This window comes from Buttiauxella sp. AC142, assembly GCF_979253435.1.
On sequence record NZ_CEEDCH010000001.1, the window covers coordinates 2,127,407 to 2,183,337 of the forward strand.

55 protein-coding genes and 4 pseudogenes (2 of these 59 running past the window's edge) are annotated in these 55,931 nt (G+C 50.0%); 28 read left to right on the plus strand and 31 right to left on the minus strand.

The window, feature by feature from the left end:
* The 7 genes in view from AC0IWZ_RS09715 to AC0IWZ_RS09745 are tightly spaced (at most 51 nt apart) and all read left to right on the plus strand, a layout consistent with a single transcriptional unit that may run on beyond the window.
* Nucleotides 1-889, plus strand: partial view of an outer membrane usher protein gene (locus AC0IWZ_RS09715; RefSeq protein WP_471677452.1) — the end only. 1,631 nt of this gene lie to the left of the window's left edge; only the last 889 of its 2,520 coding nucleotides appear in the window; its start codon lies beyond the left edge, outside the window; the stop codon is at nucleotides 887-889.
* A gap of 51 nt (nucleotides 890-940) precedes the next feature.
* Complete coding sequence (locus AC0IWZ_RS09720; RefSeq protein WP_471677451.1) at nucleotides 941-1,678, plus strand: fimbria/pilus periplasmic chaperone; 738 nt, start codon at nucleotides 941-943, stop codon at nucleotides 1,676-1,678.
* Between the two features lie 28 nt (nucleotides 1,679-1,706).
* Entirely contained in the window at nucleotides 1,707-2,267 is a 561-nt protein-coding gene (locus AC0IWZ_RS09725; protein ID WP_471677450.1) for a fimbrial protein, read from the plus strand.
* A 6-nt stretch (nucleotides 2,268-2,273) separates the two neighbouring features.
* Complete coding sequence (locus tag AC0IWZ_RS09730) at nucleotides 2,274-2,825, plus strand: fimbrial protein (protein WP_471677449.1); 552 nt, start codon at nucleotides 2,274-2,276, stop codon at nucleotides 2,823-2,825.
* Between the two features lie 12 nt (nucleotides 2,826-2,837).
* Entirely contained in the window at nucleotides 2,838-3,332 is a 495-nt protein-coding gene (locus AC0IWZ_RS09735) for a fimbrial protein (RefSeq protein ID WP_471677448.1), read from the plus strand.
* 11 nt (nucleotides 3,333-3,343) lie between these two features.
* Complete coding sequence (locus AC0IWZ_RS09740) at nucleotides 3,344-3,883, plus strand: fimbrial protein (protein ID WP_471677447.1); 540 nt, start codon at nucleotides 3,344-3,346, stop codon at nucleotides 3,881-3,883.
* The gene (locus AC0IWZ_RS09745; protein ID WP_471677446.1) at nucleotides 3,880-4,896 is read left to right on the plus strand and encodes a fimbrial protein; all 1,017 of its coding nucleotides are present in this window, start codon (nucleotides 3,880-3,882) and stop codon (nucleotides 4,894-4,896) included. The genes AC0IWZ_RS09740 and AC0IWZ_RS09745 overlap by 4 nt, the downstream gene beginning before the upstream one ends.
* Before the next feature lie 355 nt (nucleotides 4,897-5,251).
* On the opposite strand, the pseudogene AC0IWZ_RS09750 reads toward AC0IWZ_RS09745, so the two are convergent.
* The 3 genes and pseudogenes from AC0IWZ_RS09750 to AC0IWZ_RS09760 form a co-directional block, all read right to left on the minus strand.
* Nucleotides 5,252-5,557 (minus strand): annotated as a pseudogene (locus AC0IWZ_RS09750) (ISNCY family transposase); the annotation flags it as partial.
* 244 nt (nucleotides 5,558-5,801) lie between these two features.
* Nucleotides 5,802-6,743, minus strand: coding sequence for an STM4504/CBY_0614 family protein (locus AC0IWZ_RS09755; protein ID WP_471677445.1), 942 nt, complete (start codon nucleotides 6,741-6,743; stop codon nucleotides 5,802-5,804).
* 429 nt (nucleotides 6,744-7,172) lie between these two features.
* Nucleotides 7,173-8,108: a LysR family transcriptional regulator gene (locus AC0IWZ_RS09760; RefSeq protein ID WP_471679067.1), complete on the minus strand. Its 936-nt coding sequence runs from the start codon at nucleotides 8,106-8,108 to the stop codon at nucleotides 7,173-7,175.
* A 97-nt stretch (nucleotides 8,109-8,205) separates the two neighbouring features.
* On the opposite strand from AC0IWZ_RS09760, the gene AC0IWZ_RS09765 reads away from it, so the two are divergent.
* Nucleotides 8,206-8,640: a DMT family transporter gene (locus tag AC0IWZ_RS09765; RefSeq protein WP_471677444.1), complete on the plus strand. Its 435-nt coding sequence runs from the start codon at nucleotides 8,206-8,208 to the stop codon at nucleotides 8,638-8,640.
* A gap of 9 nt (nucleotides 8,641-8,649) precedes the next feature.
* Nucleotides 8,650-9,141: a DMT family transporter gene (locus tag AC0IWZ_RS09770; protein ID WP_034495369.1), complete on the plus strand. Its 492-nt coding sequence runs from the start codon at nucleotides 8,650-8,652 to the stop codon at nucleotides 9,139-9,141.
* Between the two features lie 89 nt (nucleotides 9,142-9,230).
* Here the strand turns inward: AC0IWZ_RS09770 and AC0IWZ_RS09775 are convergent, their stop codons facing one another.
* On the minus strand, nucleotides 9,231-9,755 hold the full coding sequence (locus AC0IWZ_RS09775) for a lipocalin family protein (RefSeq protein ID WP_034495371.1): 525 nt from the start codon (nucleotides 9,753-9,755) through the stop codon (nucleotides 9,231-9,233).
* A gap of 118 nt (nucleotides 9,756-9,873) precedes the next feature.
* Here AC0IWZ_RS09775 and AC0IWZ_RS09780 point away from each other — a divergent pair, with 118 nt between their 5' ends.
* From AC0IWZ_RS09780 to AC0IWZ_RS09805, 6 genes are all read left to right on the plus strand, one after another.
* Entirely contained in the window at nucleotides 9,874-10,602 is a 729-nt protein-coding gene (locus tag AC0IWZ_RS09780; protein WP_034495372.1) for a MerR family transcriptional regulator, read from the plus strand.
* A gap of 88 nt (nucleotides 10,603-10,690) precedes the next feature.
* Nucleotides 10,691-11,650 (plus strand): YbgA family protein, encoded by a 960-nt coding sequence (locus AC0IWZ_RS09785; protein ID WP_034495374.1) that lies wholly within the window; start codon nucleotides 10,691-10,693, stop codon nucleotides 11,648-11,650.
* Nucleotides 11,651-12,387: 737 nt separating this feature from the next.
* Complete coding sequence (locus AC0IWZ_RS09790) at nucleotides 12,388-17,712, plus strand: peroxidase family protein (RefSeq protein WP_471677443.1); 5,325 nt, start codon at nucleotides 12,388-12,390, stop codon at nucleotides 17,710-17,712.
* A 10-nt stretch (nucleotides 17,713-17,722) separates the two neighbouring features.
* Complete coding sequence (locus AC0IWZ_RS09795; protein ID WP_471677442.1) at nucleotides 17,723-19,462, plus strand: type I secretion system permease/ATPase; 1,740 nt, start codon at nucleotides 17,723-17,725, stop codon at nucleotides 19,460-19,462.
* 6 nt (nucleotides 19,463-19,468) lie between these two features.
* A complete protein-coding gene (locus AC0IWZ_RS09800) occupies nucleotides 19,469-20,803 on the plus strand; it encodes an HlyD family type I secretion periplasmic adaptor subunit (RefSeq protein WP_034495382.1) in 1,335 nt (444 codons plus the stop codon).
* A gap of 68 nt (nucleotides 20,804-20,871) precedes the next feature.
* Complete coding sequence (locus tag AC0IWZ_RS09805) at nucleotides 20,872-22,179, plus strand: glycoside hydrolase family 10-like protein (protein WP_034495385.1); 1,308 nt, start codon at nucleotides 20,872-20,874, stop codon at nucleotides 22,177-22,179.
* 347 nt (nucleotides 22,180-22,526) lie between these two features.
* Here the strand turns inward: AC0IWZ_RS09805 and AC0IWZ_RS09810 are convergent.
* The 3 genes and pseudogenes from AC0IWZ_RS09810 to AC0IWZ_RS09820 all read right to left on the minus strand — a co-directional run.
* Nucleotides 22,527-22,700, minus strand: a pseudogene (locus AC0IWZ_RS09810) (aldehyde dehydrogenase family protein); the annotation flags it as partial.
* Nucleotides 22,701-22,774: 74 nt separating this feature from the next.
* Nucleotides 22,775-22,858 (minus strand): annotated as a pseudogene (locus AC0IWZ_RS09815) (CoF synthetase); the annotation flags it as partial.
* A gap of 52 nt (nucleotides 22,859-22,910) precedes the next feature.
* Nucleotides 22,911-23,384 carry a DUF2846 domain-containing protein gene (locus tag AC0IWZ_RS09820; RefSeq protein WP_034495433.1) on the minus strand — a complete coding sequence of 158 codons (474 nt, stop codon included), beginning with the start codon at nucleotides 23,382-23,384 and terminating at the stop codon, nucleotides 22,911-22,913.
* Nucleotides 23,385-23,773: 389 nt separating this feature from the next.
* Here AC0IWZ_RS09820 and tyrP point away from each other — a divergent pair, with 389 nt between their 5' ends.
* Complete coding sequence (tyrP, locus tag AC0IWZ_RS09825) at nucleotides 23,774-24,985, plus strand: tyrosine transporter TyrP (protein ID WP_471677441.1); 1,212 nt, start codon at nucleotides 23,774-23,776, stop codon at nucleotides 24,983-24,985.
* Here tyrP and AC0IWZ_RS09830 read toward each other — a convergent pair whose 3' ends face one another.
* A complete protein-coding gene (locus AC0IWZ_RS09830) occupies nucleotides 24,986-25,876 on the minus strand; it encodes an ABC transporter six-transmembrane domain-containing protein (protein ID WP_471677440.1) in 891 nt (296 codons plus the stop codon).
* A 95-nt stretch (nucleotides 25,877-25,971) separates the two neighbouring features.
* Here AC0IWZ_RS09830 and AC0IWZ_RS09835 point away from each other — a divergent pair, with 95 nt between their 5' ends.
* On the plus strand, nucleotides 25,972-26,559 hold the full coding sequence (locus tag AC0IWZ_RS09835; RefSeq protein WP_471677439.1) for a TetR/AcrR family transcriptional regulator: 588 nt from the start codon (nucleotides 25,972-25,974) through the stop codon (nucleotides 26,557-26,559).
* On the opposite strand, the gene AC0IWZ_RS09840 is transcribed toward AC0IWZ_RS09835, so the two are convergent.
* From AC0IWZ_RS09840 to AC0IWZ_RS09870, 7 genes and pseudogenes are all read right to left on the minus strand, one after another.
* Nucleotides 26,560-27,456: an ABC transporter substrate-binding protein gene (locus AC0IWZ_RS09840; protein ID WP_471677438.1), complete on the minus strand. Its 897-nt coding sequence runs from the start codon at nucleotides 27,454-27,456 to the stop codon at nucleotides 26,560-26,562.
* A 9-nt stretch (nucleotides 27,457-27,465) separates the two neighbouring features.
* A complete protein-coding gene (locus AC0IWZ_RS09845; RefSeq protein ID WP_034495446.1) occupies nucleotides 27,466-28,245 on the minus strand; it encodes an amino acid ABC transporter ATP-binding protein in 780 nt (259 codons plus the stop codon).
* Nucleotides 28,229-29,179, minus strand: coding sequence for an amino acid ABC transporter permease (locus AC0IWZ_RS09850; protein WP_471677437.1), 951 nt, complete (start codon nucleotides 29,177-29,179; stop codon nucleotides 28,229-28,231). The genes AC0IWZ_RS09845 and AC0IWZ_RS09850 overlap by 17 nt, the downstream gene beginning before the upstream one ends.
* Nucleotides 29,180-29,188: 9 nt before the next feature.
* Nucleotides 29,189-29,695: a GNAT family N-acetyltransferase gene (locus AC0IWZ_RS09855; RefSeq protein WP_410372829.1), complete on the minus strand. Its 507-nt coding sequence runs from the start codon at nucleotides 29,693-29,695 to the stop codon at nucleotides 29,189-29,191.
* Nucleotides 29,696-29,705: 10 nt separating this feature from the next.
* Nucleotides 29,706-31,997 (minus strand): annotated as a pseudogene (locus AC0IWZ_RS09860) (NtaA/DmoA family FMN-dependent monooxygenase).
* Between the two features lie 17 nt (nucleotides 31,998-32,014).
* Entirely contained in the window at nucleotides 32,015-33,136 is a 1,122-nt protein-coding gene (locus AC0IWZ_RS09865) for an amidohydrolase (protein ID WP_471677436.1), read from the minus strand.
* Between the two features lie 10 nt (nucleotides 33,137-33,146).
* A complete protein-coding gene (locus tag AC0IWZ_RS09870) occupies nucleotides 33,147-34,169 on the minus strand; it encodes an MsnO8 family LLM class oxidoreductase (protein WP_471677435.1) in 1,023 nt (340 codons plus the stop codon).
* A 311-nt stretch (nucleotides 34,170-34,480) separates the two neighbouring features.
* On the opposite strand from AC0IWZ_RS09870, the gene AC0IWZ_RS09875 reads away from it, so the two are divergent.
* Genes AC0IWZ_RS09875 through AC0IWZ_RS09885 form a run of 3 tightly spaced genes read left to right on the plus strand, consistent with a single transcriptional unit; the run spans nucleotide 34,481 to nucleotide 36,143 of the window.
* Nucleotides 34,481-34,804, plus strand: a complete 324-nt coding sequence (locus AC0IWZ_RS09875) for a helix-turn-helix domain-containing protein (RefSeq protein WP_259267087.1) — start codon at nucleotides 34,481-34,483, stop codon at nucleotides 34,802-34,804.
* Nucleotides 34,789-35,103 carry a HipA N-terminal domain-containing protein gene (locus tag AC0IWZ_RS09880; protein ID WP_471677434.1) on the plus strand — a complete coding sequence of 105 codons (315 nt, stop codon included), beginning with the start codon at nucleotides 34,789-34,791 and terminating at the stop codon, nucleotides 35,101-35,103. The genes AC0IWZ_RS09875 and AC0IWZ_RS09880 overlap by 16 nt, the downstream gene beginning before the upstream one ends.
* Before the next feature lie 2 nt (nucleotides 35,104-35,105).
* Nucleotides 35,106-36,143 carry a type II toxin-antitoxin system HipA family toxin gene (locus AC0IWZ_RS09885; RefSeq protein ID WP_410372833.1) on the plus strand — a complete coding sequence of 346 codons (1,038 nt, stop codon included), beginning with the start codon at nucleotides 35,106-35,108 and terminating at the stop codon, nucleotides 36,141-36,143.
* A 114-nt stretch (nucleotides 36,144-36,257) separates the two neighbouring features.
* Here the strand turns inward: AC0IWZ_RS09885 and tsr are convergent, their stop codons facing one another.
* The 3 genes from tsr to AC0IWZ_RS09900 form a co-directional block, all read right to left on the minus strand.
* Complete coding sequence (tsr, locus tag AC0IWZ_RS09890) at nucleotides 36,258-37,922, minus strand: methyl-accepting chemotaxis protein (RefSeq protein WP_034495465.1); 1,665 nt, start codon at nucleotides 37,920-37,922, stop codon at nucleotides 36,258-36,260.
* Nucleotides 37,923-38,008: 86 nt separating this feature from the next.
* On the minus strand, nucleotides 38,009-38,587 hold the full coding sequence (locus AC0IWZ_RS09895) for a PadR family transcriptional regulator (RefSeq protein ID WP_081908397.1): 579 nt from the start codon (nucleotides 38,585-38,587) through the stop codon (nucleotides 38,009-38,011).
* Between the two features lie 10 nt (nucleotides 38,588-38,597).
* Nucleotides 38,598-39,359, minus strand: a complete 762-nt coding sequence (locus tag AC0IWZ_RS09900) for a siderophore-interacting protein (RefSeq protein ID WP_471677433.1) — start codon at nucleotides 39,357-39,359, stop codon at nucleotides 38,598-38,600.
* Nucleotides 39,360-39,624: 265 nt separating this feature from the next.
* Between AC0IWZ_RS09900 and AC0IWZ_RS09905 the strand changes: the two genes are divergently transcribed.
* On the plus strand, nucleotides 39,625-39,852 hold the full coding sequence (locus AC0IWZ_RS09905; RefSeq protein WP_034495470.1) for a YdcH family protein: 228 nt from the start codon (nucleotides 39,625-39,627) through the stop codon (nucleotides 39,850-39,852).
* 68 nt (nucleotides 39,853-39,920) lie between these two features.
* Here AC0IWZ_RS09905 and yqfB read toward each other — a convergent pair whose 3' ends face one another.
* Both yqfB and AC0IWZ_RS09915 read right to left on the minus strand, forming a co-directional pair.
* The gene (yqfB, locus tag AC0IWZ_RS09910; RefSeq protein ID WP_471677432.1) at nucleotides 39,921-40,250 is read right to left on the minus strand and encodes a N(4)-acetylcytidine aminohydrolase; all 330 of its coding nucleotides are present in this window, start codon (nucleotides 40,248-40,250) and stop codon (nucleotides 39,921-39,923) included.
* A 45-nt stretch (nucleotides 40,251-40,295) separates the two neighbouring features.
* Entirely contained in the window at nucleotides 40,296-40,469 is a 174-nt protein-coding gene (locus AC0IWZ_RS09915) for a GhoT/OrtT family toxin (RefSeq protein ID WP_072011164.1), read from the minus strand.
* A 232-nt stretch (nucleotides 40,470-40,701) separates the two neighbouring features.
* Here AC0IWZ_RS09915 and AC0IWZ_RS09920 point away from each other — a divergent pair, with 232 nt between their 5' ends.
* The 3 genes from AC0IWZ_RS09920 (at nucleotide 40,702) to AC0IWZ_RS09930 (ending at nucleotide 42,773) form a co-directional block, all read left to right on the plus strand.
* Nucleotides 40,702-41,031, plus strand: coding sequence for a DUF3302 domain-containing protein (locus AC0IWZ_RS09920; RefSeq protein ID WP_034495476.1), 330 nt, complete (start codon nucleotides 40,702-40,704; stop codon nucleotides 41,029-41,031).
* 4 nt (nucleotides 41,032-41,035) lie between these two features.
* Entirely contained in the window at nucleotides 41,036-42,172 is a 1,137-nt protein-coding gene (locus AC0IWZ_RS09925; RefSeq protein WP_034495479.1) for an HlyD family secretion protein, read from the plus strand.
* Between the two features lie 136 nt (nucleotides 42,173-42,308).
* Entirely contained in the window at nucleotides 42,309-42,773 is a 465-nt protein-coding gene (locus AC0IWZ_RS09930; RefSeq protein WP_471677431.1) for a YybH family protein, read from the plus strand.
* A 47-nt stretch (nucleotides 42,774-42,820) separates the two neighbouring features.
* Here the strand turns inward: AC0IWZ_RS09930 and patD are convergent, their stop codons facing one another.
* Genes patD through ydcS form a run of 5 tightly spaced genes read right to left on the minus strand, consistent with a single transcriptional unit; the run spans nucleotide 42,821 to nucleotide 48,188 of the window.
* Nucleotides 42,821-44,245, minus strand: a complete 1,425-nt coding sequence (gene patD / locus AC0IWZ_RS09935) for an aminobutyraldehyde dehydrogenase (protein WP_471677430.1) — start codon at nucleotides 44,243-44,245, stop codon at nucleotides 42,821-42,823.
* A gap of 15 nt (nucleotides 44,246-44,260) precedes the next feature.
* Nucleotides 44,261-45,067 carry an ABC transporter permease gene (locus tag AC0IWZ_RS09940; protein ID WP_471677429.1) on the minus strand — a complete coding sequence of 269 codons (807 nt, stop codon included), beginning with the start codon at nucleotides 45,065-45,067 and terminating at the stop codon, nucleotides 44,261-44,263.
* Nucleotides 45,057-45,995, minus strand: coding sequence for an ABC transporter permease (locus AC0IWZ_RS09945; protein ID WP_370511299.1), 939 nt, complete (start codon nucleotides 45,993-45,995; stop codon nucleotides 45,057-45,059). The genes AC0IWZ_RS09940 and AC0IWZ_RS09945 overlap by 11 nt, the downstream gene beginning before the upstream one ends.
* 7 nt (nucleotides 45,996-46,002) lie before the next feature.
* Nucleotides 46,003-47,028 carry an ABC transporter ATP-binding protein gene (locus tag AC0IWZ_RS09950; protein WP_471677428.1) on the minus strand — a complete coding sequence of 342 codons (1,026 nt, stop codon included), beginning with the start codon at nucleotides 47,026-47,028 and terminating at the stop codon, nucleotides 46,003-46,005.
* Between the two features lie 14 nt (nucleotides 47,029-47,042).
* Nucleotides 47,043-48,188, minus strand: a complete 1,146-nt coding sequence (gene ydcS, locus AC0IWZ_RS09955) for a putative ABC transporter substrate-binding protein YdcS (RefSeq protein WP_034495492.1) — start codon at nucleotides 48,186-48,188, stop codon at nucleotides 47,043-47,045.
* 292 nt (nucleotides 48,189-48,480) lie between these two features.
* Between ydcS and AC0IWZ_RS09960 the strand changes: the two genes are divergently transcribed.
* Nucleotides 48,481-48,867, plus strand: a complete 387-nt coding sequence (locus AC0IWZ_RS09960) for a VOC family protein (RefSeq protein ID WP_471677427.1) — start codon at nucleotides 48,481-48,483, stop codon at nucleotides 48,865-48,867.
* A 117-nt stretch (nucleotides 48,868-48,984) separates the two neighbouring features.
* Here the strand turns inward: AC0IWZ_RS09960 and AC0IWZ_RS09965 are convergent, their stop codons facing one another.
* From AC0IWZ_RS09965 to AC0IWZ_RS09985, 5 genes are all read right to left on the minus strand, one after another.
* On the minus strand, nucleotides 48,985-49,326 hold the full coding sequence (locus AC0IWZ_RS09965; protein WP_172894174.1) for a type II toxin-antitoxin system RelE/ParE family toxin: 342 nt from the start codon (nucleotides 49,324-49,326) through the stop codon (nucleotides 48,985-48,987).
* A complete protein-coding gene (locus AC0IWZ_RS09970) occupies nucleotides 49,286-49,531 on the minus strand; it encodes a TA system antitoxin ParD family protein (RefSeq protein WP_034495706.1) in 246 nt (81 codons plus the stop codon). The genes AC0IWZ_RS09965 and AC0IWZ_RS09970 overlap by 41 nt, the downstream gene beginning before the upstream one ends.
* Nucleotides 49,532-49,645: 114 nt before the next feature.
* A complete protein-coding gene (locus AC0IWZ_RS09975; RefSeq protein ID WP_410372842.1) occupies nucleotides 49,646-50,182 on the minus strand; it encodes a GNAT family N-acetyltransferase in 537 nt (178 codons plus the stop codon).
* A gap of 2 nt (nucleotides 50,183-50,184) precedes the next feature.
* Entirely contained in the window at nucleotides 50,185-51,597 is a 1,413-nt protein-coding gene (locus AC0IWZ_RS09980) for an aminotransferase-like domain-containing protein (RefSeq protein ID WP_034495503.1), read from the minus strand.
* A gap of 176 nt (nucleotides 51,598-51,773) precedes the next feature.
* Nucleotides 51,774-52,958, minus strand: a complete 1,185-nt coding sequence (locus AC0IWZ_RS09985; RefSeq protein ID WP_471677426.1) for a tetratricopeptide repeat protein — start codon at nucleotides 52,956-52,958, stop codon at nucleotides 51,774-51,776.
* Nucleotides 52,959-53,220: 262 nt separating this feature from the next.
* On the opposite strand from AC0IWZ_RS09985, the gene AC0IWZ_RS09990 reads away from it, so the two are divergent.
* The 3 genes from AC0IWZ_RS09990 to AC0IWZ_RS10000 are packed head-to-tail and all read left to right on the plus strand — an operon-like array spanning nucleotide 53,221 to nucleotide 55,690.
* On the plus strand, nucleotides 53,221-54,555 hold the full coding sequence (locus AC0IWZ_RS09990) for a cytochrome ubiquinol oxidase subunit I (RefSeq protein WP_471677425.1): 1,335 nt from the start codon (nucleotides 53,221-53,223) through the stop codon (nucleotides 54,553-54,555).
* Nucleotides 54,555-55,568 (plus strand): cytochrome d ubiquinol oxidase subunit II, encoded by a 1,014-nt coding sequence (cydB, locus tag AC0IWZ_RS09995; RefSeq protein WP_471677424.1) that lies wholly within the window; start codon nucleotides 54,555-54,557, stop codon nucleotides 55,566-55,568. Before AC0IWZ_RS09990 ends, cydB begins: the two co-directional genes overlap by 1 nt.
* Complete coding sequence (locus AC0IWZ_RS10000; protein ID WP_410372847.1) at nucleotides 55,568-55,690, plus strand: DUF2474 domain-containing protein; 123 nt, start codon at nucleotides 55,568-55,570, stop codon at nucleotides 55,688-55,690. Before cydB ends, AC0IWZ_RS10000 begins: the two co-directional genes overlap by 1 nt.
* Nucleotides 55,691-55,765: 75 nt before the next feature.
* On the opposite strand, the gene AC0IWZ_RS10005 is transcribed toward AC0IWZ_RS10000, so the two are convergent.
* Nucleotides 55,766-55,931, minus strand: the 3' end of a protein-coding gene (locus AC0IWZ_RS10005; protein WP_471677423.1) for a DUF4434 domain-containing protein. It continues 701 nt past the right edge of the window; the window shows 166 of its 867 coding nt (coding positions 702-867); its start codon lies off the right edge, out of view; it ends in the stop codon at nucleotides 55,766-55,768.

Below are 55,931 nucleotides of genomic sequence, written 5' to 3' on the forward strand. Positions count from 1 at the left end.
TGTGAGTGTCAATTTATCGTTATATCGCTCCGTATATCAGGGCACGAAAGATGATTCCTTCTATTTAAGTGTGAGTTTGCCACTGGGTGACGGTGCAATGCTAAGTTATAACGGGCAGCGCGGCGGAGACAGTAGCAGCCAGAACGTTAGTTATAACAAAACTATTGATAATAATAATAATTACAGTCTTTCAGCGGGCGTGGGTGCTGAGAATAATGCCTCGTTTAACGGCTATTACACCCATAATGGTGATGAGGCCAAAATGACAGCCACGGCGGCATATGCGGAAGGTGATTACAGTTCTGCTGGTGTGTCAATGACAGGCGGTATGACGGCAACAACTCATGGTGTTGCGTTACACAGTATTGGCTCGCCAGGGGAAACCCGTTTGATGGTGGACACCAGTGGCGTGTCAGGAGTGCCTATACAGGGCTCAACGGGCACCAGTCACTCGAATTACTTTGGAAAAGCTGTCATTTCAGGGATCAACAGCTATTATCGTACCGATGCCACCATTGACGTCTCGAAGCTTTCGGACAATGTTGAAGCAGTGAAATCTGTGGCTCAGGCAACCCTCACTGAAGGTGCTATCGGCTATCGCAAATTTGATGTGATTGCCGGTGAGAAGATGATGGCAGTGATACGCCTACAAGATGGTTCAGTCCCCCCATTTGGAGCGACTGTTCAGAATGCGGAACAGCGTGAAACGGGGATCGTGAATGACAATGGGATGGTTTACCTCACTGGTATGACTCCCAATGCAAAAATGACCGTTGCCTGGGATGGCGATCAGCAGTGTGAAATACAACTCCCGAAAGTAATCAAGAGTGAGAACAGTGATGGCTCTGCGTCTAACTTACTGTTGCCTTGCGTGCATTCGGCGAATTGATAAACCTTTTAATTGTAACCAGCGCATAGCGCTCGAATATTCAGGTAATGTATGAACAAGAAACATGTAGTGGGTTTTTTATTGTTGGCCGGTGTGGCTGTTTCTTCACAGTCTTATGCTGCGATTTCAATGGATCGCACGCGCGTTATTTTTAACGGCGACCAAAAAGCATTAAGCATAAATATCGAAAATCAGAACCAACATCTTCCGTATCTGGCCCAGGCATGGGTTGAAGACGATAAGGGCCAAAAAATTGAAGGGCCACTGACGATTCTGCCACCAGTGCAGCGTGTGGAACCTGGTGCTAAGAGCCAAGTGAAGATCCAAACGCTACCGGGTATTAATACCTTGCCGCAGGATCGTGAAACTTTATATTATTTCAACTTGCGTGAAATTCCGCCGCGCAGTGATAAACAAAACGTATTGCAACTTGCGCTCCAGACCCGCGTGAAAATGTTCTATCGCCCAACTGCAATAATCCCGAAAAAGGATGATGTTGTCAGTGCATGGCAAAATGATCTGACCCTGACTAAACAAAGTGATGGCTATAAAGTGACTAACCCAAGCGCCTATTATGTCACTTTGGTTGATGCCCGGGCCAGCGATGCCAGTAGCGGTAATAAATTTAAGCCGGTCATGATTGCACCGAAAAGCTCTGCTCCGTTGGGGGCCGTAAATCTGGGAAGCACACCATTGATTACTTACATTAACGACTACGGTGGCCGCCCAACTTTGCACTTCGCTTGTACTGGCAGCGAATGCAAAGTTACTGCCAACAAAGTGGAATAAACAAGTGACTAGGCCAGGAGTTGCCGCTATGCGCACAGGGATGTTTCTGATGGTCTTGATGTTATCCAGCCCAGCACTATGCGGGCAGGTAGGCGGTCAGCAGGGGGAATTAAAAATCGATGGCGTTATGACCGAATCCCCGTGCATGCTGGATATGGTCTCCAACTTTCAGGAAATAGAGTTGGGGGCTATCAATAACGCCCAACTTCGCAAACCAGGCGATCAGGGGCAAAGGGTGGAGTTTGACTTCACTCTGCGCCACTGTATTTCGTCTGCTTCGCGTTTGGTTAATCAGATCAGTGGTACAGTTTCCGGTGCCAGTGATCAATCGGTTATGTATATGGAGTTTGTCTCTGTAAATGACGGGACCAACCCAGACCTTATCCAGGTTAAAGGGGTACATGGTATTGGTTTACGACTGAAGGATAGCCGATATCATGTGGTGCATTTAGGCGAGTTTACTTCCCCGACTTTTTTAAATAATGGTCAGAATACGCTGAAATACAGCGCAACCATTGAGCGTACCAGTGAAAAACTGGTATTAGGGCCGTTTCATGCTACGGTGGATTTTAAAATACATTACTACTGATAAATTATGATAAAACAACACTATGTTTATTTGGTGTCACATGTCTGGTTACTATTAATAACCTTTGGAGGAATTAATATCGCCCATGCAGATGGCCCACTCCCTCCGGGTACGAATTTAACCGCAACGACCGGAGGCACGCCAGTACAAATTACCGGCAATATCCTACCGCCTCCAGTGTGTAAAATTAATAATGATGTGGCCAGCCCTGATATCGATTTTGGCAGTGATGTGCGTACAGATTTGATTGATGGCAAAGCCTATCACGCCAAAGAATTGCCGGTAAAGGTGACCTGTGACCACAAACCTGGCGGTACAATTCAATTTTCCGTCACGGGTACGCCGAGTGATTTTGACAGCGGAGCATTAAAAACTAGCATTGATGGTTTGGGCATCAAAATTTATAACGGCACAGACGCTATGGATATCAATAGTTGGGGGGATATTAACTATGATGAACCGCTGAATCTTATTGCGGTGCCAATAAAAAGTAAACTCGTGAATTTGCCTGGTGGGGATTTTTCGGCTACCGCTACGCTGGTTATGCGGCTCGAATAACAAGGCGTTAATATGAATAAATTACGTGTTATTTATTGGTTGAATTTACTCTGGCTAATATTTACTTTCCCTCATCTTGTTTTGGCGGACTCTGACGTTCAGTTTCATGGGTCGCTGGTTGTAGTTCAGTGCCAGGTTAACCAGGACCAGAATGTTAATGTGCAATTTAATAATATCGGGGTGAAGAAAGTGGATGGTGTCAATTTTGAAACCGCAATCCCTTTTACCATTTCCTGTAATAACCAGGGAGGTGAAGATAATCCGGCATTAACGCTGAGTATCAAAGGTACCGTCTCTGATTTTGACGATAATGCCATCGCGACGAATGTAGACGGCCTGGCGATTAAAATTAAGAAAAACGGTGAGGATCTGGATCTCAATACCGATACCGAAATTACTTATGCTCCTCAGCCAACGCTAACCGCCGTGCCGGTTAAAAGAGAGGGTGCTAACTTGACCGGAGGAACCTTCCATGCAACCGCGACCTTGGTGGTGAATGTCGCATGAGGCAATCAACTATGTATAAAAAGGCTCTGCCAGCAGCGTTGCTGGCGCTCGTATTAACCAGTGTGCCCAGTGTAAGTAAGGCGAATTCACAGGTCGATTTTGATGGTACCCTGGTTGAAGACCCTTGTACGCTGGCGGTGGGTGACAAGGGCGATAATATCGTCGCCGACTTTGGCACAATTATTGATAAATATCTTTATACTAACGGCCACAGCCCACAGCAGAGATTTACTATACTTTTGCAAGACTGTGATACTTCATTGGGGAACACGGTGAGCTTTATCTTCCGGGGTACAGAAGACAGCGACCAGCCCGGCCTGCTGATGCTTGATACCACATCGGGGGCTAAAGGTGTCGCTGTGGCCATCACTAATGCTGACGGGACGCTGCTGCCGCTTAACGAAGCCAGCAAACTGGTAAACCTCAATGACGGTGACAATCAGATTTCATTTCTGGCTTTCATCCAGGCATCTTCTACGGCGATAACGAACAATGCGATCGTCCTTGGAGAATTTAGTGCAACTGCAACGTTTGAGATGGTGTATGAATGAAAAACTTAATGCCTAAATCATCTTATATAATAATATTTATTCTTGCATCCTTTTCCCGTCTCGTTTTCGCAGAACCTTCGGAGGGCGCATCAGCTAAGACGCCGGGTGCTTGTTGGACCGACCCATTGAATGTATATGTTGTGACATTAACTTCAGGAACTTTTACTACTACCAAGGCGGGTGGCTCTGCCACATATATATGGGATGATCCCGGCACATATAATGGAATTTGTGAAGGGGGGGTAGGTGGAACGTTGAACTATGATCAAGCAAATTTTGCTAATCTTCCATATTCAGGCAACGTTGCCACACTGACCCCGTACTTAAGTGCAACTGTAGGCATCATGAGCGGTAGTAAATATGTGCTGGTGCCTTACACCGATCATAAAAATGGGAGTAGTACATATATTTCTTCTTCACCACAAAGTTTAACTAACCTTAGCCAAGGGTCGCAAGGGCAGGTTGTTTTGACATTGACAAAGGATGTTATAGGCGGAGCTATCGTTATCCCTCCGGGAATTAAGCTTGCGCATTATTACCGGTCAACAGCAGCCGGCTTTTTTTCAGATAAGCCTATGACCGAGATCCGAACGTTAGGGCAAGTTATCCCTGTTACTCCTGATTGTACTATAAATAATGGTCAAGTAATTAATGTGGATTTTAACGATATAGATGCGAGTCAACTGAAAACGGATGGACCGTCTTCGACTATTAAGAAAAGCATTCCACTGACTTTCAGTTGTAGCAGCTCTATGACACTGGATATCAAAATTCACCTCCTGGCTAATCCGGCAAGTTTTGATGCAGGGGCTATAGGTTCGTCACTACCTAATGTTGGCGTTGTTATGATGCATGATGACCAGCCAGTTGTACCGTATGGTCATTTTGACTCAAAGTTAGTGGATGGAGCAGGAAGTGAGACTATTACATTTTCTCCTGTTATTAGTCCTGGCGCTGAAAATGTACAAGGTAATTTCACAGCTTCCGCAACCTTAGTAATGGACTCTGCTTGATATAAATCAAAGCGTATTTAATCTTATTTTTAAAGTCTGGGTCGATATATTGTCGAACTCAGGCTTTTTTTTATAGATGTTGTTTAAATGTACTTTCAAAATAACATAGTGTTCGCCAGTGGGAATGAGGACGCCAGAGACCGTCGGCGGTCATCCAATTACGGACGATTTCAACAGAAAGTTGGATGTGATGACGTTAAGTTAGATAGCCAGGCATCTCTCGAGAACAAAAGAGTAGGGGTTCAGTCTATCTGTGTATTCATCGACAAGCATGTTACAAAATGCAGGGTAGCTAAAAATTTAATATATGGAGCACTGATTGTGGATAGCAAAAAAACAGGGGGGCAAATTCCGAAACAACATCATTACGTATAGTCAGGGATTTAGACAGCGACCGCAGTCCCTGCCAGGCAAAGATATCATTCAGCTCGGTTTGTGTTTCCGTCACCGGACGGTGCAGATCTTTGGGGTATTTAGCCGGACAGGAAAAGCGCTGGTTGAAGTCTGCAATGAAGGTAGCGAGCCAGTGATTGGCCTCCGTGATTGAGCTGATGTTTTCCAGGCGCATTTCCTTCACCAGACGGTCCTGCAGCGTCTGGTTTGCGCGCTCAACGCGCCCCTTGGCCTGACTGCTGTTGGCACAGATCAGCTCCACGCCAATTAAGATCTTTATCAGTCATGGTTACCAACATAAGTATTCGCATCCTGAACTGAAACTGTGAGCATCAAGCTTAGTTCATGGACGACATCTGAGAATTGCCCAGATACGACAATAACGCTTTGCCCTGACAATCTTTGTCAAAGCTCAGTAAAAATGTCTAATCACTGGCTCGTTAGAAATGTCCATAAACTAAAAAGGTCGGTTCGGTTATTTCTTCCGTCACGACCTTTTTTACATATTGCCATTAGCTAATTTCTTGCTCACACCTGCCAAGGAAGAGCAAATTTGTAGCAGTCAAATGTAGCATATAGCTTGCCATATATTCAGGAACATCTTTTATATCAGATCCTTGGCCATGACCTGAGTTCTTGTTTCTTATAGTTGGAACACCCGTTTCAAGCATCGTCTTCAGGCTTGTAAATTGGCTTTGAAGATAGCTTGGAATTAAATCATGAGCCAAGCAACTATTTATTAGCTTTGACGCTGTGTCATTCGTATTATATTGCCACTCATGTTTGTCATGAATCGCTTTCATCAAACTTTCAAATGATTTCAGACAATCATTCAAGCACTCTTTAAATCGCTTGTGTCTGTAATGTTCATGAGCCGACAGAAACTCATTGTTTGCCCCTTCAAAAATGGGGTCTCCACCTAAAAGAAGAAGGGTTGGTTTTACTACTTCAGAATGAAGTAATTGAGAGTCAACTCTTATGACTTCACCTGATTCATATTGGTAACCAACTCCATTCTCTTTAAATCTCTCATTCAACTCGGAGATGGCTTCTGAAGGTGACTGGCTTGTCAATGCATTGAATTCATATGATTTTTCTGAAACATGAAACTCCAAAATCCTACAACTTAGTTCTATCAAATCTAAGCATCGTTCAGCATCAGGCTCTTTTAAGAAAAAATCAGCTAAAGCAACGAAATCATTTTCGGCGTAGTCTTTTAATGAAAACACACCGTATTCTTTGGAAAGGGTTTCATGAATATATTTGTAAACTTCATCGGCAGCATTTCCTGTACGTCCATACATGCTTTTAGGTGCAGGAGAACCGATTGATTCTTTAATTATTTGAAGTATCTGAACTCTAAATGGGCGCGGAATATCATCATATTGATAAACATCGTTAATTTCGCCACGTAGTTTTTTCTGCCTTTTTGAAAAAATATTTGCAATTGCCATGTGCATCCTCAAAAAGAGTTCTCTTAGCATGAGAACTGGGTCAAAATCCACTTTCACCGCTGAGTGGGTCGGGGTAAAGTGGCTACAGTATCCGACTCATTTTACTCGCTTTTTTCTTACATTCCATACAGGTCTGAGAACTATAGCCTGGACATTCCTAATGAGCCACAAATAGACATTATCATAGAGCCTCTACAATCTTGGTGCGCATAATGTATATTATGTTAAATAAAATATCAGGATACAAACCCGATACCATCTCAGAACTCACCAGCCTAACTCACCTCACCATTTGCCAGATTTCCATGTCATCATGGTTTAACAAACGGAACTGACATAGCTGACTGGCAGCCGTCCACAGTTCCGTATTGCCTACTAAAAACTTATGATGAGTAATCGGATTTTACTTCGCTTTCTATATAACTATTATCAATCAAGCTGCCAGTAAAGCGGCGTGCCGTAAACTTCCACAAAGTAATCAATGACCGCCCGTACGTTTAATGGCGGTCGTCTCGTGTTGGGATAAATGGCGGCGATATGCTGCGGCTCTGGATTAATCGCGGCTTCGAATCCCTCCATGACTCTGACAAGATCACTATTTTTAAGACTGTCGCCAATGAGCCAGTCCGGGAAAAGAACCAATCCCATACCACCCAGCGCGCTGGTCAGCAAAGATTCCGCATTATTGGATGTCAGTAACCCGGTAACAGGATAATGAGTCCAACTGCCGCCTTGCTCCCTGAATAGCCAACGGTTTGGCCCTACTGATCCTTTATAAACCAGACATTTATGATGAATGAGATCGGCTGGGAGTTCCGGCTCTCCATACTTTTCTATATAGCCTGGGGAAGCTGCCAGATGATAATGCTGGGTTCCAAATATGCGGGCATGGAAAGAGGAATCCGTCAGTGTGCCAATTCTGAAAATCACGTCTGCCGCGTCCCTGTGTGGATCGATATAGTTATCAGTCTGCGTCAGTTCAATCAGCAACCTCGGATAGCGGGCTGAAAGTTCAGTAAGCCATGGAGCAATATGTCGCTGGCCAAAAAATACCGGTGCATTGATTCGTATCAGCCCCGCGGGCTCGAGGGAGCGGTCCAGCATCGCCTTACGCGCTTCACTCAACTGGTCAGTCATAGTGCGGGCATAGTCAATAAATAACCGACCCGCTTCAGTGGGGATCACTGCTCGGGTATTACGATAAAAAAGCTGCTGCCCAAGCGTGTCCTCAAGTTGCAGGATCACCCGCGAAATCATTGACGCTGAGACCCCTTCTCGCCTTGCGACAGCTGAAAAACTCTGTTCGTCAAACACACCGATGAAAAACATCAGCGTGCGGAAATTAATGGCGCTCGGATCGTACATTATCGCGATTCCTGCAAAGGTGTTTCCTGAATTATACCGTTTTTCATTATTCCCCGCTGCTATAGGATCCTGCACCTAAGCCACTGGAGAGTGTTATATGCAGCTTTTATTTATATTTCTCGTCGTTGCCGGCGGGATGGGGTTATCCGTTGAAGCGGGTTTATTAGGGCCGCTGGGCGGCGAGGTCGGCGACTTATGGGCCACTTTCAGTATTTTCGGAGTCGGCGCGGCGCTGACATTCTTGCTGATGTTGTTCTTTAGCCCACGAAACAGCCCTTCATTCTTTACTCAACCTTCATGGACTTTGTTGGGTGGAATTTTGGGCCCGGTATATGTCGTCATCCTGACCGTTGCGGTTCCCATTATCGGGATTGCAATGACGATGATTGGCATTCTGGCAGGACAAGTCTTCAAGAGCCTGGTCATTGACCACTACGGCTTGTTCGGTGCGGCGCATCGCAAAATTGACAGTAAACGAATTATTGCGCTGATTTTTATTATTGCTGCGTTGTTTCTTGTGGCAAAAGGCTGAGGTCAATCTGTGAATATATTAATGATTTTTCTGGCAGTTATCGGGGGGGCGGTCCTTAGCATGCAGGCTGCCATTAATGGAAAGTTAGGCAGCAACGTTGGCGTGTTCCGCAGTGCGTTTTTGACTTTCTCCGTTGGCGCACTAGTCACCGCCCTGCTTATTTTCTTCTTCGAACCGAAGCACGCCCTCACCTTGTTGGATGTGCCGAAATGGCAGTTGCTTGGCGCACTTTGTGGTGTTCCTTATATCGTCATTATGGTGCTGGCTGTTCAGCGTATTGGTGCGGCTGTTGCAACGGTTGCGGTTATCTTAGGTCAACTGACAATGAGTATGCTTATTGACAATTTTGGTTGGTTAGGTAATGAGGTCATTCACTTCTCAGCGACACGCCTTGGCGCTGTGGTTTGCCTGGGAATTGCACTTTGCTTCATCTATTCCAGTAATAAAGCTAATGTCGCGGCGATAGAAAAAAATACCGACCGGGTGTCAGAGCAAGGCTAAACGCAGATTAGATACACGCGCATTCTGCCAGTAATAATGACCGGGTTCGATTCAGGCATCTTTCGCCCGTCAGAACCCGGTGCACTTTCTTACTGCTTCACCCAGACCAGCTGTTCGACTTTGAATCCCAGATTGCGCGCAGTGTTCAGGTAATCCTGCTTCACAGCATCCGGTATGGTTGGCGTTCGAGACAAAATCCATAAATAGTCACGGTTCGGACCGCTAACCAGCGCGTACTGGTAATCATCATCCAGCTTGATCACGTTATACCCGCCATAAAACGGCCCGAAGAATGACACCTTCAGCGCGGCAGTCGTTGGTGCGCCAGTGAACGAAGCTTTCCCTTCACTCTCATTCCATTTGTTTTTAATCGGATCATACCCACGATTGAGCACGCTAATAGCGCCATCGCTGCGCTTGCCATAAGTAGCAGTGACCTGCTCAAGGCCACGTTCGAAACGGTTTTCAAGGCGAGCGATTTCATACCATTTGCCAAGATAACGGCTGGCATCAAACCCAGTAATAGGCTCAACTCCTTTCGGCGGCGTGGGAGATTTACAAGCAACCAGGGTCAGTGCGATAGCGACTCCGGTCACAACAGGCCATAGCTTCATTGGAACTCCTTTCATCTACGCGGTTGGAAATAAAGTGTAGTGCAAACATCCTGCGCTACATTCAGCGGGGTAATATTCGTAGTATATTGAGAATATTCTCTGTTATCAGGTGAGACTTATGCCCTACTCCATCGGTGAATTTGCCCGTCTTTGCGGGATAAACGCCACCACACTCCGCGCCTGGCAGCGTCGTTACGGCCTGATCAAGCCGATGCGCACCGATGGCGGACACCGTCTTTATAGTGATGATGATGTCGAGCAGGCGTTAAAAATTCTCGACTGGGTAAAAAAAGGCGTTCCGGTCAGCCAGGTTAAACCCTTGCTGGCAAGGCCTGAAACACGTCAGACAAACAACTGGCTCAGTCTTCAGGAGAGCATGTTGCAGCGGCTGAAAGAGGGAAAAATCGAGTCTCTGCGTCAACAGATTTACGACTCGGGCCGCGAATATCCGCGCCCGGAGTTGGTCACGGAAGTCCTGCGTCCATTGCGAAGTAAAGTCTCCGCCAACATTCCCGCGATAATGACTCTGCGCGAAATCCTCGACGGCATCATCATCTCCTACACCTCATTTTGCCTCGAAGGTGATAAAAAAGCGCCGGGCGATAATTACTTAATCACCGGCTGGCACCTTACCGACCCTTGCGAAATCTGGCTTGAAGCGTTAAAGCGCACAGGGCAAGGACAGAGGATCGACGTGCTTCCTGTGCCGCCTGTCATGCTGGCCCCAGAGATCTTCCCGGATCGAAAATGGCTGCTGGTCACTAGCGGCAAACTAACCGCCGCGCGCAAAAATCAGATTGAGCTCTGGCAGCAGCAAATCGCTTCGCTCGAGGTCATTGCGCTCTAAAATCCTTCCCCTAAACTTGTACAAACACTATTATTTGTCTAAGTTTAATAATGTGATTACCACATTGTTCACAGGCAAGGTGAAATTCATGAGCACTAAACCAGTCATTGGGATCAGCGGATGCTTAACCGGCTCCACAGTCAGGTTTGACGGCGGTCATAAACGGATGGGCTTTGTGATGGACGGACTCGCGCAGTGGGTGAATTTCAAACCCATCTGCCCGGAGATGGCCATCGGCCTGCCCGTTCCGCGTCCGGCGCTACGTCTGGTACAGACCGGCGAAGGGGAATTGCGGATGCGCTTTAGCCATGCACCTCACGATGATGTTACGGACAAAATGACCGCTTTCGCAGACTCGTACCTTTCTTCTCAAGGTGGTTTGTCTGGATTTATCGTCTGCGCTAAGTCACCGAGTTGCGGTATGGAGCGCGTGCGGTTGTATGACGAAAAAGGCAATCGCGGGCGCAAGGAGGGAGTTGGCATCTTTACGCAAGCGCTACTGGAGAAATACCCGTGGCTGCCCGTTGAAGAGGATGGCCGTCTGCACGACCCGGTGCTGCGGGAAAATTTTGTCGAGCGCGTCTTCGCCTTGCATGAACTAAACACCCTGCGGGAAAATGGCCTCACTCGCCGCGCGCTGCTGGACTTCCACAGTCGCTACAAACTTCAGTTGCTGGCGCATCATCAGCCAGGTTACCGGGAAATTGGGCCTTTCGTCGCCTCTTTGCACGAGTGGGAAAACCTTGAGAGTTTCTTCGTGGAATATCGCGCAAAACTAATGGCGATACTGAAAACGCCCGCGTCGCGCAAAAATCACACTAACGTTCTGATGCACATTCAGGGCTACTTCCGTAATCAGTTAACCAGCCGCCAGCGCGGCGAATTACGGGATGTGATTCTACATTACCGTGATGGACTGTTGCCACTCCTCGCGCCGCTGACCCTGTTGAAGCATTATCTGAGCGATTACCCGGATCGTTACCTGGAGACGCAAAACTACTTTTCACCCTATCCCGATAATTTATGCCTGCGTTTGATGGTTAACTGAACGTTAAACCTTTCGCTGCTATCGCCTAAATTGCTCAAATCCGAAAACGGTAATTTAGGCTTAAAGTTAAATAGTAACGTAAAGAAATGAAAATAAGCCCTCCTCTCTATAGCTAATGAGAACCCTTCTTATTTGTGAGTTTTATGCATTTGGCGCATTAAACTCACCCTCTCCCCCAATAGAACAATCCATATTTATCAGTCAGATGGTTCACAACAAATAATCCGCAGAGCTATTTTATTTATCATTTACTCACTTTATATCGGCCTGGTACCTGATAAAAGTCCCATTTTATGTATAAAGCATGACAAATTAGTTACAGATTTATTTTATTGGTAATAAAAAAGCATGAGAGAAGTAACACAAAGAAAAACCATAGTTAGAAACATAACCAGAGTGTCATGTGAGATAAAAACCTCAGGCAAATAAATAGCACGCTTATATTTAAAGCCCCTTACCTTGAATGCATCTACACATTCAATGGGCTAAGGTCGCCTGTAAATGACCAACAATTATCTTTATGAGTGAAATTAAACTTATTCCGCTAAGGGTTTACGCAAGGAGAACAACTCTAAAAAGGTAGTGCATAATTTAAATTAAATAAAAATGGACCCAGGTTGCTTTATTGCAACTCGATAATTTCTTTCAATACACACGGTTCATTCTCCTGCCTTTTTTGAAAACGACAGGAACGAGTGATGATAGCTAGTTCAAAGTAAAGATAGGGGTAATTATTTATGGCCTCACAATATGACTTTACTGTCACGCTGCACGATCTTGCTTTTATTCTCAAGCAGATAAAAATATCTGAAGCAGCGACAAACCCGGACGGCAGTATTAATGGCGATGCCCTTCGCGATTTAGTTTCCAGCCCGTTGCTTCCTTACGGGATACGTACCGTCGATGGCTCGTGGAATAACCTTCTGCCGGGCCAGGAACTCTACGGTGCCGCGGATCAAAATATGCCAAGATTAACCGCATTAAACTGGCAAGATGCGGATGCAATGACCAGTTATACCCAACTCGGTGGGATGGTTGTTGATGCAGACCCGCGAATTATCAGTAACTTAATATCGGATCAAACCGCATCTAACCCGGCAGCGGTCGACGCGCATAACGGCCTGCAAGATGCCCCAGGAGGAGGAACGACATCGGCAAATGGCAGCTTGTCGATTCCTAACCTGTCGCCAGATGTGGGACTCTCCCCTGCTTTTAACGGCTGGATGACGTTATTCGGGCAATTCTTTGACCATGGTCTGGATTTAATACCTAAGGAGGGAAACGGCATTGTATTTATTCCGTTGCTACCCGATGACCCCTTATATGTGGAAGGGTCAACGACCAACTTCATGGTATTAACCCGGGCAAAAGTTGATGCCAACCATGAAACGGTAAACCTCACCACCCCATTCATCGATCAAAACCAAACATATACTTCCCACCCTTCACATCAAATATTCATTCGCGAATACGTCATGATCGATGGCAAGCCTGAACCCACCGGCAATTTATTAGGCGGTGCGAATGGCGGACTGGCGACCTGGGCCGATGTCAAAAACCAGGCTGAAACTCTGCTCGGTATCAAACTCACCGATCAGGATGTGTTTAATGTTCCGCTGTTGGCCACCGACCGTTACGGCAATTTAATCTTAAGTGACAACGGCAAAGTGCAGATTGTGACCACTGCTGGGCTGGTTGAAGCTAACGGTGATTTTTTACCTGCCGGAACGCTGCGCACCGGTCACGCTTTCCTCGACGACATTGCCCATACCGCCGCACCAAAAGCCGGCCTGGTTGCCGATGACGATGATGTGATAGGTGGCGCTCAACCCGCTGGAACTTACGATGACGAATTACTCGACCGCCACTTCATCACCGGCGACGGACGCGGTAACGAAAACATCGGGCTAACCGCGGTACACGCCGTCTTCCACAGCGAACACAACCGCCTGGTGGAAGAGTACAAAACGACTCTGCTGGAAACCGGTGATATCAGCCTAATCAATCAATGGCTGATGCCTTCGCACCAGATAACTGAACTGCCAGCCGATACCAGTACCCTGGTGTGGAACGGCGAATACTTATTCCAGGCGGGCCGCTTTACTACCGAAATGCAGTATCAACACCTGGTCTTCGAAGAGTTCGCCCGCACGGTGCAACCCGCAGTCGACCCGTTTGTCTTCTCCAATAGCGCGGATATCAACCCGCTAATCTTCGCTGAGTTCGCGCATGTGGTTTACCGTTTTGGCCACTCGATGCTGACAGAAACCGTCGCCCGTACCGATATTGATATGGAAAACGGCGATATTGGCCTGATTGAAGCGTTCCTCAATCCGGTCGCTTTTAATGAAATCAATGGCGCCAACGTCACGGATGAGCAGGCAATCGGCGCGATTGTGCGAGGTATGACGCGTCAAGTCGGTAACGAAATTGATGAATTTATTACCGATGCCCTGCGTAATAACCTGATTGGACTGCCGTTGGATTTAGGTGCGCTGAACATTGCCCGTGGCCGTGATACGGCAATGCCGACGCTGAACCAGGCTCGCGAGCAGTTCTTTGAATTAAGCGGAAACAGTGAACTGCGGCCTTATACCAGTTGGTCTGATTTTACTACTTACCTTAAAAACCCGGCTTCCATCATTAACTTTATGGCCGCCTATGGCCAACACGAGCTGATTCTGGCCGCCTCCACGATTGAAGGGAAACGCGATGCGGTGAATTTCCTGCTGTTCGGCGATGGGGTTAACGCGCCTCCTGCCGACGCGCTTGATTTCTTCAACAGCACCGGCGCCTGGGCGACAAATGAGAGCGGCCTGAATATGGTCGATTTCTGGATTGGCGGCCTTGCGGAGCGCAAAAACGAGTTTGGCGGCATGCTCGGTTCGACCTTCAACTTCGTCTTTGAAACGCAAATGGAAATGCTGCAAGACGGCGACCGTTTCTACTATCTGAGCCGTGTTCAAGGGATGAATATGCTCAATGAACTGGAAGCGAATTCGTTCTCCGCTCTGGTGATGCGCAACAGTGACCTGGGCGAAAACGGTTCCTCGCACCTGCCTGCTAACCTGTTCCAGACCCCGGATCACATTTTCGAAGTAAACCAGGCGCTGCAAACAGAAGTCGATCCGAAATGGGGAAATCCGCTCAAGGATTTGCTCACTCCGTTGATGACGCGGCGTGCAGCCACTCAGGATGTGGACGGTGATGGCGCGGCTGACGGCGCATATCTTAAATACACCGGAGATGGTCATGTGGTGCTCGGCGGTTCCGCCGGGAACGATACGCTAATTGGCGGTAAAGGTATCGACAGCCTTTGGGGCGACGGTGGCGACGACCGCCTTGATGGTGGCGACGAGGCTGATGTGGTCCACGGCGGTGACGGCGATGACATTATTACCGACACCGGAACACCGGTTGGTGATGCCGATTTCCTGCATGGTGATGCAGGTAATGACGTGATCTTCTCCGGGAACGGTAACGACCTGGTCTTCGGCGGCACCGGCAGTGATTTCGTGGTTGTCGGCGAAGATGCCCAGGAAGTGTTTGCTGGCCGGGACAATGACTTTGTGCTGGGCGGATCGGGCGCTGACGCCCTGCTTGGCAACGAAGGTGACGACTGGCTGGAAGGCGGTGACGGGTTTGACTCGTTAACGGGTGAAAACTCCGAACTGTTCTTCAACAGCACCATTGTCGGCCACGACGTGCTCAACGGCCAGGGTAACGATACGGACTACGATGGCGAAGCGGGCGACGACATCATGGTTCAGGGGGCGGGTATTCAGCGCAACAATGGCATGGCCGGTTTCGACTGGGCCATCCACAAAGGCGACCCGCACGGCGCGAACTCTGACCTCGGCATTCCGATTTTCGTCAACCAACAGGAGTTCATCCTGCGCGACCGTTTCGACCTGGTCGAAGGGTTATCGGGATGGAAATATAACGATGTGTTAGTTGGCACCGAACAGCCTCTCGGAACCGCGCCGGTTCTGGGAACTCCCCTCTCTAATAATCTCACTCAGGACGGTGCTGACAGGATCACCGGGCTTCAGGACATCCTCGGCGTTGCGCACTCCGCAGACCCTAACGCGGTGTTGTTAAACCCGGATGATGGCAGCGATATTTTACTGGGCGGCGGCGGCAGCGACCGCATAACCGGTAAAGCAGGCAATGACATTATTGATGGTGACGCGTGGCTGAACGTGCGCATCGCAGTCACGGGATTGCCGGGTATCACCAGTGTCGACAGCATGAACGAGCTGAAATCTTACATGCTGGCTGGCACCTTAAAACCCGACCAACTCGCGATCGTGCGTGAAATCTTGCGTGAAGGTGATGGCACAGAAACTGACGTCGCAGTGTATCGAGATATCAGCAGCAACTATGTCTTTACCCGTATGCAGGACGGCAGCCTCAGAGTTGACCACGCCACACCGGATGCCGCATTGAATCTGGATGATGGTATCGACCGCCTACTGAACATCGAAAAACTGGAGTTTGGCAACGGTGAACAGCTCTGGGTCACGGCGCAACAGGCCACGGGCAATCTCTCCGTCAGTAGCGCAACGCCTCAGGTGGGTGATCTTCTGCGCGTCAACATTGCCGATTTGCATGATGGTAACGGGCTGGCCGCCGACGTCGCTATCACGCTGACCTGGCAGGCACTGATTGGCGGCGAATGGCGGGATCAGTCCGTTGGCGAAGAGTTCAGAGTACCGGGCACGATTCAGGGTGCGCCAGTACGCGTTGTCGCCACGTTCAACGACCGTATGGGTGATGCCGAAAGATTAGTTTCGGGCCAAACTCAGGCGGTAGTCCCACGCAATATGCCGACCACCGGCGCTCCGGTGATCAGCGATGCGACGCCGACCGAAAGCCTGATGCTGACGGCGGTAGTCTCCGGTATCGCGGATGCTGATGGCTTGAGCGGCGGTAACTTTAGCTACCAATGGAGAATGAGCAACGGGACTGGTTTCACCAACATTGTCGGCGCTACCGCGGCAACTTACACCCCGACGCAGGCCATGGTGGGCAGAACCATACAGGTCGTTGTCACCGTCATTGATGATGAAGGCAACCCGCCTGTCGTTCTGACTTCGACGACAACTCAACCTGTTGGCGACCTCATCACGGGCACAAATACCGGTAACGTCCTCACCGGAACGGCGTGGAGCGACATTCTGCGCGGTGAAGGTGGCAACGACACCCTTAATGGTGGCGCGGGTGACGACCTGTTAGTCGGCGGAACCGGGAGTGACACCCTTTCCGGCGGCACAGGAAACGACACTCTGCAAGGTGATGCAGGCGACGACGACCTCGATGGCGGCCAGGGTGCCGACACCATGGCAGGCGGTGACGGCAATGACACCTACATCGTTGATAACGCGGGTGATATCGTCCTCGAGGCACTTAATGGCGGGACGGAAATCGTCGAAACCAGCCTCAATAGTTACACCATGACCGAAAACGTGGAACAACTGGTCTTCACCGGCCAGGGCAATTTCGTCGGCATCGGGAATGCGACGGCCAACCTTATGACCGGTGGCAACGGTAACGACACGCTGTCTGGCATGGGAGGAAACGACCAACTGGTGGGGGGATCTGGAAATGACACCCTCGATGGCGGCGATGGTGTTGATAATCTGCAAGGCGGGATTGGGGATGACGTTCTCTTCGGCGGCGCGGGTGTGGATACCCTTTCCGGCGGCACAGGCAACGACAGACTCAATGGTCAGGCAGGCAATGACATCATGGACGGCGGCACCGGAAATGACATCTTCGCCTTTAGCGCAAGCTTCGGGCAAGACCGCATTAGCGGGTTCGATAGCAATGCGACAGGCGGACAGGATTACCTCGATTTGAGTCTGCTGGGCATTACGTCGAGTGCATTTGCCAGCAACGTCGCGATTGGCGGCGGCGGTGGTAACACCACCGTTACCATCGGCGCGGATACCATTACTTTAGTCGGCGTTAACTCTACCACCGTCAATATTGGTGATTTTGTACTGGAAATACCGACACCGTTTGCCGCTAACAACGGCAATAACTCACTCATCGCGTAAGGGGAATACCATGTCGCGCCAGCATACGCCAACAGAACTGAAGGATGCATTAAAGGGAACGAAACCCACCTTTATTATGCTGCTGTTTTTTAGTTGTGTGATTAATATGCTTATGCTGGCGCCGGCAATCTATATGTTGCAGGTCTATGACCGTGTTCTGGTCAGCAAAAATACCACCACTTTACTGATGTTAACGTTATTGATTGTCGGCATTTACATCGTGATTGCGATGATTGAATCCGCGCGTTCCAGCGTCATGATAAGACTCGGTAATCGTCTGGATGTTAAATTAAGCCAGCTAGTCTTTAATGCCGCCTTTAAACGCAAGGTCGCCACTGGCGAAAATAACCCTGCGCAGTCACTGGCAGAACTGGATCAAATTCGCCAGTTTCTTTCCGGCAATAGTTTATTTGCATTACTGGATATCCCCTGGACGCCAGTTTATTTATTCATGGCCTTTCTTGTCCACCCGCTATTGGGATACCTCTCTCTGGCCGGGATATTAATACTCTTTATTCTGACGCTGGTTTCTGAATTCTCAACTAAACGCCCTATACAGCAAGCCCACGCGTTAACCATCAATAACGCCACAAAACTCAATAAACAACTGCAAAACTCCGACACGATTGAAGCCATGGGCATGCTTTCCACCCTGAAACTTAACTGGCAGGAACAGCACAGCAAAGTATTGATTCTACAAACCCAGATTGCCGACAAAACCGCGAATTTAAGCAGTTTGAGCCGCTTTGTGCGGGTATTACTGCAATCCGTTGCGCTCGGGGCTGGGGCATTACTGGTGATCGGGGGGCAAATTACTCCGGGGTTAATGATTGCCGCCTCCATTATTCTTGGGCGAGTGTTGAACCCGGTAGAACAAATCATTGGTAGCTGGAAACAGTTCGTGCAGTTTCGTAGCGCGTGGCACCAGATATCCACACTGCTGAAAGAATATCCGGCAGCGAAAGAAGTCCTTACGCTACCGCGCCCAAAGGGCAATATCAGCGTTGAAAGTGTCTTTGCCGCAGCGCCCGGCCAGCATGCTCCGCTGCTGCGTAATATTTCATTCCAACTCGAAAAAGGCGAAGTGTTGGGTATCATCGGCCCATCGGCTTCCGGCAAAACTTCGCTCGCCAAACTTCTGGTTGGGGTCTGGAAACCGTTATCCGGAAAAGTTCGCCTGGACGGAGCGGACATTTGCCAGTGGGATAAAGAACTGCTTGGCCCATCTATGGGCTATCTGCCGCAAGATGTTGAATTATTTGATGGCAGCATCGCGCAAAACATCTCCCGCTTTTCCAACAATGACAGCACGCTTATCGTCGAAGCCGCGGTACTGGCAGGCGTACACGACATGATTTTACGCCTCCCACAAGGTTACGACACGCCACTGGGCGCGGGCGGGCATCAACTCTCCGGCGGGCAGCGCCAGCGTATTGGGCTTGCGCGTGCGGTTTACAACAACCCGGCATTTATCGTCCTCGATGAACCCAACGCCAACCTCGACGATGCCGGTGAATTTGCCCTCGTGAAGGCCATTAATACGCTGCGCACGCAAGGGCAAACCACCGTCATTATCTCTCACCGCCCAACACTGCTTGGCGTGGTCAACAAAGTCTTACTTCTCAACGAGGGGGCCGTGCAGGAGTTCGGCGCCCGCGACCAGGTCTTCGCGAATTTGCGACAAGCCAACATATTAAAACCGGTAGCCACTCCTGCTTCAGCGGCGAATGTTCAGCAACGTGAGGCCTGACAGAAAATGAAAAAGAACAAAAATAACCCTGAAACAGACGGTTCCGGCAGCGTGGATACTCAAATTTGGCCCCCGATTCTGCGCGGGATTATTGTGATAGTCATAGGCGTTGGAGGGTTCTTATTGTGGGCGGTACAGGCACCGCTGGACGCTGGTGTGGTGGCTGACGGCACCGTCACCGTTTCAAGCAACCGTAAAACAATCCAACACCTGAGCGGTGGTCGAGTGACCGACATCTTTATTAAAGAGGGAGATGCGGTCCAAAAAAATCAGATATTAGTGCGCCTGGACAAAATGCAACTCGACATGCGTTTCAGTGCCTTAAACGCGCAATATATCTCAGCCAAAAGCAATGAAGACCGTTTGCTGGCGGAAAGAGATGGTCTGGAAACTATCGCTTTCGATGCGAGCCTGACAAAACAGTTCGCCAATAATAAACGCCTGGCAGATGCAAGAAATCTCCAGGAAAAGCTATTCGATACGCGCCGGAAAACCATCCAGGACGAATTATCAATGATTCAGGAAACACTCGATGGCCTGGTGGGGCAAACCGAAAACCTGAATAAAATAAAAGGATTCCGCGATCACCAATTCACACTGATCAGCCGCGAACTGGGTGCCATCAGGGCGCTCAGTGAAAAAAACTACTACCCAAAAGCACAATTACTGGTGCTTGAACGTGAAGCGGCTGAAATATCCAGTAGTGTTTCCGAAGATATTCTGAATATTGCCAAACTAAAATCCCAGCAAAACGAGCTAAAGATCAAAGCCTATCAAGTACGTCATCAATACCTGCGCGAAGTTGAGTCCGAGTTATCGGATAAACAAAAAGAAGTCGCGATGTTGGAAGATGAATTGGTATCGACACGGCATGAACTGGATAACACTGAGATCCGCTCGCCGATTAATGGCATTGTTCTGGATGTTAAAGTCAGTACCGTCGGCGGAATTATCCAGCCGGGTGAACATTTAATGGATATTGTCGCCGCCGGGCAACCTCTGCAAATAGATGCCAAAATCCCGGTACATGCGATTGATAAAATGGCGCCAGGACTAATAGTGGATGTGTTATTCCCTGCCCTCAACCATGCTTTGTTACCGTCGGTTCCGGCTCGCGTCCTGACTATTTCGGCTGACCGTTTAATGGATGAAGTCACACAACAACCCTACTACCTCGCAGAAGTCCAGGTTTCACGAGAAGGCGTACAATTGCTTGGCGATTACAAAATTAAAGCCGGTATGCCAGCGAGCGTAACGATAAAAACCGGGGAACGAACATTCTTGAGTTACTTGTTCAAGCCATTGATCGCCCGCCTGGAGCTGGCGTTTAAGGAATACTGACACCCTCTATATTTACTGATAATCTTGCAGGCCATGCATTATTAACGCCTTAAAAGAGCCTGGATACGATGAAGTTAACGGTTAAACGAACAGGAACGCTCGTTGCGTTTGCTCTTTTACTTGCAGGTTGTTCATCGAAACCGCCGCAGTCTTTGGTTACGCCTTTTCCCCCGGTAGCAAAACAGCCCTTACCGGGGAAATCTCAGCTTAATAAAGAACCGATGCGTGGCGTCTGGCTGGCAACCGTTTCACGTCTTGACTGGCCGCCTGTCGCCTCCGTGAATGCCAGTCCTGCAAACCGAATCAGCCAGCAACAAAAAGCGTTAACCGACAAGCTCGATAAGCTTAAAACCCTCGGGGTCAATACGGTATTTTTCCAGGTGAAACCGGATGGCACAGCGCTGTGGCCATCACAGATTTTGCCGTGGTCAGACACATTAACCGGCAAAATTGGCGAAGATCCCGGCTACGACCCGCTGCAATTTATGCTTGATGAAGCGCACAAGCGCGGCATGAAAGTCCATGCGTGGTTTAACCCTTATCGTGTTTCGACGAACACCAAAGCCTCAACCGTCGCGGAACTCAACAACACCTTATCAAACCAGCCGCCAAGCGTATTTGTGCTGCATCGCGACTGGATTCGCACGGCAAGCGATCGCTATGTCGTGGACCCTGGCATCCCTGAAGCCAGGGACTGGATAACCAGTGTCGTTGCTGAAGTTGTTAAGCGCTATCCTGTTGATGGTGTTCAGTTTGATGACTATTTCTATACTGAATCGCCAGGGGCGACGCTCAATGACAGCCAGACTTTCCAGAAATATGGTCAGGGTTTCGCGTCTAAAGCTGACTGGCGCAGGCACAATACGCAGCTGTTAATTGAACAAGTTTCTCGGACTATCAAACAGTTAAATCCCAACGTCGAATTTGGGGTAAGCCCTGCTGGCGTCTGGCGCAACCGCTCACACGATCCGGCTGGTTCCGAAACCTCTGGTGCTGCGGCTTATGATGAAGCCTATGCCGATACGCGTCTTTGGGTGCAAAAAGGGCTGCTGGATTACATCGCCCCGCAGGTCTACTGGCCATTCTCACGTAAAGCCGCGCGTTATGATGTGCTGGCAAAATGGTGGGCTGATGTGGTGAAACCGACCAACACTCGTCTTTATATTGGCGTGGCGTTTTATAAAGTCGGTGAGTCATCAAAAAATGAACCAGACTGGACGGTCAATGGCGGTGTGCCTGAACTGAAAAAACAACTCGATTTAAATGAGTCTCTTCCCAACATCAACGGCACAATTTTGTTCCGCGAGAATTATCTCAACCAACCACAAACGCAGGAAGCGGTCAGTTACATTAAACATCGCTGGAATAACGGTTAACGCAATACCATTAATATAGAGGAATATATTGATGGTATTGCCCAGGATAATAATTGAGCAATATTGAGGAAAATGTGAAGGCCGGAAATTTGAGTTTATTCTGGTTGTTCCGGATTTATATAGACCGATAATCAAATGCAATATTCACAGTGAAAAGCGGCATGAACACATGAAGAAATTTGCATTGATTATCAGCAGTATAGTAATTGTTATGAGTCTTTCAGGATGTATATATCACGATGGTGGTCGTCACCACGGTTGGCATCACCACCACTACCATTAAGAATACGCCTGGTATAAATTCACCCCGGAAGGACCCGGGGTGATTAATTAATAGCGTATGCAAAGACCCGCACCAGATTGACCTCCGGGCCAAACACCTCTTCATGATTAAGACGTAGTTCCGCCGCCGGGTTCACCACAAGCGTTGGCGTCACGTAATATCCCTCACCGGTTGGCCCACTATTGCCGCTAATCAGCTCCGCATGATTCCGTTGCGCATCATCCAGATAACTGGCGACGTTTTGCTGGTAAAACGCTCACCAAAGCCCAGTAGTTGTTACTGATTCGCAGCCTGGCGCAAATCGCTCACGCAAATCGCCGGCAGCGCTTCTTTGGTCAACGTGTTAAACAGTAATTCGCCTTGCTCGCCATCTTCCAGCGTTGTGCCGCTGATGGGAAGCTAACGCTGTCTCAGTTATGGCTGAGACAGCGTTTTATAAGGTATCGACTTAGTTATCGCAATGGCCTTGTTGAGCCATCTTCACTTCTGGTTTGGAAACTACGCGCTTACCTTCGGTTTCTGAAGATTCGCTCAAACCTGCACCACCGACAAATGCCCCCATCTTTATATATTGTCTGATGAAGTAGTTTTTACCTGCTTGCATGAATAACGACAGATCATTTGGCGAGAATTCGGACTCAGTAGAAATCTTGTGAGTCTGATTACCTGTTACTTGTGTATAGAAGAACGTTCTGTCCGCAGTTTCACCCACGCATTTACCATCGACATACACATCTTTTTTAAGTGATTTACCCGCAAAGCTATCGCGATAAATATATAGTCCAGCTTTATTTTGCTCTGGAGCGGGGAATGTTTTGGCATTAATCGATTCTTGCTCTGGAGCCAAAGGGACGCTAGCACATCCACTGAGCAGTAACGCGGCTAAAACAGAGGCAGAGAGAAATAAGTTTTTAGTTTTCATTCGCGCAAATCCTTTTATATCAACTGTGTGTTTTTTATTTTGTGAGCGCAAAAAAGACGCAAGCATCTGAAAGATACTTGCTTACACTCAATAATTTAAGACGGGATAATGTCGCTAATGATGAATAAAACGTCAAGCAATCAATAGGATAAGTACTAATAATGGTAGGGGTGTCTATTTGATTCTTTCCTTAACTAAAATTGTCCGAGAATCTTCCAGGTACAATAAACAACGCCTCATAATGACTACCGTTCTGAATAATATGAACAACGAGCAAGATCGTAAATATAAAATTACACACTCTGTAACCCTCATTTGACGACCTCACCACAATCCCTTACCCTGCGCGGCATAATCTCGTTATTACAAGCGTAAATTCAGAGGGAAGCGTGAAGAATCGCACTCTTGGCAGTATCTTTATCGTCGCCGGAACCACCATTGGCGCAGGAATGTTGGCAATGCCGCTGGCTTCTGCGGGCGTAGGTTTTGGCGTCACATTGCTTTTACTGGTCGGCCTGTGGGGGTTGATGTGTTACACCGCGCTGCTGTTGGTGGAAGTTTATCAACATGTATCCGCCGACACCGGGCTTGGCACCCTTGCCCGCCGCTACCTGGGGAAACCAGGGCAATGGCTGACCGGCTTTAGCATGTTGTTCCTGATGTATGCCCTGACGGCGGCATATATCAGCGGCGCGGGGGAGCTATTATCGGCAAGCCTTAGCCAGTGGTTTTCTACCGATATTTCAGTGACGAGCGGGGTTTTGCTGTTCACGATTGTTGCCGGAGGGATTGTCTGTATCGGCACGCACATGGTGGATATGTTTAACCGCGTGTTGTTCAGCGCAAAAATAGTCATGTTAGTGGTGATGCTGGCGCTGATGATGCCGCACATCCACCATACTAATTTGCTGACGTTGCCGCTCGAGAAAGGCCTCGCGCTTTCGGCGATTCCGGTGATCTTCACCTCGTTTGGTTTCCACGGCAGCGTGCCGAGTATTGTCAGTTATCTCGATGGCAACCTGCGCAAACTGCGCTGGGTGTTTATCATCGGCAGCGCCATTCCGTTAGTCGCCTATATCTTCTGGCAAATCGCCACACTGGGCGCGATTGACTCGGGTGTATTCAGCGGGCTGTTAGCCAGCCATTCAGGGCTGAATGGCTTGTTGCAGGCGGTGCGTGAAGTGGTGGCCTCGCCGCACGTCGAACTGGCGGTGCATCTGTTTGCCGATCTGGCACTGGCGACGTCGTTCCTTGGGGTTTCGTTGGGGCTGTTTGATTACCTGGGCGACCTGTTTAACCGCAATCGCAAGGCGTCCGGGCGCATACAAACCGGGCTGATGACCTTTGTGCCACCGCTGGTTTTCGCGCTGTTCTATCCGCAAGGCTTTGTCATGGCGCTCGGTTATGCCGGTGTGGCGCTGGCGATTCTGGCGCTGATTATCCCGTCCTTGCTGGTCTGGAAAAGCCGCCAGCTACAAACGGAAACGGTTTACCGTGTGGCTGGCGGTAAACCGTTGCTGATTCTGGTGTTCGCCTGCGGTATCGCCGTGATTGTGATTCAGGCGCTGATCGCCAGCGGCGCATTACCGGAAGTCGGTTAATTACACCAGTCCGGTATTCACCCGTTTGCCTATCTCTTTAAGCTGGGAGTATTTTTCCAGCAGAGATGGGCCGTCATCAAGACTCATGGCGAACATCCACATGTACGTCATGACGGAATAAATATGCCCGGCGTTCCCGACGCCTTTCGCGGTCATCAGAAAGATGGTCGTGGCAAACAGGAACGCTGCGGCAATACCTATTGATAAATAACCGAATGCTTCACGGTCAGACAGGCGAATACGCACGCGGGCTAAAAAGTCGTAATGCTTGTTTAGCGTATTTTCACTGGCTGTGCCCACGAACCCGACCTCTTTCTCCAGTCTGTCATTGAGCTTTTCATACAGCATTTCGTTTTTGCGCGTATAGCTCGGTAGAAACAGCGAGAAGAAAATCAGCACCGCCAGACACGCCACCCCGGCCCAGAACTCTATCGTCAGCAGCATCACCACGGCACCGATTATTGATGCCACGGAAGTAATCAGCAGCGGCAGGTGTGTCTCGAAGAAGTTGACGAATTCACGTGACAACGTCACACGTGCGGCGATAGTTGAATGGCTATGCGCATCTTTACGCTGCGCCACAATCACCGGCACGGCCAGTTCTGCATAAATTCTGGCAAAGGTGCGGGTGTCCATGCTGCGGCGTGCCGCGCCAATCGCCCACATCACAAAGACCACCAGCGCATACAGCAATGCATGAAGCGGCTGGCCTTTGATAATGGCGTTAATGGCAAAACCGGCCATCAGCGGGTAAAGGAGGTAAATGATGTTTTCGGCGACCACCAGCATCAGAGTAATGACTAATTTTTTACTGTGGAGTTTTGCGAGTTTTTTGATGGTTTTTAATGCACCGCGTGAAGGCTGAAGCTGCGCGGCTTGTGAGGTTTCCATGACTTTAATTTCTTTAGTTGTTATTCTTGAGCGGTTGCTCAAAGAATGAAAAGAGTCTATTTGAGCACTTGCTCAAAGTCAACCGGGGTACTGTGATGAAAGAAAAAGCATCTGTTCTGAAAGAGAATATTCTCGATGCCGCGATCGTGCTGTTCACTGAAAAAGGGGTGGAAAAAGTCACCACGCGTGAATTAACCGAGCAAGTCGGCATCGCACGCAGTCATATTTATCACTATTTCCCCGACTGGCAGACGCTGTGTCTCGAAGCATTTTCGCGTTTCATGTATGCAGAGCTGGAAACTTTTAGCCAAAAGTCTTGCGCGCTGCCGCCTGAGCAGGGTTTGAAGATTTTTATCGAAGATTATTTGCCTGACCGCGCCGACGCAGTTTGGGAGCTGTATGGCTCGTTGTGGCGTCTCGCGGTGCATAACAAGGTGTATGCCGACTTTGCGCTAACTCTGACTGAAAAGTGGGATGCGTTGTTGGCGAATATCATTCGCGCAGGCATTGAAAGCGGCGAATTTCGCCAGACCGATGTCTGGCGAGTGACCCGCCAGCTTGGTGCGTTGCTGAACGGGTACTCGGATCAACTGATTATCGGCAGCGCCCCGCTGGCCAGAGATCAGGCGCTGGAAGATATTTATGGCTTTATCGAGCAGGTTTTGCTCGTTGTTAAGCGTTAATCAAGGATAAGTAATGCCCGGTGGATTCACCTCAGACGCCGCGACTTCTTCGCCCTTTTCTCCCCAACGGTCGAGAACCTGCTGATATTCGCCCCGTTTCACCGCACCATCAAGCGCGGCTTGTAAGGCATAAACCAGCCCGTTACCTTTTTTGGTGGTGGTGGCAACATACGCTTTTTTAGGCCCAAGCCCCACAACGCGTGTTTTCCCGGTTAACGCCGCTTTATAGGCGGCCACACTTTGCGGGCCAAACGTTGCATCTGCCCGGCCAGCCTGAATATACAGGTTGCCGGAAGCGTCATCCGTCAGGTAAATCGGCTGGGCCGGTTTGCGACCTTCACGTTCATTTTGCTCATTCCAACCTAACAGGATCTTTTCCTGATTCGTGCCAGAACCCAAAATAATCCGTAACCCGGCAACATCTTCCGGGCCTGCAATTTTTTGAATCGGACTGTCTGATTTCACCGAAAACGCCAGGGAATCTACGCGATAGGTCGCAAAATCAAACTTCGTTTTACGCTGCTCTGTCACCGCGATATTCACCAGGGCAACATCATATCGCCCGGACGTAATCCCAAGCGGCCAGTCTTCCCAGGCGGTCGGCACCAGTTTGAGTTTTAGCCCGAGGCTCTCGGCCAGCAAGCGGGCGATATCAGGATCACTGCCGATCCTGGTGCGGTTATCACTCGCCAGCATCGCGAGCGGTGGCGAATTGAGGGCGGAAATTGCCACCGTCAGCGTTCCCGGTTCAACAAATTGATAGTTCTGCGGAATTTTACCGATAGCAATCGGATCTTTAGCCGTATGGATCGGCTGTTCATTCGCCTTCAGATCAAGACTTCCCTGAGCAAAGCTCGCGGTACTCAAAACAATCAGCGCCAGTGGGACAAATTTCATGCCTGCTCCTTAAAGAACTTTCGATAAAAACTGACGCGTTCGCGAATGTTGCGGATGGTTAAGCACTTCGTCGCTGCTACCTTGCTCAACAATTTTGCCATCCACCATAAACACCACGTTATCCGCCACTTCCCGGGCAAAACCGATTTCATGGGTCACGACCACCAGCGTAGTACCGGAACGTGCGAGCTTTTTGATGACGTCCAACACTTCGCCCACCAGTTCAGGGTCAAGCGCCGAGGTGGGCTCATCAAACAACATCACGCGCGGGCGCAGCGCCAGAGCGCGGGCAATGGCGATACGTTGCTGCTGCCCGCCGGAAAGATGCCGTGACCAGGCGTCCGCTTTATTACGCAGCCCCACCACATCCAGCAGTTGATACGCCTGTTCAACCGCCGCTTTGCGATTGAGTTGCTTATGGGCAATCGGCGCTTCAATCAGGTTTTCCAGCACCGTGAGATGCGGGAACAAATTGAAGTTCTGGAATACGTAACCAACGTTGACGCGCTGGCGCAGGATCTCTTTTTCTTTCAGCTCATACAGTTTGTCCCCGGACTGACGGTAGCCTATGTAATCGCCGTCAATCTGGATAAAACCTTCATCAACACGTTCCAGGTGGTTAATGGCCCGCAATAAGGTGGATTTACCGGAACCTGACGGCCCAAGGATCACCGTGACTGAACCCGGTTCCAGCTCGAGAGAAATATTATCCAGCGCTTTATGGCGGCCAAAATATTTACTGACGCCAGTAATCGAAATATGGCCGGTTGGATTATGGGACTGGAGCATGGGCGGCCTCCTGAGTTTGCCGTACGGGCTGGCGTGGTGCCAGGCGGGCCGGACTTTGTTGATTGATAGCCGAGCGGCGTTCACTGCGCGCCAGCCAACGTTCGACCAGATGCTGAATCAACGACAGTACGCTTGTGATAACCAGATACCAGACCGCGCCGACCATCAGCAGCGGGATCACTTCCTGGGTGCGGTTGTAAATCATCTGAATGGTGTAGAACAACTCCGGCATTGCCAGCACATAAACCATCGCCGTCCCTTTCGCGAGGCTGATAATTTCATTGAAACCGGAAGGCAAAATGGTCCGTAACGCCTGCGGCAGAATAATGCGCACCGTACGTCGCCATGCCGGAAGCCCTAACGCCGCAGCTGCTTCATATTGCCCGTGATCGACGCCGAGAAACCCGCCGCGAATAATCTCCGCCGTATACGCGCTTTGCACTAACGTCAGCCCAACAACCGCCGTTGAAAACTGGCCGAGCACGTTAATGGTCTGATAGCTTCCCCAACTGATTTGGGTGAACGGAATACCAATCGAAAGCGTGTCGTACAAATAGGAGAAGTTATAGAGGATGATCAGCACCACAATCAGCGGCAGTGAGCGAAACAGCCAGATATAACCCCACGCCAGACTATTCAATAGCCATGACGATGAGAGCCTGGCCAGCGCCAGCAATCCCCCAAATACGACACTCAGCGCGGTGCCAATCAGCGTCAGCAGCAATGTTTGCGCCAGCCCTTCCAGAATCACCGGATCAAAGAACCAGCGGGCAAACACGCTCCATTCCCAGCGCGGGTTAAACGCCACCGACTGAACCACAATCGCCAACACAAACAGGGCGACAATCGCCCCGAAAGTGCGCCACGGATAACGCGCCGGAACCACTTTGATAGTTGATGGGGTGTTTGAAGGTGTATTTGAAGGTGTTGTCATGATGATTCCTCAGGCCGTTTTCAGCTGCGCAACGGTTAGCTGTTTGGTAAACCGTAAGCGCCCGTCGAAAGGAGCCACGCTGTATTCTTCCCGGTCGCGGTAGATATCAAACTGCGGTTGGTAATCAAGGCTCAGATACAGCTTCACCGCTTCCGGCTGGCGAAAGCCGGTGGTGAGATAAAGATGGCTGTAACCGGCAAGCAGCGCCCTGTTTTCCAGCTCCCGCATCATGCGCTGGGCAAGCCCTTGCTGACGTAATTCGGGATGCGTCCAGATACGTTTTATCTCGGCGGTAACTTCATCGAAAGGCTTATACGCGCCGGTAGCGATAATCTCGCCGTCACGTTCAAGCACGATGAACAACCCTTGAGGCGCCAGATACCATTCGGTTAATTCCACTTCCGCATCACGGGAAAAGTAGTCCCCGTAACGCGCTTCATATTCGCCAAACAGCCCGGCGATAATAGGCTGGAGTTCTGGTGCTTCCGGGGAAACATCACGAAATTGTTCGCTCATGTTCGTCTCCTTAATCGCCAAGGCCTGCCGGGTTGATTTCAGATGCCGGGATTTGCTCGACGCCTTCTCCCCAGCGGTTCAGCACTTTGTTGTAATCGCCATTCTTGATGACGCCGTTAAGTGCGGTTTGTACCGGATCAACCAGGCCACTGCCTTTCTTGAGCGTGACGGCGATATGCGCCGCTTTCGGCCAGCCGCCATCCACCACGCCGACTAATTGTGTTTTCTGGGTCAACGCCGCTTTCCAGGCACCGGTTACGTTCGGTCCAAAGAAGGCATCGGCGCGACCAGACTGCAACGCGAGGGTTTGTGCGGCATCGTCTTTGGTGTAAACCGGCGTGAAAGGTTTAAGTCCTTTTTTCAGGTTCTCTGCGTTCCACGCCAGCAAAATAGATTCCTGGTTGGTGCCTGAGCCGACGATAATGCGCAGCCCGGCAATATCTTCTGCTTTCTCAATCTTCTTAATCGGGCTATTGGCTTTCACGTAGAACCCGAGCGAGTCTTTACGGTAAGTTGCAAAATCGAATTTCTGTTTGCGATCTTTGGTGACGGTAATATTGCTGATTGCCGCATCGTATTTCCCTGATGTCACGCCCAGCGGCCAGTCCTCCCAGGAGGTTGGCACCACGTTAAGCTCAAGCCCTAAGCTGTCTGCCACCAGGCGGGCAATATCCACTTCACTGCCCAGCAGCGTTTTGTTGTCTTCGGCAAACACCGTCAGCGGTGGCGAATTGAGTGCCGCAACCGCCACGGTAAATTTCCCCGGCACCGCAAAGCGATAGTCTTTAGGCAGTTGTGCCACCGCAGCCGGATTCACGGCGGTATTAACCGGCGTTTTATTGGCTTCCAGGCTGACGCCAGTGCCGTTGATCGTGACCTCCTGTGCGAAGGTTTGTGCCGATGACAGTGCCAGAGCGATAGCCAGAATTAGCGATGTTTTGTTCATAACAGGTTCTCTTTATTATTTTGATGTTTTTGTCGGATGACGATTTCACAAATATTGATTAACCGGACTCGCCAGCCCGAGGCTTTCACGCAGCGTGGTACCCGGATATTCGGTGCGGAACAACCTGCGGGCTTGCAGGACCGGAACCACTTCATCCACAAAGCGTGGGAAGGTGTCCGGCGTGCCGCCCTGAATGATAAAACCGTCTGCGGCGTGGCTCTCAAACCACTGTTGTAATCCGTCTGCCACCTGTTGCGCGGTGCCTGAAAAGCGCGGACGAGGCGATGCCGCTTCCAGCGCCACCTGGCGTAATGTCAGATTGCGCTCGCGGGCATTACGTTTGATTTCATCCGTGGTGCTACGGAAACTGTTCTGCCCCAAATCCCCGATATCCGGGAACGCTTCATCCAGCGGATACTGGCTGAAATCGTGATGTTCAAAATAGCGACCGAGGTAATTCAGAGCATCATTAATAGAAACCAGCGCGGCGGTGGTTTGATATTGGTTTTCAACGTCGGCGGCATCTTTACCGACAATCACGCTCACACCCTGGAAGATATGCAGATCCTCAGTCGAGCGCCCGTGATTTGCCAGTTGGCCTTTCACGTCACGATAAAAATGCTGCGCTTCTTCAAGGGGTTCATGATGGGTGAAAATAGCATCTGCATGGCGCGCGGCTAATTTTTTACCATCATCAGAAGCCCCTGCCTGAAATACAATTGGGCGACCTTGTGGGGTGCGAGAAATATTCAGCGGCCCTGCCACTTTAAAGAAATCGCCGTGATGATTTAAGGTGTGTAATTTATTCGCATCAAAAAACTGCCCGCTTTCTTTATCACGAATAAACGCATCTTCTTCCCAGGAATCCCACAGCCCTTTCACCACATCGAGATATTCATCCGCAATGCGATAACGCAGCGCGTGTTCCGGGTGTTTCTCACGAGAGAAGTTCTTCGCCGAACCTTCCAGCGGCGAAGTCACCACGTTCCAGCCCGCGCGGCCTTTGCTTAAATGGTCCAGGCTTGCGAACTGGCGTGCGACGGTAAAAGGTTCGCTGTAAGAGGTGGACAGCGTACCGACCAGCCCTAAATGTGTGGTCACGCTGGCTAATGCCGACAGCACCGTGAGCGGCTCGAATCTATTCAGAAAATGCGGAATAGATTTTTCGTTAATATATAAACCGTCCGCGACAAATAAAAAATCCAGCTTCCCGGCTTCGGCTTTTAATGCTGTCTCTTTGACAAACTCAAAATTAATACTGGCATCCGCAATAGCTGCCGGGTGACGCCAGGCCGACATATTCCCGGACGCGCCATGTAATATGGTGCCCAGGCGTAATTGTCTGTTGCTTGACATGGTGATTCTCCAAATAGTTAATTGACCAGTAGCGCCTGTTCAGCAAGTGTGGCGAAATATCTTGCTGCATCTTCTATTAATGCTTCATCCGGATTAAATGCCGAATGGTGTAAACCGTATGCGCTGGCGCTGCCAATGCTGACAAATGCGCCGGGAATGTTTTGCAAATAAACCGCGAAGTCCTCGCCGCCCATATGCAGTTCAGAGGTTTGGGTCTGATATCCAAAATCTTGTGCGACCTGCATCGCAAAAGCCGCCCATTGTTCATCGTTGAGCAATGTTATTGGCCCGTTAAACCATTCCACTTCTATGTGTGCGCCAAATGCACTGGCTAAACCGGCTGCAATCTCACTGATTCGTTTCTCAACGTGACGTTGAACATCGGCGTTATGGGTACGCACGGTTCCTTCGAGTTCGACGTGTTCAGGCAACACATTCCAGGTATTCCCTCCCTGAATGCGTGTGACGCTGACGACCACTGACTCCAGCGTGTCGATATTGCGGCTGGCAATGGTTTGCAGGGCAATCACCAACTGGCTGGCGAGCACAATGGCATCATTCCCCTGATGTGGACGGGCCGCGTGCGCACCTTTGCCCTGCACCCGCAAAACAAAACGGTCAACGTTGGCGTAAAACGCGCCGCCTCGGGTGGCAAAGGTGCCTACCGGTAAACCCGGTTCATTGTGCATGCCGAAAATCGCGGTCACGTTTTCCAGCGCCCCGGCTTTAATCAACGCTTTCGCGCCGGTAAAGTTTTCTTCCGCGGGTTGGAATAACAGGCGCACGCGCCCGGCCAGTTGCGATTCACGCGCTTTAAGTAACAATGCGGCACCGAGGATCACGCTACTGTGAACGTCATGCCCGCAAGCGTGCATCACCCCTTCATTATGTGAACTGAACGCAACGCCGCTGGTTTCCTGAATCGGCAGCGCGTCAATATCCGCACGCAGCGCGATCACCTTCTCGCCCTGCCCGATTTCTGCCACCACGCCGGTCGCCAGTGAGTAAGGCAATAACCGTATGCCAGCAGATTCCAGCCAGTGGCGTATCCGCGCGGTTGTTGCCACCTCTTCCCCCGAAAGCTCCGGGTTCTGGTGGAGTTCACGCCGCCAGTCGATAAGCTGTTGTCCAAATGTCATCTGCGTCCCCTTACCAGGCATCATGCTGTGCAGCAAAATCGAGGTGCGATATGGCAGGTTGAACGCCAGCTAACAAACGCAGCGATTGAAGACGAGCAATTGGGTCGGCAATCGGAGTATCAATAATAAATTCGTCGATACCAAATTCTTTGCTTAATGCTGCAAGCCCGGCGTGAACCGTCTCCGCGGTGCCTTTTAGCAGTGAAGGTTCCCGGCGTTCGATTTTTTTGATGGCACTCCCGGCCTGGCGAGCAAAAGCGTGGGCCTGCACTTCACTGGCCACACTGACGCGCTGGCTGTTTTCCAGCTCAACACTCCAGATCTCAACAAGACTGGCCAGTTGATCCGCTTTTTCAGCGTCAGCAGCGACTATTACCTGCACCGCGACTATCGTGTCGAGCGAACTGCGGCTGCGCCATGAACTCAACACTTCGCGCATCAGGGCTTTGTCGCCATTCAGATGGGCGGCGTAGACAAAATTCCAGTTCAGGTTTGCGGCAAGCGTCGCACTTTCAAGACTGGCACCTAACAAGAATCGGTCGGCGCTACGAGCGGGAACCGGCGTGGCACGCAGGGTTTCTTCGTCATCTTGCGCGGCAGGCAAAGAAAGCCAGTTATCAAGCTGGGCGAGTTGATCGGCAAATGAGGCTTTATCCTGCACGCCGCGCTGCAACGCTTTGGTCGAAAGCGGTAAACCGCCAGGCGCTTTACCAACACCGAGATCAATGCGTCCCGGCGCCAGGTTCGCCAGTAAGTTGAAGTTTTCGGCCACTTTATACGGGCTGTAGTGTTGCAACATCACCCCGCCGGAACCGACACGAATACGATTTGTTTGCCCGATGATCCATGCAATAAGCAATTCCGGCGAAGGGCTTGCCAGCCGGGTGGTGTTATGGTGCTCGGCAATCCAGAAGCGGTGATAGCCCCAGGTTTCGGCCTGTTGTGCCAGATGCAACGTGTGCTTCAAAGCCTCAGCAGGCGTGTCATCCTGTGCGACCGGGATTTTATCCAACAAACTGATTCGATAAGACATGCAACAAACTCGTGTTGATTAACATGCCTTCATTAATAGGGATTCGCGTTACCTGAGTGAAACAATTAATTTACATTTGGTTATCCAAAATCTGGATAAGCCGTTTTATACCCCGCCTTCAAGCTCATATATGGTCTATATTTAAAATTAAAAATAGTGATAAGACTTTTTATGACCTGCTAATGTCTGAAAAGACCTTAATTGACCCAATTTGATTTAATTGAGAACAAAAAGACCATTTATGATACATTTCTGTTTTCATGGGTCATAAATAACCATTTATAAAATAAAAAATACGATTGGGGTCAGATATGAACTACGACACCACCACGCTTGCAGACAAACTGCATGCTATGGGCGAATTATTGAATGACGTTAAAAAAGCGGTGATCCTGCGGGCACAAGAATCAGACCTGGCGGTAAGCGAACACGTCATTAGCGAATCAGCCCAACTCGGGGTGCAACTCAACCAGCGCCGCAAAGAACTCGACATCGACCTGGCAACACTTGAGCTGCAAACCGGCGTATCGGCATCCACGCTCAAACGCCTGTTTAAAGATCCGGAACAGGTCAAATTTGGCACGGTATTACGCGTGGCCGATGCGCTGGGTGTGAAATTATGCGCCGCCGTGTAGAGGTCTGGTTATACGGTGAGCCGGTGGGAGAGCTGCGCCAGGATGACGGCGGTTTTGAGTTTAACTATCGCGCAGATTATATCGGCCCGCCGCTGTCGCTCAGTTTACCGGTGCGTGTGGGTCATTTTCAAAGCCCGACACTGCCACCCTTTTTTGCCTCGCTGGCACCGGAAGGCTGGCTGAAAATGCGCTACAGCCAATTACAGCAGCACGACGAGCATGACCTTCTCGGGATGCTTATCGATAACGGTAAAAACCTGATTGGTGCGGTGCAACTGGTCAGCATGCAGGAGGATTAACGATGCGTTGCCATATTCTTTTGACGCCGCTGGTGCAGGCTAAAGAGCAGGAGTCCGGCTATTCAACCAAAGGGCTGAAGCACCTGACTGGCTCTGGCAAAGTGAACCCGCAGCTAAGTTTTACGCGCAATGAATTTATTCATGAATTGCCCAAAGCCCAGCGCGGAATGAGCATCTCCGGCTATCAGCCTAAACTGCAAATGGTGGTGCGCGACGGTGAATTTGCCGTGGTCGAACACCAGGGCGAATACATTCTTAAACCGTCTCCGGCAGAATTCCCCTATCTGGCGGAAAACGAACACGCCACCATGACGCTTATGTCGCGGCTGGGATTTGACGTGCCGCCTCATGGGCTGGTGAGTTTTGCGCGTGAAGACAACCAAACCACGCCAGAACTGGCCTTTGTGATCCGCCGCTTTGACAGAGACATTCAAACTGGGGCCGCGATCCACCAGGAGCAACTGGATGCGGCGATGAATGTCGGCGAAAAGTACGGTAAAACCGGCAGTGACGGCAAACAGAACGTCAGCTATCAGCAATTAGCCGAGTTTCTGACCCAACATGTGAACAGCAACCTCGCCTTTAAAATCGACCTGTTCCGGCGCATTGCTTACGCGTATCTGCTGGGCAATAACGATATGCATCTGCGCAATTTCGGGCTGATACACCCGCGCATCGGCGAGCCGACGCTATCGCCGGTTTATGATTTTGTCTCGGTTGCGCCCTATCCGGCCATTTTTAGCTCAGGGTTTATGGCGCTGCCGTTACTGAGTTGCGAGGAAGGCGACCGCGAGTTAGCACCAGGTTTTAAAACTGCATATGGTGAATATCTTGGTATGGATTTCCGGGAACTCGGCCTTGCGATAGGATTGACCGACAAACTTATCGTGAAGTTATTGAGTGATTTGCAAAAAGAGAGCCGCATTGTGGAAGCGGTATATCGTGATTCGTTTATGCCACCCGAAGCGATTGACGCCACGCTGCGTTGTTACCATCAGCGGCTGGACAGGTTGATGCGCCTGGATGAAGCACCGTTGTGAAACTGAAGGGTGAAAAAGAGTCGGGTGACGCTACGCTTACCCGACCGACGATTTCAAATTTGTAAGGTGGATAAGCGAATGCGTCATCCACCAATGACATTTACATCACGAAAATCAGAAGGTTTCCCAGTTCTCGTTTGAATCGCTGACAGCGGCTTTACGATTCATCACCGGAGCGACAGTCAGTTTTGGCTCAACCTGACGGGACTCCTTTTTGGCTTCCTGACCAATACGGAACACGGCAACAGCCTGAGTCAAACGGCTCGCCTGATCTTCCAGTGCAGAAGCAGCGGCAGCAGATTCCTCAACAAGGGCGGCGTTTTGCTGGGTTACGCGGTCCATCTCAGACACCGCCAGACCGACCTGGTCGATACCCCGGCTTTGCTCATCCGATGCCGATGCGATTTCGCCCATGATATCCGTCACCCGCGTGACCGCATTGACGATTTCACCCATGGTTTCGCCCGCGCTTTCAACCAGCGTTGAACCGGTATCCACTTTATTGACGGAATCTTCAATCAGGCCTTTGATCTCTTTCGCCGCTTGCGCGCTGCGTTGCGCCAGGTTGCGCACTTCACCCGCCACCACCGCAAAACCTCGGCCTTGTTCACCGGCACGCGCTGCTTCAACAGCGGCGTTCAGCGCCAGGATATTGGTCTGGAAAGCGATACCATCAATCACACTGGTAATGTCGGCAATTTTCTTCGAGCTGCCAGCGATGTCATTCATGGTACGCACCACGTTATCCACCACTTTTCCGCCCTTCTGCGCGGTTTCTGACGCGCTCAACGCCAACTGGCTTGCCTGGCGGGCGTTTTCGGCGTTCTGCTTAACGGTCGCGGTCAGCTGTTCCATGCTGGCAGCCGTCTCTTCAAGCGAAGCGGCTTGTTGCTCGGTACGGGAAGACAGGTCGTTATTACCGATAGAGATTTCGCTGGCACCGCTATAAATCGCATGTGCGCCGTTACGAACTTCGCTAACGGTGCTCACAAGCTCTGACTGCATGTGTCGCAGACTTGCCGCCAACTGGCCCATTTCATTGGTGCCATGCACATCAATGGTGTGCACCAAATCGCCATCCGCAATGTGGCGGATGTTATCAATCAAGCGATGAAGCGGTTCGATAAGCGTTTTCTTGATACCCAACCACACGGTGACAATGGCCGCGACAACCAGCGCCAGAATGACAACCAGGATCCAGATGGCCTGTGAATAAGACTGGTTATTGTCGTCAACCGCTTCCTGATACAAATGGTCGTTTTGTTGCAGATAGTTTACGTACTCTTTCTCAAACCCGTCCTGATACTTCTGCGTCGGCTGGTCGAAGAATTCATTAATTTTACCCGCGCCCAGCAACTGAATCAGCTCGGCCAGCGCACCATGATAAATCGCATAGTTACGCTTGATTTCATTGATGGACTCTTCGCTCTGCCGCGGATCGCGTGGCAGCACTTCATACGCGGCCCACTCTTTTTCGGCCTGCTTGAGCGACTGGCTGGCAATCAGCATCAGCTCATTGACCGTCGCACCACTGCCGATATTGTTGGTGTCCATCATATGACGGATGCCGGCACGGTTAAGCGTGTTGCGGGTTTGCAATAACGCCACCCAGCTACCGTTGAGCGTCGACTGTTGCTGGCGAATCGTTTGCAGCACAGTGAAGTTTTCTTTGTCGTTTTTCAGCGCGTTGAAGAACAACCCGCCGGACGTCATTTGTAAAATTCCAAATAAACCCAGCACAAATAGTAGGCTGGTAACAACTTTTATACGATTTAACATGCTTTTTTATTCTCATGGCAACAGAAGCATATAGTTTCGGCAGATTTGGGCGAATCTTTATGCTTCATTGTCGAGAATGGACGAAATTAACTCCGCTCGATATCTTTCGCGGCCTGATCCAGGGTATCTATGATTTTATACAGCGTCTCTTTGGGTAAATCGCTCTGGCCAAGTTTGGTATTGAGCGCCATTTTGAAGTTATGAATCGCGCGCTGAATCTCAGGTAAACGGCGGTTGTCACCCAGCACGCCTAACGATTCGAGCTTCGCAATGATATGCCCAAGATGTTCCTGTTGTTGCGCGAGTTCAGCCTGGCCCTCTTCGGTTAACATCCAGGCTTTTTTACTGCTATCGCCCTGCACCGCAGCGATAAATCCCATCTCTTCAAGTAACGAAAGGTTCGGGTAGATAATCCCAGGGCTTGGTACGTATTCACCTTTGGCCGTCGCTTCGATGGACTTAATCAGCTCGTAACCGTGGGCTGAGTTACCTGAAAGGAAATGCAGGATCAGCAAACGAATGTCGCTGGCATCAAACAGACGTTCGCGGCGCATGCGTGCTTTGCCTTCCATGCCGCCGTGTTCGTGGTGACCGCCGTGCAGGCCGTGTCTTTCGTGGCGTTCATGTCTGGCACAAAAGCCGTGGTGAAGATGATGGATTCTCATATTGGTATCCTTATTTGTTATGCCAGTAAGCCACAGCGCGGACGTAATCCCCGTCCAGCCCTCGGTTTTCCAGCAGTTCATCGCTCAGTTGTTTCACATCGCGCCCTTCACCGGTTATCCAGATGAAATAGTCGCTGGATGGGAATTCAAGTTCGCTGATGCGTCTGGCGATAGATTCGGTACCAAGCCACTCGATATGTGCGTGTTCAAACTCACTGAGATAATCGTGAGTATCCGGGTGGTGGCTGTTAACCAGCACCCGCGGGGAAATGTGCTGCGCCAGCGAAGCCAATCGACGGCGCACCGCAGGCAAGCCACTTTCATCACAAACATAAAGCTGGAAAGCGTAATCAACGGGAATAACCAGCGAACCTCTTGGCCCGCCAATCAGCAGCGTATCACCTGCTTGTGCGGTTTCCGCCCACAGGCTGGCAACGCCACCATCGTGAATATAGAAATCCAGCGTCAGTTCATTACGCGTCGCATCAAAATGCAGCGGCGTGTAGTCCCGGGAAATGGGGCGAGCGCCTTCCCCCCAGACAATCCCGTCGTCAGTCACGGATGGACGTGCGAAGTCACCGTTTTCAGGTGGGAAGAAGACTTTTACGTGGTCATCAAAACCCTGTGAGGAAAAGCCAGCCAGCTCGGGGCTTGTAAACACAATGCGGTGAAAACAGCCGGCAATAGTTTCTTTATTTTTAACGGTTAGCTCGCGGAATTTGAGTTCGTTTTTTACGCGCTGCGGGAGATTGGGTTTGGTTTGTAAGGTCATTGGATTCTCATTTTTCGGTGTTTAAGATATATCATAGATATGTTTTAGCACACGATAATGAGATTGTCGTTGTCAATTTTTGCTTTTATGCAAGGTATAAAGTGGCGAAAATATAATCAGAATAGTGAACTCACAAGATGGGTCGCAAATTGACAAACCCTTACGAAGCGGTGCTTTCAATTTGCCTTAAGGAGTGCCTACACTGGCTATGGCAGCAAGTGCCAACCGACATTCCATTCACCCACCCAAGTCCAGGAGGTATGTCATGTTTCCTGAGTACCGTGAATTGATCAACGAACTAAAATCCGCTAACCCGCGTTTCCTCAGCTTGTTTGACAAGCACAATCAACTCGACGACGAGATTTTACGCAAGGGAGGACCGCAAGGAACGGGATGCAACGAAAAGGTTGTGCAGATGAAAAAAGAAAAGTTGCGGCTAAAAGATGAGTTGTATCAGATGTTGAAGAAGGCCAGTCAGCCAACCTCTTCATAGGTCGGATAAGCAAAGCGTCATCCGACACTATTCACACTAAAGGTGGATGACGCTAGCGCTTATAAACCCTACAAAATCCGTTTATCGCTCTTTGTCAGCAATCTAAAAACAATCGCGTAAAGCTCCGTCAAACCGGGGTAAATTTCACCAATCACTTCTTTGAGTTCCGGCAGCGTCATATTTTCCTGACGCGCGTGCTCGTCGGTCAGCTTTTCAAGCGCTACAGGGGTCACGCTCACCACTTCAATGGTACAAAAGTAAACGTCATCTTCATAACGCCCGACGCACAACTGTTGACCTGGAATGAAGTGCGACTCCGAAACATCGCGCAGCGTAATGGTTTTGCGCCCGGCAACGATATCACTCTCAAAGCGTTGGAAAAATGTTATGTCGTTCATGGAATACCTGTTCGGCTAAACCCTAAGCCATGTATATGACGGGTTTTAGAAAAGAGAAAACATCAACGCGACTGGAAAACTCATCGGCCACGTTGCGCCCACCAGCACAGAGCTTAACAGTTTAATGCGTTTGGTATCGCGAGCCAAAAACCATGTGATAAAAGCGGTGATTAACGACATTACAGCGTAAAAAACCAACATATGTTGATAAGTAGTCATGAATAATTAAGGGCTTTGAAAAATTATGTTGCGAAATATGCCGTTTTTTATGACTCAGATCAAGTTTTAGCGACCCTGCTGGGCTTCAAAGCAATCAAGGAAAAGCACGTGTCATCCCTCTTAATGGGGAGAACTTAATGATAACGAGTAAGATTTTTTATAATTCCCTACCGCCTGGTTTTATAGCGTCTATCTTTAATGAAGAACCGTCGTTCTATGAATCGAGGCCGCTATGTTTCTTAACTATTTTGCGCTCGGAGTGCTTATTTTCGTTTTCCTGATTATTTTTTACGGGATCATTATTCTTCACGATATTCCATATCTTATTGCGAAAGCTCGTAATCATCCCCATGCCGATGCTATTCATGTGGCTGGCTGGGTGAGTTTGTTTACGCTGCATGTTATCTGGCCGTTTTTGTGGATTTGGGCCACTCTTTACCGACCTGAAAGAGGTTGGGGTATGCAACAAAACCCCGACGCTACACTGGCTTCGTTGCAGCAAAGGGTTTCTGAGCTGGAGCAAAAGTTAGGCGACAATAAAATAATACCGCCATCGGAGTAACATCATGGATTTGCTCATTATCCTGACATATGTTGCTATTGCCTGGTCAATTTTCAAAATATTTAAAATACCGGTAAATAAATGGACAGTGCCAACGGCTGCCCTCGGCGGCGTATTTTTAATTGGCGCGCTTATTTTGTTAATGAACTACAACCATCCTTATACTTATTTAGCGCAAAAAGCGGTCATTTCTATTCCACTTACTCCGCAAGTCACCGGTGTGGTGAGTGAAGTGACTGATAAACAAAATATGATGATTAAAAAAGGAGAAGTGCTGTTTAAATTAGATCCCACCCGCTACCAAACGCGAGTGGATAGACTCCAGGCTGATTTAACCACGGCAATTCACAGCACCCAGTCGCTTAAAGGTGAACTCGATGAAGCCATTGCGAATACCACGCGAGTCAGCGCAGAGCGCGATAGATTATATAAAGATTACCAACGTTACTTGCGCGGCAGTCAGGCGCGAGTAAACCCGTTCTCTGAAAGCGATATTGATAATGCCCGGCAGAATTACCTGGCTCAGGATGCGCTGGTGAAAGGTTCGCTTGCTGAACAATCGCAAATTAAAAGCCAGTTAGACAGCATGGTGAATGGCGAACAATCGCAGATTGTCAGCCTGCGCGCCCAGCTTGCTGAAGCCAAATATAATCTCAGCCAGACAGTGATTCGCGCCCCTAGCGACGGGTACGTAACACAAGTGCTAATTCGCCCCGGCACTTATGCAGCCGCCCTGCCATTACGCCCGGTGATGGTGTTTATACCGCAACAAAAACGACAAATAATTGCGCAGTTCAGGCAAAACTCCCTGTTACGCCTGGAGGCGGGTGATGAAGCTGAAGTGGTGTTTAACGCTCTTCCCGGCCAGGTTTTTCGTGGAAAACTCACTTCAATTCTCCCGGTGGTGCCTGGCGGCAGTTACCAGGCACAAGGAACATTGCAGTCATTAACGCTCACACCCGGCAGTGACGGAGTTCTCGCAGTTATTGAGCTTGAGCCAAACCAGCAAGTCGATGCTCTACCGGATGGGATTTTTGCGCAGGTCGCCGTTTACTCTGACCACTTCACTCACGTTTCGGTGATGCGTAAAGTCCTGCTGCGGATGACCAGCTGGATGCACTATCTGTATCTTGATCATTAATATTAAGAACTTATAAGCAAACGCTTTAAACAAATTCTGATTTTGTTTTGCTCATTAAGATCTGTGAATAACTGGCATTTATTTGAGTTGTTTTTAGATTACGATGAGTGGCAATAAATCATACAGGGATTTGTAAATGGAACATCTACATAAGCAGATTATCAGCACGATATTAGAAATTGAACGCGCAGCGAGTGAGCGTTTCAATAAAGGGGATGTTTCCGGATATCTGGATATTTACCATGATGACGTCACGTATGTTGACCCGATGACACCCGGCGTGCTCACTGATAAAAATGCAGTGAGGGCGTATTTCGATAAATCTTATTTAGGCGTTCAGATAGAAAAGGCGGAATGGTCAAATATTAATGTCGTCATCAACGAATCGGCAAATACCGCTATTCTGACTTACAACCAGCAAAATCACATTCGCAGTAAAAATGATGACGAATTACATCAAATTCCGCTGTGGAACTGCACCGAGGTGTATCGGCTGACGGATGGTCAATGGAAAATCGCCCATGCCAACTGGTCGTTTGCGCAACACTCTGTCCTTCTCAATAGCCTGAAAACGTTATTTACGCAGTTAGGTTACGTGTGAATTTATAAAAGTGGATAGCGATAATCGCTATCCACTTTCACGAAAAGCTAGTGCTTAATCATCACATGCCGAATCACGGTGTAATCTTCCAGCCCGAATAGCGACATATCCTTACCGTAACCCGAAAGCTTTTGCCCGCCGTGTGGCATTTCGCTCACCAGCATGAAATGGGTATTCACCCAGGTGCAACCGTACTGCAACCGCGCACTCAGGCGATGCGCGCGACCCACGTCTTTCGTCCAGACTGATGAAGCCAGCCCATAACTGGAGTCGTTGGCCCAGCCCAGAACTTGCTCTTCATCGTCAAACGTTGTGACGCTGACAACCGGGCCGAACACCTCTTTTTGCACGATGTCGTCTTCCTGTTTCGCACCGGCAAGCAGCGTCGGCTGGAAGTAATATCCCGGCCCGTCTACTTTTGCCCCGCCCGTCACCACTTTCACGTGCGCCAGGGCTTTGGCGGCATTCACTGCTTTGCTGACGCGCTCAAGATGGGCGGCGGAACTCAGTGGGCCAAGTTCGGTGGACTCATCATCCGGCGCGCCAAATTTCAGCGTGCTGACCGCCTCACCCAGTTTCTCGACCAGTTTGTCGTAAATTCCTTTCTGAGCGTAGATACGACACGCGGCAGTGCAATCTTGCCCGGCGTTGTAATAACCAAAAGTACGAACCCCTTCGACGACAGCATCTAAGTCGGCATCATCAAACACAATAACCGGCGCTTTGCCACCCAGCTCCATATGGGTGCGCTTAATCGAAGGCGCGGTGTGACTGATGATATGTTCGCCCGTGGCAATCGATCCTGTGAGCGACACCATGCGCACTTTTGGATGTCCGGTCAGCGCATCACCCACGGTTTGCCCACGTCCAAACAGCACGTTCAACACGCCCTCCGGGAAGATATCTTTCGCCAGTTCAGCGAGTTTCAGCGCGGTGAGCGGAGTGATTTCTGACGGTTTGATCACCACACAGTTGCCTGCGGCGAGTGCCGGGCCAAGTTTCCACGCTGCCATCATGAGCGGGTAGTTCCACGGTGCGATAGACGCCACCACTCCCACCGGATCACGGCGGACCATCGAGGTGTGGCCGCTAAGATATTCCCCAGCGGCCAGGCCATTCAGGCAACGGCTGGCTCCCGCGAAGAAACGGAAGACATCCACGACCGCCGGAATTTCATCATTTAACACGCAGTGGTAAGGCTTGCCGCAGTTTTGCGATTCCAGACGGGCAAACGCTTCGCCGTTTTGCTCGATAACATCCGCCAGCTTGAGCAGATGTTCGGCGCGCTCTTTCGGTGTGCTTTGCCCCCAGGATGCAAATGCAAACTCTGCGGCATTCACCGCATCGTTTACCTGCTCCGTTGTGGCTTCCGCAATCTCAAGCAGCACTTCCCCCGTTGCCGGATTGTAGACCGGCAATTTGTCACCCAGGCCGTTCACTAACTGGCCGCTAATTAAGAGTTGGCTTTGCATAGTGATACCCTTTCGTTATTTACCGCTGCCCGCGACTTCATCTCCGCCACGGCTCAGCCAGTACGCCCCTAAAATCGGAATGGTGGTCATCAGCATCACCATTAACGCCACGACATATGTTACCGGTACTTCACGCGGGCGGCCCAGTTGGTTGAGCAGCCACAGCGGCAATGTGCGTTCATGCCCGGCGGTAAAGGTGGTGACAATAATTTCATCAAACGACAGCGCAAACGCCAGCATGCCCCCGGCGAGTAACGCCGAACCTAAATTGGGCAAAATGACGTAGCGGAAGGTCTGCCAGCCATCGGCCCCTAAATCCATCGACGCTTCAATCAGGCTATACGAGGTGCGGCGAAAACGGGCGATGACGTTGTTAAAGACAATTACCACGCAGAACGTCGCGTGCCCGACCACTATCGTGAAAAACCCCGGCTCAAAATTCATCATCTTAAAGGCCGTTAACAGCGCCAGCCCGGTGATAATCCCCGGCAAAGCAATGGGTAACAGCAGCAATAAAGAGATGGCGTTTTTGCCGAAGAATTCCCGCCGCCACAGCGCCGCAGCCGCCAGCGTGCCAAGAATCAAAGCAAGTCCTGTTGCCAGTGCGGCAATTTTAAGTGACAACGTCACCGCATCAAGAATATCGCCACGCGATGCCGCCACACTGAACCAGTGCAGCGTCAGCCCTTTGGGCGGGAAACTGAATGCCGCCTCTTCGGTGTTAAACGCATACAGCGCGATAATCACCAGCGGGAAATGCAGGAAAATCACCCCGCCCCAGGCGGCGATTTTTAACAGTAACGGAGCGCGTTCAGAGTGCATCGAAAGCTCCCAGTCGTTTCACCAGTGAGAGATAAATCGCAATCAGCACGATGGGCACCAGCGTAAAAGCCGCCGCCATCGGCATATTGCCAATCGCACCTTGTTGAGAGTAGACCATGTTGCCGATGAAATACCCTGGCGGGCCAACCAGTTGCGGCACGATAAAATCACCCAGCGTCAGTGAGAACGTAAACACTGAGCCGGCTGCCACGCCGGGGATCGCCAGCGGCAAAATTACATGGCGGAAGGTTTGCGTTGGGCGAGCACCCAAATCAGCAGATGCCTGTAACAATGACGGAGGCAAACGCTCAAGAGCGGCCTGAATCGGCAAGATCATGAACGGCAGCCAGATGTAGAGAAACACCAGAAAACGCCCAAAACCGGAGGTTGACAGCGTGTTACCGCCTACTGCCGGAATCGTCAGCATCAGGTTTAATAGCGGTTCCAACCCCATATGATTAAGGAACCACTGCGCCACGCCATCACGAGACAGCAACAGCGTCCAGGCGTAAGCCTTAACGATGTAGCTCGCCCACATCGGCAGCATCACGGCGATGTAGAAAAATGCTTTGAGTTTGCCCGAGGTATAACGCGCCATAAAATAGGCCATCGGGAACGCTAATACGGCGCTGGCGAGCGTGACGGCCACCGCCATGGTCAGCGTGCGCAAAATAATGTCGTAGTTCGCCGGGTTAAACAGCGCGGCGATGTTGGCAAAAGTCAGGTCCGGCGTGACCGACATGGTGAAATCATCGAAGGTGTAAAACCCCTGCCACAGCAGCGTTAACAGCGAACCAAGATAAATAACGCCGAACCATAGCAATGGCGGCAGCAATAACAACGCCAGCCAGAACCCAGGACGTTGCCACAAAAACGTGGCGACACGCCGCATCAGGCGGTTGTCAGGATGGGACGCGGGAAGACTCATATCCATTTCATCCTTCCCCCTGCAACGGAACCATCGCTGCACGGGGCCAGACTGCAGTAACTTGCTGCCCGATTTGATAGCGTTCTTCGCTGATAATGCGTTGCGAATTCGCCTCGCTGACCAGCAGTTTTTCTCCGTCTGCCAGGCGCAGTTCAAGCCGTGTTGCTGCACCCTGATAGTGAATTTCCTGGATCATACCGCTCACCCGGATTTCACCGTTGCTAACCGGTTCATCATGAAGAACGATATGTTCAGGGCGCAGGGAAAACAGCCCTTCCTCGCCGCACACTTTGCCGGAAAGCGCCGGTTGCAACACGTTTGAAGTGCCGACAAAACTCGCCACAAAGGCGGTGCGTGGCTGCATATAGAGCTGGCGCGGAGTATCGACCTGTTCGATGCGACCGTTATTGAATACCGCAACGCGGTCAGACATCGACAGTGCTTCGCTCTGGTCGTGGGTGACGAAAATAAACGTGATGCCCAATTCGCGCTGGAGCTTTTTCAGTTCGCCCTGCATTTGCTCACGCAGTTTGAGATCGAGTGCGCCCAACGGTTCATCCAGCAGCAAAACGCGTGGACGATTGACTAAAGCGCGAGCCAGCGCCACACGCTGACGCTGGCCACCAGAAAGCTGCGAGGGTTTACGGGCGTGAACAAATCCCAGCGCCACGCGCTCTAGTGCTTCCTGTGCTTTGGCAAGGCGGGTCTTTTTATCGACACCCTTTACCATCAAGCCGTAAGCAACGTTTTCCAGCACCGTCATGTGTGGGAATAATGCGTAATCCTGAAAGACCGTATTCACATCGCGCTGATAAGGCGGCACGTCTTGTGCCGGTTTGCCAAAAATGGCGATTTCCCCGGATGTCACCTGCTCAAAGCCCGCAATCAGCCGCAAGCAGGTGGTTTTGCCCGAGCCAGATGGCCCGAGCATCGAGAAAAACTCCCCGTCTTCGATATCAATCGAGACGTTATCGACGGCTCGTACATCACCATAAAGGCGCGAGACGTTTTTGAACTGCACAGCGTACGGCATAACTCCTCCAGGGCTTAACGGCCACCCATAATCGCGATGTAATCCTGAGTCCAGCGGCTGTACGGCACGAATTTACCGCCTTCGGCGACCGGAGTTTTCCAGAACACAATCTTATCGAAGTAGTTATAGCCGTTGGTTTCACAGCCTTTATCGCCAAGCAATGTGCTGGCTTTACATCCTTCAGCCACTGCCGGGAGCGAACCAAACCAGGCCGCGACATCCCCCTGAACTTTCGCTTTTAGCGAGTGATCCATCCATTTGTATGCGCAATTCATATGTTTAGCATCAGCATGCAACATAGTGGTGTCCGCCCAACCGGTGACACCTTCTTTCGGGAATACGGTGGCAATCGGCTGACCTTCACCTTTCAGGGCGTTAGCCTGATACGGCCATGCGCTTGAGGCCACCACGCCTTCGTTTTTGAAGTCGCTCATTTGAACGGTGGTGTCATGCCAGTAGCGGTGAATCAGGCCGTGTTGGTCGCGCAACACTTTCAACACTGCGGAATATTGTTCTTCGGTGAGTTGGTACGGGTCGGTAATGCCCAGTTGCGGCTGTGTAGCTTTAACAAACAGCGCGGCATCGGCGATGTAAATAGGCCCATCGTAAGCCTGCACACGGCCCTGATTAGTTTTGCCATCCGGTAAATTTTGTTCCACAAACACCACGCTCCAGCTATCCGGCGGCGTCGGGAAGGTTTTGGTGTTGTACATCAGCAGGTTTGGCCCCCACTGATACGGCGTGCCATAGACTTTGCCGTCAACGTTAAACCACGATCCTTTCACCAGACGCGGATCGACGTTTTTCCAGTTTGGGATCAGCGCCGTGTTTATCGGCTGCACACGTTTACCCATAATCAGACGCAGGGACGCATCGCCCGACGCGGTGACGAGGTCATAACCCCCCTTCGCCATCAGACTAACCATCTCATCGGAAGTGGCCGCTGTTTTCACATTGACCTTACAACCCGTTTCTTTTTCGAAATCCGTCACCCAGTTGTAGGCTTTATCAGTATCACCGCGTTCGATATAACCCGGCCAGGCGATGATATCGAGCTGCCCTTCGCCAGCACCGATTTTGTCCGGAAGCCCCGCCGCCTGTGCAGAGAGCACGGTCAAACAGAGGGCTGAAAGAGTCCATATAGTCTGTTTTGTACGCATTGCTGCTACTCCTGTCTGAAAGATAAAGGCGGCACGCAAGCTAAAAATCAGTGCCGAAAGAGCAAAAAAATCCCCGTATAAAAACAATAGTCTGCGGCTATATGGCAAGCATGGCGGCAAGAGGAAATTTCATCAGGATGTGATACACAGCGCAGTAAAACGCGCCCCTGATATTTCTTCCGGGGTAAGATAAATGGATGATTTATAAAGTGTAGATAGATGTAAGCGAGGCGATGAAAGTACGCCACTGGTTTTCTTAATTATCGAAATTTCATATGGATGGAGAGAATAAATGCAGGTTGCACATATCGCGCTGTGGACGAATAAACTTGAAGAGGCTTGTACATTCTGGCGTCTACATTTTAAAGCACATATTGGCGAGACTTATCACTCCACACGCCGTGAAGGTTTTATCTCCCATTTTGCGACGCTGGAAAATGGGCCTGCGCTGGAGTTGATGACCTTGCCAGGGCTGGTGGATAAACCACCGCGTGAAGATAACCGCACTGGTTGGGCACATATCGCCATAAGCCTTGGCTCCGTTGAAGCGGTGGATACGATGGTCGCCAACCTCAAACCTTTGGGGGCTTTAGTCCATGAAGCACGCTGGACGGGTGATGGTTTTTACGAAGCCGTGATTTCCGACCCCGACGGTAATCTGATTGAGATCACTTCGTGATTTGAGACTGATACAAACTGGTTCAATTGGTGGATGACGCTAACGCTTATCCACCCTACAAAATCATGCACTTGTAGGTCGGATAAGCGCAGCGTCATCCGACAAATCCAGAGCCGGTTAACGGCTTTGGGTTTCGATTAAGCGCAAGTCTGCTTTGCGCTGACGCTTGAGCATTTCATAGAAATTCTCATGGGCACCCAGGCTCAGTAAATAGAGTTCTAAGCGGGCGTTCTGCCAGCTATAACCCAGCAATGCTTGCTGGTTATTAAGTCGAAATTTATGCACCCGTAAATAGCTGAGATCGCCATTTTTACGCTCGCCAATTTCCGGCTCGGCAATCACCTTTTCAATTTCGTCTTCCACTTGCGCCTGGAAGGTTTCTGGTAGTTTCTCCAGAGCCTTTCCAAAACGCGCGGTTTCATACACCGTCAGGGGTTTGCCGTTTCGTTCTGCGGACATATTTTTGCACTCTGCCATTTTCCATTTCGCTTTGCGCCAGCATCGTTTCTTTAATAAAGCTGTAAGGTAAATCAGGATTATCTTCAACGATTTGCCCAATCTTCGCCCAGTACTCTATTTGCTTTGGCACGCTCCGGCTGCAGGCGTCGGCGTGAATTTTGACATCCGCTACAAACTGGTCATCTAACCGTATGCTAATAGCCATGTTCATACTCCATCACCTCCTTGTGACCTTCAGTTGTGAATAAGTTTACGCTCATCTTTTTGCGCGACGCGACAAAATGTCGCAAATTTGCGAGGTGGGTTCAAGAACTATTTTTTAACCGGCTTTTGGGTGCGAAATTCGGTAAAGAATATGACGCCTCAAAGGGTGATGTTCTGCCAGCATTGGGTGATCAAATTCCTCGCAGCGTGTCATGCCGATTTTTTCCATTACCCGTTGTGACGGTAAGTTTTCCAGCGCGGTAAACGCGACAATTTCTTTCATGCCAAACTGTTCAAAACCAATTTCCAGCGCTTTTATTGCCGCTTCAGGCGCATAGCCTTTACCCCAAAAGGGTTTATCGAGGCGCCAGCCAATTTCAATTACCGGCGAAAAAGGCAATTCATAGCCGGGAATATTTAACCCGACAAAACCGATAAATTCCCCGCTACTCTTTTCTTCAACTGCCCACAAACCCCAGCCTTTCTCGGCGATTATTTGCTCAACGGTGTTGACCATTTTGTCGCTTTCTTCGCGAGTGCGCGTGCTGGGGAAATAGCGCATCACTTCTGGATTGGCATTTAACGCAGCAAAAGGTTCACGGTCACTTTGCTTCCAGCGGCGTAAAATCAGGCGCTCGGTGTGGTATTCCATGTTCACTCCTTAATGTTTTGTCTGATTAAATTTGCCAGGGTTAACACTGCATGTCGCTCACGTTCGCCCAAAGCCCATGACGCGTTCAGACGGAAATAATTATGCCAGGCGCCTCCAGTCGTAAACATTTTCCCCGGAGCGATACTGATTTTTTGTGCAATCGCCTGTTCGCTCAGGATGCTGGCATCCATATATTGCGGCAATTCAATCCACAAAAAGTAACCGCTTTCGCTGTGGTGAATTTTCACCCCAGCGGGGAAATGCTGATGCAATGCCTGCCAGGTTTGCTGTTTGCGCTCCGCAAGAATGCGCCGTAATTTGCGCAAATGGGTGTCATAACGTTTGGTCGCCAGGTAATCAACCAGTGCCAGTTGCATCGGTGAGCTGGTCGAAAGCGTGCTCATTAACTGGAGTTGCTGAATGCGACGGGCATGTTTCCCCGCCGCCACCCAGCCAATACGGAACCCGGCAACCAGGCATTTTGAGAACGATGAACAATGTAGCGTAATGCCCTTTTCGTCATACGCGCGAGCCGGTAAGGGGCGCTCGCGCCCGTAATACAACTCGCTGTAAACATCATCTTCTATCAGCGTCACGTTATGTTGTTGCAGCAATTCAACCAGTTGTTGTTTCTTTTCAGGTGACAGTGTCACGCCTAGCGGATTTTGACTGTTGGTCATCAGCCAGCAGGCTTTCACCGGGTAATCGTTAAGAGCCTGTTTTAGCGCGGTAAGATCAATGCCGTTTATGGGATCGGTGGCGACCGACAACGCCTTTAAGCGCAGACGCTCCAGCGCCTGTAATGCACCATAAAAACATGGGTTTTCTACAATCACCCAATCGCCCGGTTCGGTAACAGCTTGCAGACTGAGGTTTAACGCTTCGAGCGCACCTGCCGTGATGACAATTTCATCCGGCGAAACCTGCATCCCCTGCTGCGCATAACGCCGCGCAATGGCGTGGCGCAACGCTTCATTCCCCGGAGGCAGGTTCTCAATGACGCTCATGGCCGTGGCGGTTTTACTGACGGTCGCCAGCGAGCGATTAAGCTGTTGTAGCGGGAATAAACGCGGGTCGGGAAATGCGGAACCAAACGGCACCACGCTGGCATCACAACTCGCCTGCAGCACATCAAAAATATAGGTATTGATGTCCACCGCTTCGTCGCGCGTCACTTTTACCGGGGCCAGCGTGTTGCGTGCCGCTGGGCGGGAAGCTACGTAATAACCCGATTGCGGCCTCGCTACAATCACGCCCTGACTTTCAAGTGTCTGATAAGCATGGCTGACGGTCATAAAACTCATGCCGCTCAGCGCGACTTGCTCACGCAGTGAAGGGAGTTTGTCTCCCGCAAGCCAGGCGCCAAGCGCAATCTGGTCAATAATAAGCTGGGCAAGTTGCTGGTATTTTTTCATTGTGTTGGTGACACCACGCTCTATAACAGTTAGATAAAAATACGCTTTATTAGATAACTGTTATAGTTTTATGATGCTTTTTTTATGCGAGGAGTGCATGAGAACGGGTTTTGTAGGGTGGATAAGCGATAGCGTCATCCACCCAACAAAGGGGTATGAAATTAGACTCAGGATTATTAATTTACTTTGTTGCTGACTCGCTCGATAGCATTGTCATACACGGAATTCTGTTTCTCATTTCTTGCGTTTTTATAATAGACAAGCGCATCAGCATATTGATTTGCCGCTTCATAAATCTTACCGATATTGTAGTTGGCACCCGCCCTGATGGTTGCTGCATTATTACCCGATGCCAGCGCAATAGCCTTGCGGTTTGCCCAAATAGCTTCCGCTGTGCGCCCAACCTTTTGATATGTCAACCCAATATTGCCGTAGGCTTTACCATTATCTGAATAATAGTTAATCGCTTCGGTGAAGTAGCCAATAGCATCTTCGTAATTTTTAGCTTTATATGCAGCTTCCCCTTTAAGGTTCAGCGATTTCGATTGTTCTATATTGGCATCGGTCCAGGTGGCGGTAACAATAGCAGAACCCTCTTTCACTAATGAACTCAGGTCAGAATTGATATTATCCGCTGACAGTGAAATGCCTTTTAATTTATTAATATCTTCAATTTCACCATTTTCATTAATTCTGAATACTGTCCATAAATTTCCTTTCTGGCCTTGCGGAATATAATATGTTCGCACCAGTGACTCCCCAACATAAACAAATACCTTTGCCTGGCTGTTGGATAGTTGTAATGATTCTGGTTGGTCCTGATCGGTGTAATCATGAACCACATAAACGTAATTTTGGCCGCCATCGCGTTTGGTTAATGTGATCGTTTCAGGCCCATAGCTGTCTGTATCATCAACATCAAGATTCCCGTCACGACCTTCTTTGTGATCGAAATAGATATGATTGCCAGGATACGCGATATGGGAATCAAGATCGGAAGGTGTGGCTCCCCAGCTCAAAACAATTCGCATACTATCAAGGCTTTTCATGACCGGGCTTAATGCATACGACATCCCATCACACGGACATTTTGCGACCAACGTAGAATAACCGGTCTTTTTAATAATAATGATATTGTCGCTGGTATCTGCATTCGTACGGGTAAAGCTTGCCTTTCCTGAAGCATCACTGGTCGTTGCCAGCGAGCTTTCGCCATTGTGTTGCACAACAACCTGAGCATCCGCAATTTTTTGATCTTTAACGGTGGCACTTAATATTTCGATATTAGATTGCGCGGCCTGTGACAAAAAGCTTATTGATAATGAAGTCGCCAGAAGGCTCATTTTTAAAAAATGTTTCATGCTATTCCTTTTTAATATTCCACGTAGTGCTGAAGCGACATAGGGTAAAAATCCAACCCGGTATTATATTGACCTGTGTGCTGCTGGCTAATGTAAACGATGTTCGGATTGGTACTTTCGGATAAGTGCGCGTAATAGCAATGCAGGCGAAAACCCATAACAGTCGCCAACTGTTATAGATAAATATCACCTTTCTGTTTCTGATTATTCCCTTCCCAAAGCCCTAACATAGCCTTGAAGTTATTGTGCTATGAGGTTGCGCATGTTTGGTTTAGACGCTTTTCATCTGGCAAGAATTCAGTTCGCGTTTACTGTTTCCTTCCACATTATTTTCCCCGCCATCACCATCGGGCTTGCCAGTTATCTGGCGGTGCTTGAAGGCTTGTGGCTCAAATCAAAAAAACCTGTTTACCGTTCGCTTTACGATTTCTGGTCGAAGATTTTTGCGGTCAACTTTGGCATGGGGGTGGTGTCCGGGCTGGTAATGGCCTATCAGTTCGGGACCAACTGGAGCGGTTTTTCGCAGTTTGCGGGCAGTATCACCGGGCCGCTGCTGACTTATGAAGTACTGACGGCATTCTTCCTTGAAGCCGGGTTTCTTGGCGTAATGCTATTTGGCTGGAAGCGCGTCGGCCCTGGCCTGCACTTCTTTGCCACCTGTATGGTGGCGTTAGGCACGCTTATTTCCACGTTCTGGATCCTGGCGTCCAACAGCTGGATGCAAACGCCGCAAGGATTTGAAATTCACAACGGACAAGTGGTGCCGGTTGACTGGTTTGCCGTGGTGTTTAATCCGTCCTTCCCATACCGACTGCTGCATATGTCGGTGGCGGCGTTTCTCAGTAGTGCATTTTTTGTCGGGGCGTCGGCGGCCTGGCATTTGTTGAAAGGCAACAAAACGCCAGCCATCAAAACCATGTTTTCGATGGCGCTGTGGATGGCATTAATCGTCGCCCCGCTACAGGCGATGATTGGCGATATGCATGGTCTGAATACCTTAAAACATCAGCCCGCAAAAATAGCCGCGATTGAAGGTCATTGGGAAAACGTGCCGGGCGAACCGACGCCGCTGTTGCTGTTTGGCTGGCCGGATATGGAACAAGAGCGCACGCGTTACGGGCTGGAAATCCCGGCGCTCGGCAGCCTGATTCTGACGCACAGCCTGGATAAACAAGTTCCGGCGTTAAAAGAGTTCCCAAAAGAAGATCGCCCAAATTCCACCATCGTGTTTTGGTCATTCCGCATTATGGCGGGGCTGGGCATGTTGATGATTCTGGCGGGAGTGTTCAGTTTGTGGCTGCGCTATCGCCATCGTTTATATGAAAGCCGCACGTTCCTGCGCTTTATGCTGTGGATGGGGCCGTCCGGGCTTATCGCCATTCTCGCCGGTTGGGTAACAACCGAAGTGGGTCGTCAGCCGTGGGTGGTTTATGGCTTGTTACGCACCAAAGACGCGGTTTCCGCACACGGTAATTTGCAGATGAGCATCAGCCTGCTGACCTTCTTTTTGGTGTACATGTCGGTATTTGGCGTGGGTTACTGCTACATGATCAAGCAGATTAAGAAAGGGCCGCAGCCGTTTGAGGAGACACACTAATGGGCGTCGATTTATCCGTTATCTGGTTTGTGATTATCGTATTCGCCACGTTGATGTATATCGTGATGGATGGCTTTGATCTCGGCATCGGCATTCTGTTTCCGTTTGTGCGCGATGCACAAGACCGGGACGTGATGGTCAACAGTGTCGCACCGGTGTGGGACGGCAACGAAACCTGGCTGGTGTTGGGTGGAGCGGCGCTGTTCGGCGCGTTTCCCCTCGCCTACGCCGTGATTATTGATGCGTTGACGATCCCGCTGACGGTCATGCTGCTCGGGCTTATTTTCCGTGGTGTGGCATTTGAGTTCCGCTTTAAAGCGACACCCGCGCACCGTCCCTTCTGGGATAAAGCATTTATTGGTGGCTCGATCGTAGCGACGTTTTGCCAGGGCGTGGTCGTCGGAGCGGTGATTTCTGGCTTCCCGGTGAGCGGACGCGCGTTTAGCGGTTCGCAGCTCGACTGGGTAACACCGTTTAATCTGTTCTGCGGAGTCGGGCTCATCGTGGCTTATGCGTTATTGGGCGCAAGCTGGCTGGTGATGAAGAGCGAGGATCCGCTGCTGAAAGTGATGCGTAAAATCGTCAAACCGCTGCTGATGGTTATGCTGCTGATTATTGCCGTCATTAGCCTGTGGACGCCACTTGCGCATCCACAAATTGCCAGCCGCTGGTTTAGTCTGCCGAACCTTTATTTCCTGCTGCCAGTTCCGCTGTTGGTTGTGCTGTGTAGCATCTGGTTATGGAAAGCCGTGGGGTCTGAGCAAAGCTGGCACAGCACGCCTTTTTTGCTGACGCTGGCGCTGATTTTCTTAGGATTTAGCGGATTAGGCATCAGCATCTGGCCGTATCTTATTCCGCCGTCTATTACGCTTTGGCAAGCGGCGGCTCCGCCACAAAGTCAGGGTTTTATGCTGGTCGGCGCGCTGTTTATCATCCCGATCATATTGGTTTATACCTTCTGGAGTTATTACGTTTTCCGCGGAAAAGTACAGCATGGTGAGGGGTATCACTGATGAAACAAACGGCAACTCGAATGGTGTGGTTGGTGGTGCTATGGGGCGGCAGTGTTTTAGCCCTGGCCGCCGTGGGAATGGGGTTCCGGCTGCTGATGACCGCTGCCGGATTTAAATCCTGATATCTGTGTGAGGGAAATGGTGGATGACGCTAACGCTTATCCCCCCTACAAGGACGTCATCCGATAATATCCCCGTTACAACGCCAGCACACCGCTGGCCGCATTCATATAACGTAATGAGAAATAGATTCTGTCCTGCCCCGGCGGGACAGGTGTTGCCAGCCACTTTTCCTGATATTGTGCTGGAGCGGCTGTCGCTTTGAACACTTTCGCCTGTTTGTCCTGGCGGAAGAGTTCAATC

What these genes read in the sequence shown, in the direction of transcription:
- AC0IWZ_RS09720 (WP_471677451.1), top strand. Translation starts at nt 941, where the DNA reads ATGAACAAGAAACATGTAGTGGGTTTTTTATTGTTGGCCGGTGTGGCT.
- AC0IWZ_RS09725 (WP_471677450.1), top strand. Translation starts at nt 1,707, where the DNA reads ATGCGCACAGGGATGTTTCTGATGGTCTTGATGTTATCCAGCCCAGCA.
- AC0IWZ_RS09730 (WP_471677449.1), top strand. Translation starts at nt 2,274, where the DNA reads ATGATAAAACAACACTATGTTTATTTGGTGTCACATGTCTGGTTACTA.
- AC0IWZ_RS09735 (WP_471677448.1), top strand. Translation starts at nt 2,838, where the DNA reads ATGAATAAATTACGTGTTATTTATTGGTTGAATTTACTCTGGCTAATA.
- AC0IWZ_RS09740 (WP_471677447.1), top strand. Translation starts at nt 3,344, where the DNA reads ATGTATAAAAAGGCTCTGCCAGCAGCGTTGCTGGCGCTCGTATTAACC.
- AC0IWZ_RS09745 (WP_471677446.1), top strand. Translation starts at nt 3,880, where the DNA reads ATGAAAAACTTAATGCCTAAATCATCTTATATAATAATATTTATTCTT.
- AC0IWZ_RS09755 (WP_471677445.1), bottom strand. Translation starts at nt 6,743, where the DNA reads ATGGCAATTGCAAATATTTTTTCAAAAAGGCAGAAAAAACTACGTGGC.
- AC0IWZ_RS09760 (WP_471679067.1), bottom strand. Translation starts at nt 8,108, where the DNA reads ATGTACGATCCGAGCGCCATTAATTTCCGCACGCTGATGTTTTTCATC.
- AC0IWZ_RS09765 (WP_471677444.1), top strand. Translation starts at nt 8,206, where the DNA reads ATGCAGCTTTTATTTATATTTCTCGTCGTTGCCGGCGGGATGGGGTTA.
- AC0IWZ_RS09775 (WP_034495371.1), bottom strand. Translation starts at nt 9,755, where the DNA reads ATGAAGCTATGGCCTGTTGTGACCGGAGTCGCTATCGCACTGACCCTG.
- AC0IWZ_RS09780 (WP_034495372.1), top strand. Translation starts at nt 9,874, where the DNA reads ATGCCCTACTCCATCGGTGAATTTGCCCGTCTTTGCGGGATAAACGCC.
- AC0IWZ_RS09785 (WP_034495374.1), top strand. Translation starts at nt 10,691, where the DNA reads ATGAGCACTAAACCAGTCATTGGGATCAGCGGATGCTTAACCGGCTCC.
- AC0IWZ_RS09790 (WP_471677443.1), top strand. Translation starts at nt 12,388, where the DNA reads ATGGCCTCACAATATGACTTTACTGTCACGCTGCACGATCTTGCTTTT.
- AC0IWZ_RS09795 (WP_471677442.1), top strand. Translation starts at nt 17,723, where the DNA reads ATGTCGCGCCAGCATACGCCAACAGAACTGAAGGATGCATTAAAGGGA.
- AC0IWZ_RS09800 (WP_034495382.1), top strand. Translation starts at nt 19,469, where the DNA reads ATGAAAAAGAACAAAAATAACCCTGAAACAGACGGTTCCGGCAGCGTG.
- AC0IWZ_RS09805 (WP_034495385.1), top strand. Translation starts at nt 20,872, where the DNA reads ATGAAGTTAACGGTTAAACGAACAGGAACGCTCGTTGCGTTTGCTCTT.
- AC0IWZ_RS09820 (WP_034495433.1), bottom strand. Translation starts at nt 23,384, where the DNA reads ATGAAAACTAAAAACTTATTTCTCTCTGCCTCTGTTTTAGCCGCGTTA.
- AC0IWZ_RS09830 (WP_471677440.1), bottom strand. Translation starts at nt 25,876, where the DNA reads ATGGAAACCTCACAAGCCGCGCAGCTTCAGCCTTCACGCGGTGCATTA.
- AC0IWZ_RS09835 (WP_471677439.1), top strand. Translation starts at nt 25,972, where the DNA reads ATGAAAGAAAAAGCATCTGTTCTGAAAGAGAATATTCTCGATGCCGCG.
- AC0IWZ_RS09840 (WP_471677438.1), bottom strand. Translation starts at nt 27,456, where the DNA reads ATGAAATTTGTCCCACTGGCGCTGATTGTTTTGAGTACCGCGAGCTTT.
- AC0IWZ_RS09845 (WP_034495446.1), bottom strand. Translation starts at nt 28,245, where the DNA reads ATGCTCCAGTCCCATAATCCAACCGGCCATATTTCGATTACTGGCGTC.
- AC0IWZ_RS09850 (WP_471677437.1), bottom strand. Translation starts at nt 29,179, where the DNA reads ATGACAACACCTTCAAATACACCTTCAAACACCCCATCAACTATCAAA.
- AC0IWZ_RS09855 (WP_410372829.1), bottom strand. Translation starts at nt 29,695, where the DNA reads ATGAGCGAACAATTTCGTGATGTTTCCCCGGAAGCACCAGAACTCCAG.
- AC0IWZ_RS09865 (WP_471677436.1), bottom strand. Translation starts at nt 33,136, where the DNA reads ATGACATTTGGACAACAGCTTATCGACTGGCGGCGTGAACTCCACCAG.
- AC0IWZ_RS09870 (WP_471677435.1), bottom strand. Translation starts at nt 34,169, where the DNA reads ATGTCTTATCGAATCAGTTTGTTGGATAAAATCCCGGTCGCACAGGAT.
- AC0IWZ_RS09875 (WP_259267087.1), top strand. Translation starts at nt 34,481, where the DNA reads ATGAACTACGACACCACCACGCTTGCAGACAAACTGCATGCTATGGGC.
- AC0IWZ_RS09880 (WP_471677434.1), top strand. Translation starts at nt 34,789, where the DNA reads ATGCGCCGCCGTGTAGAGGTCTGGTTATACGGTGAGCCGGTGGGAGAG.
- AC0IWZ_RS09885 (WP_410372833.1), top strand. Translation starts at nt 35,106, where the DNA reads ATGCGTTGCCATATTCTTTTGACGCCGCTGGTGCAGGCTAAAGAGCAG.
- tsr (WP_034495465.1), bottom strand. Translation starts at nt 37,922, where the DNA reads ATGTTAAATCGTATAAAAGTTGTTACCAGCCTACTATTTGTGCTGGGT.
- AC0IWZ_RS09895 (WP_081908397.1), bottom strand. Translation starts at nt 38,587, where the DNA reads ATGAGAATCCATCATCTTCACCACGGCTTTTGTGCCAGACATGAACGC.
- AC0IWZ_RS09900 (WP_471677433.1), bottom strand. Translation starts at nt 39,359, where the DNA reads ATGACCTTACAAACCAAACCCAATCTCCCGCAGCGCGTAAAAAACGAA.
- AC0IWZ_RS09905 (WP_034495470.1), top strand. Translation starts at nt 39,625, where the DNA reads ATGTTTCCTGAGTACCGTGAATTGATCAACGAACTAAAATCCGCTAAC.
- yqfB (WP_471677432.1), bottom strand. Translation starts at nt 40,250, where the DNA reads ATGAACGACATAACATTTTTCCAACGCTTTGAGAGTGATATCGTTGCC.
- AC0IWZ_RS09915 (WP_072011164.1), bottom strand. Translation starts at nt 40,469, where the DNA reads ATGACTACTTATCAACATATGTTGGTTTTTTACGCTGTAATGTCGTTA.
- AC0IWZ_RS09920 (WP_034495476.1), top strand. Translation starts at nt 40,702, where the DNA reads ATGTTTCTTAACTATTTTGCGCTCGGAGTGCTTATTTTCGTTTTCCTG.
- AC0IWZ_RS09925 (WP_034495479.1), top strand. Translation starts at nt 41,036, where the DNA reads ATGGATTTGCTCATTATCCTGACATATGTTGCTATTGCCTGGTCAATT.
- AC0IWZ_RS09930 (WP_471677431.1), top strand. Translation starts at nt 42,309, where the DNA reads ATGGAACATCTACATAAGCAGATTATCAGCACGATATTAGAAATTGAA.
- patD (WP_471677430.1), bottom strand. Translation starts at nt 44,245, where the DNA reads ATGCAAAGCCAACTCTTAATTAGCGGCCAGTTAGTGAACGGCCTGGGT.
- AC0IWZ_RS09940 (WP_471677429.1), bottom strand. Translation starts at nt 45,067, where the DNA reads ATGCACTCTGAACGCGCTCCGTTACTGTTAAAAATCGCCGCCTGGGGC.
- AC0IWZ_RS09945 (WP_370511299.1), bottom strand. Translation starts at nt 45,995, where the DNA reads ATGAGTCTTCCCGCGTCCCATCCTGACAACCGCCTGATGCGGCGTGTC.
- AC0IWZ_RS09950 (WP_471677428.1), bottom strand. Translation starts at nt 47,028, where the DNA reads ATGCCGTACGCTGTGCAGTTCAAAAACGTCTCGCGCCTTTATGGTGAT.
- ydcS (WP_034495492.1), bottom strand. Translation starts at nt 48,188, where the DNA reads ATGCGTACAAAACAGACTATATGGACTCTTTCAGCCCTCTGTTTGACC.
- AC0IWZ_RS09960 (WP_471677427.1), top strand. Translation starts at nt 48,481, where the DNA reads ATGCAGGTTGCACATATCGCGCTGTGGACGAATAAACTTGAAGAGGCT.
- AC0IWZ_RS09965 (WP_172894174.1), bottom strand. Translation starts at nt 49,326, where the DNA reads ATGTCCGCAGAACGAAACGGCAAACCCCTGACGGTGTATGAAACCGCG.
- AC0IWZ_RS09970 (WP_034495706.1), bottom strand. Translation starts at nt 49,531, where the DNA reads ATGGCTATTAGCATACGGTTAGATGACCAGTTTGTAGCGGATGTCAAA.
- AC0IWZ_RS09975 (WP_410372842.1), bottom strand. Translation starts at nt 50,182, where the DNA reads ATGGAATACCACACCGAGCGCCTGATTTTACGCCGCTGGAAGCAAAGT.
- AC0IWZ_RS09980 (WP_034495503.1), bottom strand. Translation starts at nt 51,597, where the DNA reads ATGAAAAAATACCAGCAACTTGCCCAGCTTATTATTGACCAGATTGCG.
- AC0IWZ_RS09985 (WP_471677426.1), bottom strand. Translation starts at nt 52,958, where the DNA reads ATGAAACATTTTTTAAAAATGAGCCTTCTGGCGACTTCATTATCAATA.
- AC0IWZ_RS09990 (WP_471677425.1), top strand. Translation starts at nt 53,221, where the DNA reads ATGTTTGGTTTAGACGCTTTTCATCTGGCAAGAATTCAGTTCGCGTTT.
- cydB (WP_471677424.1), top strand. Translation starts at nt 54,555, where the DNA reads ATGGGCGTCGATTTATCCGTTATCTGGTTTGTGATTATCGTATTCGCC.
- AC0IWZ_RS10000 (WP_410372847.1), top strand. Translation starts at nt 55,568, where the DNA reads ATGAAACAAACGGCAACTCGAATGGTGTGGTTGGTGGTGCTATGGGGC.